Origin of the sequence: Sphingomonas sp. S2M10, from assembly GCF_012650175.1 — a bacterium.
Taxonomy (GTDB): Bacteria; Pseudomonadota; Alphaproteobacteria; order Sphingomonadales; family Sphingomonadaceae; genus Sphingomonas.
Map to the genome: position 1 here is coordinate 52846 of NZ_JAAILI010000005.1, position 54989 is coordinate 107834.

The 54989-nt window shown below is 66.6% G+C and carries 51 protein-coding genes and 1 pseudogene (1 of these 52 running past the window's edge); 27 read left to right on the forward strand and 25 right to left on the reverse strand.

Annotation, left to right across the window (positions count from 1 at the left end):
* The 11 genes in view from S2M10_RS00710 to S2M10_RS22510 are tightly spaced (at most 2 nt apart) and all read right to left on the reverse strand, a layout consistent with a single transcriptional unit that may run on beyond the window.
* Window positions 1–379, reverse strand: the 5' portion of a protein-coding gene (locus S2M10_RS00710) for a hypothetical protein (RefSeq protein WP_168844394.1). Its footprint begins 77 nt before the window's first position; 379 of the gene's 456 nt are visible here — the first part of the coding sequence; it begins with the start codon at window positions 377–379; its stop codon lies beyond the left edge, outside the window.
* Window positions 369–1688: a FliI/YscN family ATPase gene (locus tag S2M10_RS00715; RefSeq protein ID WP_168844395.1), complete on the reverse strand. Its 1320-nt coding sequence runs from the start codon at window positions 1686–1688 to the stop codon at window positions 369–371. Before S2M10_RS00715 ends, S2M10_RS00710 begins: the two co-directional genes overlap by 11 nt.
* On the reverse strand, window positions 1685–2272 hold the full coding sequence (locus S2M10_RS00720) for a FliH/SctL family protein (RefSeq protein ID WP_168844396.1): 588 nt from the start codon (window positions 2270–2272) through the stop codon (window positions 1685–1687). Before S2M10_RS00720 ends, S2M10_RS00715 begins: the two co-directional genes overlap by 4 nt.
* The gene (locus S2M10_RS00725) at window positions 2269–2745 is read right to left on the reverse strand and encodes a hypothetical protein (RefSeq protein ID WP_168844397.1); all 477 of its coding nucleotides are present in this window, start codon (window positions 2743–2745) and stop codon (window positions 2269–2271) included. Before S2M10_RS00725 ends, S2M10_RS00720 begins: the two co-directional genes overlap by 4 nt.
* Window positions 2742–3506, reverse strand: coding sequence for a type III secretion inner membrane ring lipoprotein SctJ (gene sctJ / locus S2M10_RS00730; protein WP_168844398.1), 765 nt, complete (start codon window positions 3504–3506; stop codon window positions 2742–2744). The genes S2M10_RS00725 and sctJ overlap by 4 nt, the downstream gene beginning before the upstream one ends.
* The gene (locus S2M10_RS00735) at window positions 3503–3925 is read right to left on the reverse strand and encodes a hypothetical protein (protein WP_019368933.1); all 423 of its coding nucleotides are present in this window, start codon (window positions 3923–3925) and stop codon (window positions 3503–3505) included. The genes sctJ and S2M10_RS00735 overlap by 4 nt, the downstream gene beginning before the upstream one ends.
* Before the next feature lie 2 nt (window positions 3926–3927).
* Complete coding sequence (locus S2M10_RS00740) at window positions 3928–4236, reverse strand: hypothetical protein (protein WP_066722170.1); 309 nt, start codon at window positions 4234–4236, stop codon at window positions 3928–3930.
* Complete coding sequence (locus S2M10_RS00745) at window positions 4233–5447, reverse strand: hypothetical protein (RefSeq protein WP_168844399.1); 1215 nt, start codon at window positions 5445–5447, stop codon at window positions 4233–4235. Before S2M10_RS00745 ends, S2M10_RS00740 begins: the two co-directional genes overlap by 4 nt.
* Complete coding sequence (gene sctC, locus S2M10_RS00750; protein WP_168844400.1) at window positions 5444–7282, reverse strand: type III secretion system outer membrane ring subunit SctC; 1839 nt, start codon at window positions 7280–7282, stop codon at window positions 5444–5446. The genes S2M10_RS00745 and sctC overlap by 4 nt, the downstream gene beginning before the upstream one ends.
* The gene (locus tag S2M10_RS00755) at window positions 7279–9240 is read right to left on the reverse strand and encodes a flagellar biosynthesis protein FlhA (protein ID WP_168844401.1); all 1962 of its coding nucleotides are present in this window, start codon (window positions 9238–9240) and stop codon (window positions 7279–7281) included. The genes sctC and S2M10_RS00755 overlap by 4 nt, the downstream gene beginning before the upstream one ends.
* Before the next feature lie 2 nt (window positions 9241–9242).
* Window positions 9243–10085, reverse strand: a complete 843-nt coding sequence (locus tag S2M10_RS22510; protein WP_247650529.1) for a lytic transglycosylase domain-containing protein — start codon at window positions 10083–10085, stop codon at window positions 9243–9245.
* 475 nt (window positions 10086–10560) lie between these two features.
* Here S2M10_RS22510 and S2M10_RS00765 point away from each other — a divergent pair, with 475 nt between their 5' ends.
* The 10 genes from S2M10_RS00765 (at window position 10561) to S2M10_RS00810 (ending at window position 17786) form a co-directional block, all read left to right on the forward strand.
* Window positions 10561–11718, forward strand: coding sequence for an EscU/YscU/HrcU family type III secretion system export apparatus switch protein (locus tag S2M10_RS00765; RefSeq protein WP_168844402.1), 1158 nt, complete (start codon window positions 10561–10563; stop codon window positions 11716–11718).
* 24 nt (window positions 11719–11742) lie between these two features.
* Window positions 11743–12063 (forward strand): flagellar biosynthetic protein FliO, encoded by a 321-nt coding sequence (gene fliO, locus S2M10_RS00770; protein WP_168844403.1) that lies wholly within the window; start codon window positions 11743–11745, stop codon window positions 12061–12063.
* Window positions 12063–12980 (forward strand): FliM/FliN family flagellar motor switch protein, encoded by a 918-nt coding sequence (locus S2M10_RS00775; protein ID WP_168844404.1) that lies wholly within the window; start codon window positions 12063–12065, stop codon window positions 12978–12980. Before fliO ends, S2M10_RS00775 begins: the two co-directional genes overlap by 1 nt.
* Window positions 12977–13675 (forward strand): type III secretion system export apparatus subunit SctR, encoded by a 699-nt coding sequence (gene sctR / locus S2M10_RS00780; protein WP_019368942.1) that lies wholly within the window; start codon window positions 12977–12979, stop codon window positions 13673–13675. Before S2M10_RS00775 ends, sctR begins: the two co-directional genes overlap by 4 nt.
* 12 nt (window positions 13676–13687) lie before the next feature.
* Window positions 13688–13954: a type III secretion system export apparatus subunit SctS gene (gene sctS / locus S2M10_RS00785; protein WP_019368943.1), complete on the forward strand. Its 267-nt coding sequence runs from the start codon at window positions 13688–13690 to the stop codon at window positions 13952–13954.
* Window positions 13951–14778, forward strand: a complete 828-nt coding sequence (gene sctT / locus S2M10_RS00790; protein WP_168844405.1) for a type III secretion system export apparatus subunit SctT — start codon at window positions 13951–13953, stop codon at window positions 14776–14778. Before sctS ends, sctT begins: the two co-directional genes overlap by 4 nt.
* The gene (locus S2M10_RS00795) at window positions 14775–15155 is read left to right on the forward strand and encodes a helix-turn-helix transcriptional regulator (protein WP_168844406.1); all 381 of its coding nucleotides are present in this window, start codon (window positions 14775–14777) and stop codon (window positions 15153–15155) included. Before sctT ends, S2M10_RS00795 begins: the two co-directional genes overlap by 4 nt.
* Window positions 15156–15307: 152 nt before the next feature.
* Window positions 15308–15943, forward strand: coding sequence for a hypothetical protein (locus S2M10_RS00800; protein WP_168844407.1), 636 nt, complete (start codon window positions 15308–15310; stop codon window positions 15941–15943).
* A 113-nt stretch (window positions 15944–16056) separates the two neighbouring features.
* Window positions 16057–16887: a DUF6683 family protein gene (locus tag S2M10_RS00805; RefSeq protein WP_247650531.1), complete on the forward strand. Its 831-nt coding sequence runs from the start codon at window positions 16057–16059 to the stop codon at window positions 16885–16887.
* A 17-nt stretch (window positions 16888–16904) separates the two neighbouring features.
* Window positions 16905–17786, forward strand: a complete 882-nt coding sequence (locus S2M10_RS00810) for a DUF6683 family protein (RefSeq protein WP_211090790.1) — start codon at window positions 16905–16907, stop codon at window positions 17784–17786.
* A gap of 43 nt (window positions 17787–17829) precedes the next feature.
* Here S2M10_RS00810 and S2M10_RS00815 read toward each other — a convergent pair whose 3' ends face one another.
* Together S2M10_RS00815 and S2M10_RS00820 are read right to left on the reverse strand one after the other, a co-directional pair.
* The gene (locus S2M10_RS00815; protein ID WP_348770502.1) at window positions 17830–18828 is read right to left on the reverse strand and encodes a family 43 glycosylhydrolase; all 999 of its coding nucleotides are present in this window, start codon (window positions 18826–18828) and stop codon (window positions 17830–17832) included.
* A 66-nt stretch (window positions 18829–18894) separates the two neighbouring features.
* The gene (locus S2M10_RS00820) at window positions 18895–21663 is read right to left on the reverse strand and encodes a TonB-dependent receptor (RefSeq protein ID WP_168844408.1); all 2769 of its coding nucleotides are present in this window, start codon (window positions 21661–21663) and stop codon (window positions 18895–18897) included.
* A 280-nt stretch (window positions 21664–21943) separates the two neighbouring features.
* Here S2M10_RS00820 and S2M10_RS00825 point away from each other — a divergent pair, with 280 nt between their 5' ends.
* The 7 genes from S2M10_RS00825 (at window position 21944) to S2M10_RS00855 (ending at window position 31088) form a co-directional block, all read left to right on the forward strand.
* Window positions 21944–23101 (forward strand): aldose epimerase family protein, encoded by a 1158-nt coding sequence (locus S2M10_RS00825; RefSeq protein ID WP_168844409.1) that lies wholly within the window; start codon window positions 21944–21946, stop codon window positions 23099–23101.
* A gap of 29 nt (window positions 23102–23130) precedes the next feature.
* The gene (locus tag S2M10_RS00830) at window positions 23131–24273 is read left to right on the forward strand and encodes a cellulase family glycosylhydrolase (protein ID WP_168844430.1); all 1143 of its coding nucleotides are present in this window, start codon (window positions 23131–23133) and stop codon (window positions 24271–24273) included.
* A 62-nt stretch (window positions 24274–24335) separates the two neighbouring features.
* Window positions 24336–25367 carry a glycoside hydrolase family 43 protein gene (locus S2M10_RS00835; RefSeq protein ID WP_168844410.1) on the forward strand — a complete coding sequence of 344 codons (1032 nt, stop codon included), beginning with the start codon at window positions 24336–24338 and terminating at the stop codon, window positions 25365–25367.
* On the forward strand, window positions 25364–26359 hold the full coding sequence (locus S2M10_RS00840) for a glycoside hydrolase family 43 protein (protein WP_168844411.1): 996 nt from the start codon (window positions 25364–25366) through the stop codon (window positions 26357–26359). The genes S2M10_RS00835 and S2M10_RS00840 overlap by 4 nt, the downstream gene beginning before the upstream one ends.
* Window positions 26360–26504: 145 nt before the next feature.
* Complete coding sequence (locus tag S2M10_RS00845) at window positions 26505–27041, forward strand: sigma-70 family RNA polymerase sigma factor (RefSeq protein ID WP_168844412.1); 537 nt, start codon at window positions 26505–26507, stop codon at window positions 27039–27041.
* Window positions 27038–27997 carry a FecR domain-containing protein gene (locus S2M10_RS00850; RefSeq protein ID WP_168844413.1) on the forward strand — a complete coding sequence of 320 codons (960 nt, stop codon included), beginning with the start codon at window positions 27038–27040 and terminating at the stop codon, window positions 27995–27997. The genes S2M10_RS00845 and S2M10_RS00850 overlap by 4 nt, the downstream gene beginning before the upstream one ends.
* A 124-nt stretch (window positions 27998–28121) precedes the next feature.
* Window positions 28122–31088: a TonB-dependent receptor gene (locus tag S2M10_RS00855; protein WP_247650533.1), complete on the forward strand. Its 2967-nt coding sequence runs from the start codon at window positions 28122–28124 to the stop codon at window positions 31086–31088.
* Window positions 31089–31184: 96 nt separating this feature from the next.
* Here the strand turns inward: S2M10_RS00855 and S2M10_RS00860 are convergent, their stop codons facing one another.
* From S2M10_RS00860 to S2M10_RS00870, 3 genes are all read right to left on the reverse strand, one after another.
* Window positions 31185–31649, reverse strand: a complete 465-nt coding sequence (locus tag S2M10_RS00860) for a hypothetical protein (RefSeq protein WP_168844415.1) — start codon at window positions 31647–31649, stop codon at window positions 31185–31187.
* 62 nt (window positions 31650–31711) lie between these two features.
* Entirely contained in the window at window positions 31712–32575 is an 864-nt protein-coding gene (locus tag S2M10_RS00865) for an NPP1 family protein (protein ID WP_168844416.1), read from the reverse strand.
* Window positions 32576–32843: 268 nt separating this feature from the next.
* Window positions 32844–33758, reverse strand: coding sequence for a LysR family transcriptional regulator (locus tag S2M10_RS00870; protein WP_168844417.1), 915 nt, complete (start codon window positions 33756–33758; stop codon window positions 32844–32846).
* 87 nt (window positions 33759–33845) lie between these two features.
* Between S2M10_RS00870 and S2M10_RS00875 the strand changes: the two genes are divergently transcribed.
* Complete coding sequence (locus S2M10_RS00875; RefSeq protein WP_168844418.1) at window positions 33846–35081, forward strand: MFS transporter; 1236 nt, start codon at window positions 33846–33848, stop codon at window positions 35079–35081.
* 395 nt (window positions 35082–35476) lie between these two features.
* Window positions 35477–35854 (forward strand): hypothetical protein, encoded by a 378-nt coding sequence (locus tag S2M10_RS00880; protein ID WP_168844419.1) that lies wholly within the window; start codon window positions 35477–35479, stop codon window positions 35852–35854.
* Here the strand turns inward: S2M10_RS00880 and S2M10_RS00885 are convergent.
* The 6 genes from S2M10_RS00885 to S2M10_RS00910 all read right to left on the reverse strand — a co-directional run bounded on the left by S2M10_RS00885 (window position 35838) and on the right by S2M10_RS00910 (window position 42307).
* Window positions 35838–37286, reverse strand: coding sequence for an N-6 DNA methylase (locus tag S2M10_RS00885; RefSeq protein WP_099503630.1), 1449 nt, complete (start codon window positions 37284–37286; stop codon window positions 35838–35840). The two genes, S2M10_RS00880 and S2M10_RS00885, sit on opposite strands and share 17 nt — an antisense overlap.
* A gap of 2 nt (window positions 37287–37288) precedes the next feature.
* Complete coding sequence (locus S2M10_RS00890) at window positions 37289–38131, reverse strand: hypothetical protein (protein WP_099503632.1); 843 nt, start codon at window positions 38129–38131, stop codon at window positions 37289–37291.
* 4 nt (window positions 38132–38135) lie between these two features.
* Window positions 38136–39746, reverse strand: a complete 1611-nt coding sequence (locus S2M10_RS00895) for an AAA family ATPase (protein ID WP_099503634.1) — start codon at window positions 39744–39746, stop codon at window positions 38136–38138.
* Window positions 39736–40233 (reverse strand): hypothetical protein, encoded by a 498-nt coding sequence (locus S2M10_RS00900; protein ID WP_099503636.1) that lies wholly within the window; start codon window positions 40231–40233, stop codon window positions 39736–39738. The genes S2M10_RS00895 and S2M10_RS00900 overlap by 11 nt, the downstream gene beginning before the upstream one ends.
* 47 nt (window positions 40234–40280) lie before the next feature.
* Window positions 40281–41044, reverse strand: a protein-coding gene (locus S2M10_RS00905; protein ID WP_099503638.1) for an IS5 family transposase whose coding sequence is annotated in 2 segments (ribosomal slippage) — window positions 40281–40711 and window positions 40711–41044 — 765 coding nt in all. Because the reading frame shifts where the segments join, the coding sequence is not laid out codon by codon here.
* Window positions 41045–41086: 42 nt separating this feature from the next.
* Window positions 41087–42307 carry a restriction endonuclease subunit S gene (locus S2M10_RS00910; protein ID WP_099503640.1) on the reverse strand — a complete coding sequence of 407 codons (1221 nt, stop codon included), beginning with the start codon at window positions 42305–42307 and terminating at the stop codon, window positions 41087–41089.
* A 124-nt stretch (window positions 42308–42431) separates the two neighbouring features.
* On the opposite strand from S2M10_RS00910, the gene S2M10_RS00915 reads away from it, so the two are divergent.
* Both S2M10_RS00915 and S2M10_RS00920 read left to right on the forward strand, forming a co-directional pair.
* Window positions 42432–42749: a DUF1778 domain-containing protein gene (locus S2M10_RS00915; protein ID WP_099503642.1), complete on the forward strand. Its 318-nt coding sequence runs from the start codon at window positions 42432–42434 to the stop codon at window positions 42747–42749.
* Window positions 42750–42755: 6 nt separating this feature from the next.
* The gene (locus S2M10_RS00920; protein ID WP_246842051.1) at window positions 42756–43241 is read left to right on the forward strand and encodes a GNAT family N-acetyltransferase; all 486 of its coding nucleotides are present in this window, start codon (window positions 42756–42758) and stop codon (window positions 43239–43241) included.
* 107 nt (window positions 43242–43348) lie between these two features.
* Here the strand turns inward: S2M10_RS00920 and S2M10_RS00925 are convergent, their stop codons facing one another.
* Entirely contained in the window at window positions 43349–45901 is a 2553-nt protein-coding gene (locus S2M10_RS00925; protein ID WP_168844420.1) for a S8 family peptidase, read from the reverse strand.
* Window positions 45902–45953: 52 nt separating this feature from the next.
* On the reverse strand, window positions 45954–46964 hold the full coding sequence (locus S2M10_RS00930; protein WP_099503649.1) for an ATP-binding protein: 1011 nt from the start codon (window positions 46962–46964) through the stop codon (window positions 45954–45956).
* A gap of 522 nt (window positions 46965–47486) precedes the next feature.
* Here S2M10_RS00930 and S2M10_RS00935 point away from each other — a divergent pair.
* The 5 genes from S2M10_RS00935 to S2M10_RS00955 all read left to right on the forward strand — a co-directional run bounded on the left by S2M10_RS00935 (window position 47487) and on the right by S2M10_RS00955 (window position 51973).
* On the forward strand, window positions 47487–48680 hold the full coding sequence (locus tag S2M10_RS00935; RefSeq protein WP_099503651.1) for a DUF932 domain-containing protein: 1194 nt from the start codon (window positions 47487–47489) through the stop codon (window positions 48678–48680).
* 173 nt (window positions 48681–48853) lie between these two features.
* Complete coding sequence (locus S2M10_RS00940) at window positions 48854–50992, forward strand: ParB/RepB/Spo0J family partition protein (protein WP_100964849.1); 2139 nt, start codon at window positions 48854–48856, stop codon at window positions 50990–50992.
* Window positions 50993–51051: 59 nt separating this feature from the next.
* Entirely contained in the window at window positions 51052–51270 is a 219-nt protein-coding gene (locus tag S2M10_RS00945) for a hypothetical protein (RefSeq protein WP_099503655.1), read from the forward strand.
* A gap of 68 nt (window positions 51271–51338) precedes the next feature.
* Entirely contained in the window at window positions 51339–51752 is a 414-nt protein-coding gene (locus tag S2M10_RS00950) for a hypothetical protein (RefSeq protein WP_099503657.1), read from the forward strand.
* Window positions 51749–51973 (forward strand): DUF6117 family protein, encoded by a 225-nt coding sequence (locus tag S2M10_RS00955; protein WP_099503659.1) that lies wholly within the window; start codon window positions 51749–51751, stop codon window positions 51971–51973. The genes S2M10_RS00950 and S2M10_RS00955 overlap by 4 nt, the downstream gene beginning before the upstream one ends.
* 31 nt (window positions 51974–52004) lie before the next feature.
* On the opposite strand, the gene S2M10_RS00960 is transcribed toward S2M10_RS00955, so the two are convergent.
* Window positions 52005–52364 (reverse strand): hypothetical protein, encoded by a 360-nt coding sequence (locus S2M10_RS00960; protein ID WP_099503661.1) that lies wholly within the window; start codon window positions 52362–52364, stop codon window positions 52005–52007.
* 231 nt (window positions 52365–52595) lie between these two features.
* Here S2M10_RS00960 and S2M10_RS00965 point away from each other — a divergent pair.
* Window positions 52596–54839 (forward strand): annotated as a pseudogene (locus tag S2M10_RS00965) (strawberry notch-like NTP hydrolase domain-containing protein); the annotation flags it as partial.
* Between the last annotated feature and the right edge of the window lie 150 nt (window positions 54840–54989).

The window sequence follows — 54989 nt, forward strand, 5'->3', positions numbered from 1 at the left end:
GGCGGAGCGCCCGGTGGTGCGCGGCGACGCTTTCGCTGCGTACGCGGTGCTGGTCGAGCGCGCGGCCGGCGGCACCCTGCGCGTCCACCGCGATCTCGTGCCGCGCGCGCTGGTCGCCGGCCCGCGCCGCAGCGCCGATCTCCTCCGCGACGCGCTGCTCCAACCAGAGCCGGGTCTGCGGGCAGGCCGGGCTCGCCTGAAACAGCAGCCGCGCGTCGCCGCGCGCGCATGCCGCCGCGGTGCGCGCCGCGTCGGCAGCGCTGGCCGCCGCTTGTGCTTGCGCGGCAGCCTCGCGTGCCTCGATCAGCGCGCGGGTCAGGCGCTGCTCGCGCATTTGGGCGATGCGTGCCAGTACGGGCGCGCGATTGTCAGCGGACATGGTCCATCTCCTCGAAGGTGCGCAGCCGGGCGATGCTCTCGCCCAGCGACGTGCGTTCATTGCCGGACTGGCGCAGATAGGCGGCGATCGCGCTACGCTCGGCCAGCGCGCGATCGGCCAGCGGATCGCGGCCGGGCTGATATTCGCCGATCTGGACGAGCAGCTCGATCTCGTCGAGCTTGGCCAGCATCGCCCGCAGCCCATGCGCGGCGCGTTGCTGGGCGCCGCTGGCAAGGCGCGGGAACAGGCGCGAGAGGCTGCCCAGCACATCGATCGCCGGATAATGGCCGCGCGACGCCAGCTTGCGCGAGAGGACGATGTGGCCGTCGAGCAGCGAGCGGACCTCCTCGCTGATCGGATCGCCCTCCTCGTCCTCCAGCAGCACGGTGTACAGCGCGGTGATCGCACCCTCGACGGCGGTGCCGCTGCGCTCGAACAGCCGCGGCAGTTCGGCGAAGACCGAGGGTGGGAAGCCGCGCCGCACCGCCGGCTCGCCCGCCGCCAGCCCGATCTCGCGCAGCGCGCGGGCGAAGCGGGTGACGCTGTCCATCAGCAGCAGCACGTGCCGCCCTTCGTCGCGCAACCCCTCGGCGATCGCGGTGGCGACATGCGCGGCGCGCACCCGCTCCATCGCCGGGCGGTCCGACGTGGCGACGATCACCACCGATCGAGCGAGGCCCTCGGCGCCGAGCGTCTCCTCGATGAACTCGCGCACCTCGCGGCCGCGCTCGCCGATCAGCGCAATGACGATCGCGTCGCACTGCGCGTTGCGCGCCAGATTGGCGAGCAGGGTCGACTTGCCGACGCCGGCGCTGGCGAAGATGCCGACACGCTGGCCGATGCCGATCGGCATCAGACCGTCGATCGCGCGGATGCCGGTCTCCATCGACGCGTCGATCGGGCGGCGGTGCATCGGGTTCGGCGCCTCGCCGTGGATGGGGCGGTCGGTGCCGCGCCGCACGCTGCCCGCGCCGTCGAGCGGCTGGAGCCGGGCATCGAGCACCCGGCCGAGCATGTCGGCGCCAAAGGGCACGCGATCCTCGCCGCTGCGCAGGATCACGTCGCTGTGCATCGACAGGCCGCGCAGGTCCCCCAGCGGGGTGAGAATCGCGCCGCCATCGGCGAGGCCGATCACCTCGGCCCAGAGCGAGAAGCCGGTCTCCGCATCGACGATCTCGCAATTCTCGCCGATCCGCGCGCGCACCCCGGTGACGCGCAGCGTCGTGCCGAGCGCGCCGACGATACGGCCATGCTGCTCGAACATGGGCGCAGCATCGAGCGCGCGCAGCAGCGCCAGCGGATCGCTCATGCCACCCCCCAACGTTTGGCGAGCGTCTCGAGCTGGACGGAGAGGCTCGCGATCACCTGGCCCTGTTGGGTGCGGATCGCGCAGTCGTGCGCGCCGAGTGCCGGATCGGGGACGATGCTGAGCGCGGTGAGCGCCTGCAGCCGTGCGGCAACTTTCTCGGCCATGTCCGGTGCCACGGCGACGATCACCGCGCCCTGCGGCTGGAGACGATCGAGCGCGCGGGCGACAAGTGCTGGCACCAGCATCGCGTCGTCGATCTCGCCAAGGACCGCATGTACTGCGGCCAGCGCAGCCTCGGCAATCTCGTTGCGCCGGGCCTGCTCCTGCGCGTCGATGCTGGCAGCGAACTGCGCGATCTCGCCAGCGAGCAAATTGTCGATCTCAGCTCGGGCGCCTGCAAGAGCGCTGGCATAAGCCTCTTGCCTTGCGGCGGCTGCGGTCTGCGCCGCCTGCGCCTGCACCTCCCGAACCGCGCCGAGCAGCGCCACCGCATCGGCGAAGGACTGGCGCTCGTCGCGCTTGATCACCGCCCGCTCGCTGAAAAGCAGCGCGGCATCGTCGGCATGGACGAGATGATAGGTCATGCGAGACTCTCCGCGATGACATGGGCGCGGGCCAGCAGGTCGCGTGCGACGGCATCGTCGCGCGCGCCGGGGAACTGGTCCTGCAGGGCGAGCGGCAAGGCGGCCTCCAGCAACTGCGTGCCAGCGGCGAGCACCCGCTCCGGCGGCGGCAACTTCTCCGCCCCGACCATCTCCGGCATCTCGACCTCGCAGACCGCATCGAACAGCGGCTCGCCGACTGCCGCCGCAAGCGCCGCCAATCGCGGTCCCGAAAGCTCGGCATCGATCGCCCGGCGGTGGCGCAGCAAGCCCGCCGCCGCAGCGATCCGCGCCCGTTGTTCCTCGGGCGCATCTAGCCACGCCGGCAGCTTGGCGAGGTCACCGAATCCCACCGGCGGCTGCCCGCTCGCCCGCCGGGCAAAGCGCGCGCCGCGCCCCTGCCCGCAATGCCGGGCGAGCAGCGCGAGCCTGGCGGTCCGCGTCTCCCGGTTCACCGCTGCACCGTATCCGGCAGGCTGGTTCGCGGTTTCCGCATCCGCCACAGACCGCGTCCCGCGATCGCCAGCACGATCAGCGCGACCACGCCGATCGCCCCGCGCATGAGCGTCGAGACCGACACCATGCCCTTGCTTTCCGGCAGCACCGGTGCGGCCTGGGCGGGCACCATCACCACCGACACGCGATCATAGGTAAGCCCGTCGATCGAATTGGTGACCAGCGACTTGATCGCCCCGGTCTGGCTGCGCAGGTCGAAGCCGGTCCGATATTTCACGAACACCGACGCCGCCGAGGGCTTGGCTTCGCGCGACAGCGGATCGGCCTCGGGCATGGTCAGATGCACGCGCGCCTGCACCACGCCGTCGATGCCGCTGATCGTCCGGCTCAGCTCCTGCGACAGGCCGTAGATCAGCCGCGCCCGCTCTTCCAAGGGCGTGGAGGTGAAGCCCTCCTTCTTGAACACCGAGCCGAGGGAATCGTAATCCTCGTGCGGCAGGCCGTGGGCGCGCAGCGTTTCCACCGCGCGGGCGAAATCGGCTTGGTCGACGGCGATGCTCCACTGGTCCTTCTCCCCCGCCACCTTGGTCGCGGTGATGCCGGCCTGGTTGAGCACGGCGATCATCTCGTTGGCGGCCGGTTCGGTGAGCTTGCCATAGACTTCCTGCCGGCTGCACCCGGCAAGCCCGAAGGCGGCGATCACCAGCAGCGGCGCGGCGATCCGCGCCTGCCAGCGGCGCGCGGGGGCACGGCCGCTCATTGCTGCTTGAACAATTGCTGCACGCCGTCCGAACTCCGGTTGGCGATGTTGGAGGTAAGCTGCGCCTGGAACATGAATTCAGAGCATTTCATGTTGAGCTGCACCATTTCGCCCGGGGTCAGCTGGCCGCCGCTGGCTTCGGCCGTCTCGGCATAGCGCGAGACGGCACGGGCCTGGACGTTCACTTGGTCGAGCGCGTTGAACATGCCCTTCATCGCCGGCGGGATGGGGCCCGCCGCGACGGTGCCCTGCACCCCGCCCATCTTCTCCAGCGCCGCCTGGAAGCGCGCGTCGAACTGCGGCGTGGTGGCGCCGCCGCCCTGGCCGCCGGGGGCGAGCAGCTCGAAGGCGCGCGAGACGCCGTTCGTGCCCTGCCCCCCGGCCGGCGCGACCAACGCGCCGATCGCATCGATGCTCATCGTCAGTTCTTCCGTGCCATGGTTTCGAGCGCCTTGGAGACGCTGTCGATCGAGCTGTGCGAGCTGTTCGCCATGAAGCTCATCCGCATGGATTCGGTGGTCAGCTGGGTGATGTCGGAAGGCTTGTCGCCGCCCTGGCTCACCACGTCGGACTGGGCGGTGATCGCATCGGCCTGGGTGTCCAGCGCCTTGCCCCAGGCTTCGCCGAATGCTTCGAACCAATTGCCCTTGCCGGTGCGGCTCTCGGTGGTGCCCATGTTGCCGAGCGAGGCGATCGTGCCGAGGACGGCGCTGTTGATCGGGTTGGTCATTGGGTGGTCACTCCGTTGGTGTCGCCGCCAGGGATGGTGGAAGGTGCCGGGGACGGCGGCGTGCTGGGTCCCAGGACGAGTTCTTCGATCCGGCCGTCGCGCTCGAAGCTGGCGCGGCCGTTGCCGATGGCGACGATGCGGTGGCCGGTCGGCACCGTCGCGCCGGCGAACCAGCGGGTGCCGTCGGCGGTGGTGATGAAACCCGGATCGCCGTCGACAAAGGTGGCGAGGCCGTATTCCGAGCCCGAGAAGAAATATTGCAGGTCGCGGTCGCCGCGCTTGCCGTCGGTGACGAAGTCGACGCGGGTGATGCCCGGCACGTCCTCCCGGATCAGCCGGGCGAGATCGGCCTGGCGATCGGCAGGGAGAAATTCGGCCTTCACCATCAGCGTGTTGCCGCGACGGGGAATGGCTTCTGCGTCCACACCTTGCGCGCGCAGCAGATCGGTGGCGGCAGCGGCGAGCCCGTCCATCGTCTCGACGTCGAGCGTGGCCGGGCCGATCTGCTCGGCGACGACCTGCCGCAGCCGGGCGAGTGCTGCGTCGTCCTTGACGATCCCGCGCACGATCGTGCCGTTGCGCGTCTCCTCGAGCTGGAGGTTGCGGAAACCGGCAGCGGCGAGCATCGCCTGTTCGCCGGCGACATCGTGCAGCTGGCGGGTCGCCCATCGCACTGCCGGCGGCGCGAACAGCAGGAGCAGCAGCAATAGCGCGACTGCCGCGGCATAGGCCGGCCAGTATCGGTCGAGCGCCAGTGCGCCGCGCATCGGGTAGAGCCGCGTCGCCACCCGCTCGGGAATCGCCGCACGCTGCGGAGCGGGCGCTTCTGCGGCGGCAGGCGCCACCATCGGCGCGAGCCGGATGGCGTCGTCCCAGCGCGGATCCTCCGGCGCCCCGATCGCGACGGCGACCGCGCCGACCAGCATCGGCACGAACGGCGGCAGCGAGGCCTGCTCGCCCGCCGCGACCGGCCGCCCGAGCAGGGTCACCTGCCCCGCCGCCACCCGCACGCAGGCCATGCCCTCGCCCAGATCGAGCTCCAGCGACACGCCCCGCGCGGATGGATCGCGCAGCACGATGTCATGCTCGAAGCCATGCCCGACGCGGACGAACTTCCCCCGATGCAGCCGGTGCTCGGCGCCCGACAGGCGGCCGTTCAGCACCCGCAGCACCATGGTGCCGGGCTTCACCGGGGCGAAAGGCGCGTTCACCGGCGGGTCCTCCGGCCGCGCTTCTGGTGGCGATCGCCGGCGGCCTGGATCTGCTCGATCGGGATCGGATTGGTGGGGGTGGTCGACGGCGCCGCCGCTGCCTGCTGCGCGCGGCGCGAGACGACACGCGGCGTGATCAGGAAGATGCGTTCGAAATGCTGGTCGCCCTTCTTGCGCTTGCGGAAGGCCTGGCCGAGGATCGGGATGTCTCCGGCGACCGGCACCTTCGACTTATAGTCGTACGACGTTTCGACGCTCATCCCGCCGATCAGCAGGCTCTCGCCCTGTTTCACCACCGCGCTGGTGTTGATGCTGCTCTGCTTCACCGCCGGGATGCCGTCGACGACCAGGCCGGTGGGCGAACCGTCGAGGATTTCGATCGACATCCGCGTGCGCAGCTCGCCGCCGTCATAGAGGATCGACGGGTTGACCCGCATCACCATGCCGGCGGTCACCGGGAACAGGTCCACCTGCCGGTCGCCGGCGACGCGGACATAATATTGCACCTGATTGTTGAACACCGCCGGGATGTTGTTCAGCGTGCTGAGGCGCGGGCGCGAGATCACCCGCAGCGCGCCGGTCTTCTCGAGCGCGGTGATCCGCGCGGCGAACAGGTCGAGCCCGCCGGTGAGATACGCTCCACCGATATTGCCGCCGGAGAAATTGTTGGTCGGGTTGGTCGCGTTGCCGCCGAACAGCGCGCCGAGGCCGCCGGTCCGGAAACCGAAATCGAGCCCCAGTTCCTTGAGCTTGCTGGTGTCGAGCTCGAGAATCGTCGCCTCGATCTCCACCCCGCGCGGCTCCACATCGAGCGCGCGGACGATGTCTTCATAGACGGTCATCGATTCGGGCCGGTCGCGGATCAGCACGGCGTTGTTGCTGGGATCGACCTCGACGCGCGGGCCGTTGATGTCGCGCACCGCCGCCTCACGCACCACCACGGTGTCGAGCCCCGGCGTGCCCTGCTGGTCGAAGCTGCGCTGCGCCTCGTCGGGCGGCACCGCGTTCATCCCGCGTCCACCGAGGCGGGGAAGCGACTGGCGCTGGACATCGAAATTGCCGCTGGTCGAAACGGTCGAGCTTGGCCGCCCGTCGCCCATCATGCCGCGCAGGATGGATCCGACGCCGGGGATGGTGATGGTGCGGTCGAAGCTCTTCTGGATCGTGTCGTCGGCGCGGGCATAGCGCAAGTAGAAGATCCGCACCTCATAGGGCGAGCGGGTGGTTGCCCCGCTCAGCACCTTGGAGCGGAGCGGCGAACTGGTCACCGTCTCCATTGCTGCCGGCCCGAGCAGCGGCGACACGATCGGCGCGTTCGCGGACGTGGCGGAGGCCTGGATCATCGCCGGATTGCCCGCGGTGCCCGCCAGCTGCGCCACCCGGTCGAGGAACGCCGGCACGCCGGTAGCGCTCACCGAATTGCTCGCCGCCGCGACGCGGTTGGCATCGTCGAGGATCCGCAGCTTTTGCGCATCGCGCACCACCGCCTCCGGGTCGGCGGCGGTGAAGCTGCGCGAGGTCACCTCGGCGGCCGAATAGACGCGCACCACCGCGCCGTCATAATAAGCGACGAGGTTGAATGCCTTGGCGAGCTGGGTCCAGACTTGGCGGGGCGTGCCGACGAACACGCCGTTGACCTTGCCCGTGACCGCCGAGCTCACCTTGGCCTTGACCCCGGCCTGGCCGAACAGATCGACCACGGCTGCATCGACGCGCTGGTTGCGCGCGGTCAGCGTGATCCGCTTCTGCCCCATAGGCGGCGTCTCGGCGGGCGCGGCAACGGGCAGCAACGCGGTACAGGCAAGCAGGGCAAGGAGGCGCGAAGCGCGGATCATAGGGAAACCTCGTCCGACATCTGGTTGGTCAGGCTCTCCGGCGCGGCGTTGATCTCGCCGACAATGTCGAGCGGCACGGCCGGGTTGAGCTCGTTGAAACTGATCACCGGCACCTCGAAAAGGTCGCCCGCGATCAGCAGGCGGAGCGGGCGGCGGAGATCCTGCGCGGTGAGGATCGCCCGGGCGCCGCTGCTGGCGACCTGGGTGGAGAGCAGCGCGATCAGCGCGCGCATCTGGTGCGGATTGATCGCGAGGCGCATCTGGCCGTCCACCGGCGTGACGGTCTGGCGGATCGTCTCCTCCAGATCGGCGCCGACGATCAGCACGCGGAGGCGCCCGGCCTCGCAGAGCGGTGCGATGAGGTGGCGGCGCATCGCCACGCGCACCCGCTCGGCCATCGGCACGGCTTCGCGTTCGTACTGGCCGACCTCGCCGATCGCCTCGATCGCGTCGCGGAAGTTGCGCAGCGGCACGCTTTCCTCGGCGAGCAGGCGCAGCACTTCGCCGATCCGGCCGGTGGGCACCGCGCGTACCGCCTCCTTGACGACCTCGGGATGCGTCTCGCCAAGCCGGTTGAGGTGATCGGTCACCTCCTGCAGGCCGAGGAACAGGCCGAGATTGCGTTCGAGCAGCTGCGCGACACGCGCCGCCGCCACGTCCGGCAGTGCGCCGGCATCGGTCGCGCCGCCGCCTAGCGGGGCGTCATGGGCGCTGAGCATCCACTCGCCCTCATTGAGCCGCGCATCGGGGACGACGCGAAGGTCCGGAATGGCAATGCCGGTCCGCGCCTGGAGCGTGGCGGCTCCCTCGCGCAGCCGGTCCGCCAGCGTCGAAAAGGCGGGATGCTGCGGCGGCAGGCCGACGGCGAGCCGCAGAGGGTCGACCACCGGCAGCGCCTGCGCGGCGATCAGCGTCTCGCCGGTGGCGACCGCCGTCTCGCTCGAGGCGAGCCCCAGCCGCGCCCGCATCCAGGCCCCGGAGGTAGGGTGGAGGAACGCCCCGCCCAGCAGCAGCGCGCTCGCCAGCGCGAAGAAGATCAGCGTCGGGAAGCCCGGCACCAGCCCGAGCAGCATCGCGAGACCACCGGCGATCATCAGCACATGCGGCTTGCCGGTGATCTGCCGCGCGATGGCGGGACCCAGGTCGCTGTCGCGCTCCTCGTCGGTGGTGCGCGTGACCAGCAGGCCCGCCGCCATCGCAGAGAACAGCGCCGGCACCTGCGCGACCAGCCCGTCGCCGATCGTCAGGATCGAGAAGGTCGTCGCCGCCTCGCCCGCGGACATGCCGTGGTAGAGCATCCCCACCGCCAGCCCGCCGAGCAGGTTGACCAGCACGATGATCACCGAGGCGATGGCATCGCCCTTCACGAACTTCATCGCACCGTCGAGGCTGCCGTGGAGCTTGCTCTCCATCTCCAGCGTGCGGCGCTTCTCGCGCGCCTCGTCCTTGGAGAGAATGCCCGAGCGCAGGTCGCTGTCGATCGACAGCTGCTTGCCCGGCATCGCATCGAGGCTGAACCGCGCAGCGACTTCGGCGACGCGCTCGGCCCCCTTAGAGATGACGATGAACTGGACGATGGTGATGATCAGGAACACCACCAGCCCGACCACGAGATTGCCGCCCGCCACCATCTGCCCGAACTGCTGGATGATCTCGCCGCCATCGACATGCGTCAGGATCATCCGCGTCGTCGAGATGCTGATCGCCAGCCGGAACAGCGTGGAGAGCAAGAGCACCGTCGGAAAGGTCGAGAAATCCAGCGGCTTGGTGACGTACATGCAGCTGAGCAGCAGCAGGATGCCCACCGTCATGTTGGTGGCGATGAACGCATCGAGCGCCAGCGGCGGCATCGGCACGATCATCAGCAGCACGACGGTGACGACGCTGCCGACCAGCAGCATGTCGGCCACGCGCAGGGGCATGCGGCGCAGGCCGCGCAGGATCAGGGCTGGGGCCATGGTCAGCGGCTCCGCGCGGCCTGTTCGGCGAGCAGCCGGCTGTACCGGCCCATCACGCCGGCGACATAGGACTGGGTCTCGCGGTACGGCGGGATGCGATTCCCGTAGCGCCGTACCGCGCCCTCGCCGGCGTTATAGGCGGCGAGCGTCAGGTTAAAATCGTTGAACCGGCCATGGAGCTGGCGGAGCAGCCGCGCCCCGCCATCGACATTGGCCTCGGCATTGGACGCCGACACGTTGAGCATCCGCGCCGTGCCCGGCATCAGCTGCATCAGGCCATGCGCGCCGACCGGGCTGCGGGCATCGGCACGATAGCGCGATTCCTGGTCGATCACCGCGTGCAGCAGCAGCGGATCCACCCGGCGTCGCGCCGCGACCCGCTGGATCATCGCGTCATAGCGCGTGGCATAGGAGACCGGCCGCATCGCCAGGATCGCTTCGTCCGACGCGACCGCTGCGGTGACCGATCGGGGCTCCTGGCGCACCGGCGCGATCGCGGCGACGCGTAGCGTGGTAGCCGCCGCCGGTTCGGCTTGATGTCGTTTCTTGCCGGACACCAGCTGGAACGATGCGGCGCGGTCGTCCGAGGAACCTTCCTCGGCCTCCGGCGATATTCGCACATCCTTCGGCATTTCGGCCGGGGTGCCCGGAGCGACGACGATGTTGCTGCACCCCTGGAGGGACTGGATCCCCGCCAACGACGCCGCATCCGCCACCCGCAACGTGGCGGTCAGCGCACAGGGCGGCGGCGGCGGGGTCTTGTCCCGCGACCATGCCGCCTGCGGAATAATAAGCGCCGCTCCGCACAGGGACAGCGATGTTACGCGAAGAACTACTCTACTCATTGCATCGCTCCCCAGCCGATGGCGCTCCTGGCCAACAGTTGTTTCAGCACGATGCCCCACAATTCCCGGCCTGCTCGTCCGGGAACACCTATAGGCTGTCGCGATTTTCTTACATTTTCAAGTCGATATTCAGAAATATTTCACCATGTTACCGGTAGACGAATCGTTCTTTATCAACGATAAGCTGCGGAACCTTTTTCAATATGGCTCATGCTTACATGCATGTCAGCACGGTTGAGCGCCGCGCCTGAACAGCTGGTCGCGCCCCGAATCAAATGAAATGACGTTTTTTCAATGGCTTAACGAGATCATTCAGACAGCGGCACGAATATTGCCTGTTGCGTCTGGGAACCGGTTACAGGATTTTACGTAGGTTGCTGCCCCGCCCCACGGGCAGACAATGGGTAGACCTGCTTGACCTATCGGACGTCCCCGCAACTTTATTGCGACCGTCCGGTAGCAAGAGTTCATCTTCATGGGCCAAGGCAAGGACAGCGCCGACAAGAGCGAGCTTCCGACGCCGAAGCGGCTGCAAGACGCGCGCAAGAAGGGTGACGTCGCCAAGTCGAAGGATTTGGCCACAGGTCTTCTCACGCTTGCCTGGTTGCTGCTGTTCGTCGGGGTCTCGGGCTATGCCGCGAGCGAGCTCGCGCGCCTCGCCACCGATGTGGTGGCGCAGGCGGCGACCGGTTCGTTCGAACAGACCGCCCCGGCGATCGGCTGGGACGCGGCCTGGACGCTGCTGCGCCTCACCTTCGCCACGCTGGTCCCCGTCGCGCTGATCGGCACGCTTGCCGAATTCCTTCAGGTTGGGCCGATGATGACGACCGAGAAGATGAAGTTCGGTCTGGAGAAGCTGAACCCGATCGAGGGCCTCAAGCGGATGTTCGGCAAGGACGGCCTGTTCGAGCTCGCCAAGACGCTGATCAAGGCCGGGCTGATCTGCGCGATCGGTTATCTCGTCTACCAGAGCGCGCTGTCCAGTTCGGGCCAGCTCATTCGACTCGCCGCAACCTCGCCCATCGACGAATCGCGCGAAGGCGCCGCGCTGAGCACGATCGGGCTCACCTATTCGCTGACGCTGCAGATGCTGGCGATGGTCGTCGAGGTGTTCCTGTTCGTCGCCGTCGCCGACCGGATCTATGCGAAGCACAGCTTCATCAAGAAGATGAAGATGAGCCGCCGCGACATCAAGCAGGAGCACAAGGAAAGCGAAGGCGATCCGCAGGTCCGCGCGCTCCGCCGCGACATGCACCAGGAATGGGCCAACCAGAACAATCTCGGCGCCACGCGCGGCGCCGCCGCGTTGCTGGTGAACCCCACCCATATCGCCATCGCGCTCAACTATGACGAGGCGACGTGCCCGGTGCCGGTGATCGCCGCCAAGGGCATGGGCGAGCTCGCCGCCGCGATGCGCGCCGAGGCCGAGGAAGCCCGCGTGCCGATCGTCCGCAACGTCGCCGCCGCCCGCACCCTGTGGGCGCGCGGCGAGATCGGCGAGATCGTCCCCGAGGACATGTTCGATGCGATCGCCGCTGTGATCCTCTGGGCCGCCAAGGCCAGGAGCGGCGACGGCCCGATGCAGCACGACATGGATACCGCCGCCCCGCGCCTCGCCGCGCGCCCACGCTGACACAACCGGAGAACCAATCGCATCATGGGAATCGGAGCCGTCCTATCCTCGATCCTCGCCATCGTGCTGGCGCTTGCCCTGGTATTGGGCATGGCCTGGGGGGTGATCTGGTTGCTGAAGAAGCTGCAGGATCGCCAGCTCGGCGTCGCTGCCAATGGCGAGGGCGACACGCCGATCCGCTTTCTCCGCTCGATGCCGCTCGGCCAGCGCGAGCGCGTGGTGCTGCTCGAGGCCCGCGGCGAGACGATGCTGGTCGGCGTCACCGCCGGATCGGTGACTCTGCTCGCCCGCTGGCCCGAGGGGCAGACGCCGGCCAAGCCGGTTGCGGCGCCGGTGCGCTTCTGATGGCGACCATGCTCCGCCTCGATGCGCTCGACCTGCCGCGGGTCGATCCGGCGCGCGACGCCCTGGCCGGCGCGGTCGCGCGACTGCTCGAACATGCCGGATTCGCGGTCGAGATCGTCGCGGCGCCGCCGCGGGGCAGCTGGTTCCGCTGCGCCGACGGCACCCAGTTCCGCCCAGGCGGGCCGACGCTCCATCCCGAACGGATCGTGGAAGCCGCCGCCGCGCTGGACGATGCCGAGCCGATGCTGCTCGCGCTGGAACAGGTCCTCGGGCTGCAGCTCGAACCCGAGGATCTGGGCAGCGCATCGGACGATGCCGCCCTCCATTTGGCCCTCCGCCGCGAAGGCCTGGATGTCGCGTTGCTGCTCCCTTGCGACCATCCGCACGCAGCCAACTGGCGCGCCGAGGCGGACGCCCTCACCCCGTTCGCCGAGCGTCTGCCGGTGCTCGCCCACCTGCTGGTGCAAGGCCCCCGGCTCGGCATCGCCGAAGCGGGCGACCTCGCCTCCGGCGATCTGGTCCTGATCGGCGCCCGTCCTCGCACAACGCTCGAAGCCCCGCATTTCCGCCAAGCCGGTCAGTTCGACCTCGCCGCCGGCAGTTTCACCCCGCATCCCGATGGAGCGCCCATGGAATCCAGCGACGCTGCCCCCTCCCCCCGCGATTTCGCCGTGCCCCTCACCCTCCGCCTGCCGGAGCAGCGGGTGAGCGCAGCCGCGCTCGCCGAACTGCGCCCGGGCGTGGCGCTGCCGCTCGGCCACGTATCCGAAGGCATGGCGGTGGAGCTGCTCGTTGCGGGCAGCCCGCTCGCGCGCGGCGAGCTGGTCCAGCTCGGCGATCGCTTCGCGGTACTGATCGAATCGCGTGTCGACCTCGTCGAAGGCACGGTCCAGCAGCCCGTGGAGGTGGACGCGTGAACCTCGCCCAGTTCACCCCCGGATCGGCGCTGATCACGGTCGTCCTGATCGCGCTCGCCCCGTTCTTCGCCGTCATGGTGACCAGCTTCACCAAGATCGCCGTGGTGCTGAGCCTGGTCCGCAATGCCCTCGGCCTGCAGCAGGTGCCGCCCAATCTGGTGCTCAATGGCCTGGCGCTGATCCTCACCGTGTTCGTGATGTACCCGACGCTCGAGAAGATGCAGGTCGCCGCCGCCGTCCAGGGCCCGGCCACCCCCACCATGCCCGGCGATCCGCCCGCACAGGCCGAGAACCCGATCGAGAGCACCGGCGACATCTTCGCCACTGCCGACCGCGCCAAGGAGCCGCTGCGCGAGTTTCTCGTCAAGCACAGCGATCCGCGCGAGCGCGCCTTCTTCCTGCGCACCCAGCAACGCATCGGCGATCCGGCCAAGGTCAGCACCCTGCGCGATACCGATTTCGTGATCGTCATCCCCGCCTTTGTGGTGAAGGAGCTCAAGCTCGCCTTCCAGATCGGCTTTCTGATCTTCCTGCCCTTCCTCGTCATCGACATGGTGATCGCCAACATCCTGCTGGCGATGGGCATGATGATGCTGTCCCCGGTCACCATCTCGCTGCCGTTCAAGATCCTGCTGTTCGTGCTGGTCGACGGCTGGGTGAAGCTGAGCCACGGGCTGGTGCTGTCCTATGCGTAGCGGGGTACACGCATGAGCGACGACCTGGTCGCTGTCACCACGCAGGGGCTGTGGCTGGTGCTGCTGCTCTCGGCGCCACCGATCATCGCGGCGTCGGTGGTGGGGCTGCTCGTCGCGATCGTGCAGGCGGCGACCCAGCTGCAGGAACAGACGCTGCAATATACGCTGAAGTTCTTCGCGATCGTGATCAGCATCTTCGTCACCGCCAGCCTGATGGCGGGCACGTTGTACAGCTATGCCGATTCGATCTTCTCCGGCCTCGCGGCGGTGGGGCGGTGATCGAGGCGGTGCCCCCCGGCGTCGGCGCGCCGCTGTTCGCGGCGATGCCCTGGCTCGACCAGCTGCTGGTGGTCGCGGTCGCCTCGGCGCGCTTCGCCTTTGCCTTCGTGTTCGTGCCGGTCTTTTCGCGCGAGGTGATGCCGGGGACGGTGCGCAACAGCATCATCGTCACCTTCGGGCTGGTCGCGCTGCAGATGCAGCCGGACTTCCACCCGAACGATCTCTCCGCGATGGGCTGGCTCAAGATGCTGCTCAAGGAAGCCGCCGCCGGCGGGGCGATCGGCTTCTTCTTCGGCACGGTGCTGTGGGCGCTGGGCGCGGCGGGCGAGATCATCGACACCAAGGTGGGCGCGACGATCGGCCAGCTGGTCGACCCCTTGAGCGGCAACACCAGCTCGCTTACCGGCATCCTGCTCAGCCGCTTCGCCGAGGTGGTGTTCGTCACTGCCGGCGGGCTCACCCTGCTCGTCGGCACGGTGATGGGCAGCTACCTGATCTGGCCGCTCGGCCCCGGCGGGCTGCAGCTCGATGCGCGTGCGCTGATGTTCTTCGAGGGCGAATTCGGGCGGCTGTTCGCCCTCGCCTTCCTGTTCGCCGCACCCGTTCTGACCGTGCTCTACGTGATCGATCTGGCGATGGGGTTCCTCAACCGCTTCGCCCAGTCGTTCAACGTCTTCTCGATGGCGATGCCGATCAAGGCCGCCGCCGCCACCTTCGTCGTCATTCTCACGCTCCCGCTGCTCGCCCAGGCGATTCTCGCCGATCTCGGCACGCGCGAGGAAATTGCGGGCGGCGTCCTCCAGCGAACGGCCAAGCCCCGATGACCAGCGCCACCGCCCTCCGCGCGCCCGCGCCGCCGCAAAGCGATGCCGAGCAGCTCGCCCAGCTGATCGCCGAGCTGCGCGCCGCCGAAGAACGCCGTGGTGCCGCCACGCGCGAGATCCGCATCGGTGAGTGTACCGTGCCCGGCTGGCGGGTGCCGCTGCTCCACCTGGCGGGGCTGCAGACGCTCACCCGCAACGAGGCGGCGGTGCTCCGCTTCCTCGGCTGGGGCCGCGCGAACGGCGATATCGGCACGCTGCTCAACATGACCGAGAACACCGTGCGCACGCACATGAACAACGCGATCCGCAAGCTCGATCTCGACGGCGTTCGCGAACTCAACAGCCTGGCAGGACTGCTCTTCCTGCCGCTCGAATGACCGCGCCCCTCCACGATTCGTTGAGCCCGGCTAAACGAATCGTGGAGCGCGCGGGCGGCCGATCCGGGGCAGTTTGCTCTCGTACCGGCGACACGGTGTCGTCGGCCTGGCTCCCGCGGGGAGCGCGATATCTGGATGGAAAGGAACGATCCATGGGTCTCCTGAGCGGTCTTACGCGGTCGCTGGTCAATCCGATCAGCCTGGCTTCCCTCGCGATGGGCCCGGCGGGCTGGGCATCGCTCGCGGTGCGCACGCTGGGTGCGGCAATCGGCCAGCAGGTACTCCAGCAGCTCGGCGAGAAGCTGGGGCTGCCGCAGGGCATGATCGACATCGCCAAAAGCACCTTCAGCACCGCGATCGGCGGCGCGCCGGGCAGCATTGCCGATGCGGTCAGCACGGTCGGCTCGGGGATCTTCTCGCCTGCGGAGCAGGGCGCGATGGCGCGCGAGATGAGCAACCAGGCCGACAGCATCGCCGAGAAGCTCTTCACCGCGTCGCGTGAAGGCAGCGATCGCGCCAAGACCGACAGCTCGCGCGAGGGCAAGATCGGCAGCGGCAACTGGCTGCGCGCCATTGCCGAGGTGATGGCCCAGTCGATGGACGGCAAGATCGAGGAGATGCAGTCGCTGGCGCAGACCTACGACTCGCAGTCGAAGAGCAACAAGTCGACCAAGACGATGACCGACCTGCAGGTGGCAACGCAGGAATTCAGCTACATCATGCAGTCGACCACCAACATGATCAAGACGATCGGCGAAGGCCTGTCGACGATGGCTCGCAAGGGCTAAGAAAAGCTGCAACTCACCGCAATTGGCCGGGCGAAGCATCGACTTCGCCCGGCTTCGTTTTTATTCTGCCGTTCGTCGGGCATGGACGTGCCCGGCGTGTGAAGGAGGTGTACATGGCGTTGCGGTTGCTCGTTTCCTTCGGCCTCGCGCTCGTTGCCGTGCCGGGCATGGCGCAGGCACAGATGATCAGCCCGATGCTCTACGAAGGGCCCCGGATCGCGCTGCAGGATCATGCCGACCGTTTTTCGCACGACGCGGGATCGCCGCAGGCACGCGCGCGGGTCGCGGCCAATCCGGCGGCGCTGCGCTACACGCCCTCCAAGGCACGACGCACCGCCAATCTCGCGCGCTTCGTCACCAAGACGCGGGCGGCCGATCCGGCGGGCGCCGACGATCTGCAGAAGCTGTTCGCCCAAGGCGATTTCATCGAGAAGATCGGCGCGCTCGTCGCACCGGTCGGACTCCGGATAGACAATCTCGCCGATGCCTATGCCATGTGGTGGATCACCGCCTGGGAGGCCTCGCGGGGTAGCAACGAGACGCCCAGCAGCGCCACCCTAGCCGCGGTGCGTCGCCAGGCCGCAGGTGCCATCGGCGCCACCGGTGAGATTGCCGGCGCAACCGACGCGGAGAAGCAGGAACTGGCAGAGGCGCTTTGGGTACAGAGCGCCCTGATCGACGGCGCGGTGGAGCAGGCCAAGCAAAATCCGGCGCGCCTGCGCGACGTCGGCAGCGCGGCGCGCAAAGGCGCGCGGGCGATGGGCCTCGATCTCGACGGCTTCGAACTGACGGCGGAAGGCTTCGTCCCCGCGCGGGTCGGTCGTAACGAGGCGCCCGCCAGGGCAGCCCCGGCGGGGAATGCCGGTGGCTATGGCGCGCTTGCGCTGGCGGCCTCCGGCATGGGGGTGGGCGGGCTTCTGGTCCTGCGCCAGCGCCGCGCGTGAATCATGGGGATCGCGTCATGAAGCAGCTGCGCGCGCCCATCGGGTTGATCCTCGCCTTTGCCTGGGCGGGTAGCGCGCAAGCGCAGATCATCGACAGCCAGGGCATGATGATGATCCTCTCCACGGCAACGCACTCCGATCCGCTGAGCATGATGCTCGACGATCGCATGCGCCAGGACGAGGAGCGTAGCCGGCGTGCGCGGCGATCCCCCGACGCCGCGAGCGCGGCGCCGACGCGCGCGGACGTGGCATCGCTGCGCTACACGCCATCGCGGCCGAGGCGCAGCGCCAATCTCGCTGCCTTCGTCCAGAGGACGCGCGCCGTGGATCCGCAGGGGGCCGCCGACCTGCAGAAGGTCTTTGCCGAAGGCGACTTCATCGAGCGGATCGACGCGCTCGTCGCGCCGCACGGGCTGCGGATCGACAATGTCGCCGATGCCTATGCGCTTTGGTGGCTCACCGCCTGGCATGCCGCGCGCGGCAACAACGATACGCCGCCGCCCGAGGTCCTCTCCGCCGTACAGGCGCAGGCTGCCCGCGCCGTCCTGGCGACGGGGGAGATCGCAAGCGCCTCCGACGCGAAGAAGCAGGAGCTTGCAGAAGCGCTGTGGGTTCAAAGCATGCTGATCGACATCGCCGTCGAACAGTCCAAGCAGGATCCTGCCCGCCTGCGCGCGATCGGCGCGGCAGTGCGGCAAGGCGCCAAGGGCATGGGGCTCAACCTCGATGCCATCGACCTGACGTCGCGCGGTTTCGTGCCTGCCGGCGTCAGCCGGAACGACGCCCCCGTCACGGCACCCGGGCGCGGTGGCTCGCCGAGCAGCAATGGCGCGCTGGCGCTCGCGGCCGGTGGCATGGGACTTGGCGGTCTTCTGCTGCTGCGCCAGCGCCGCGGCTGACACGAAGCGCCGCTGCGCGCAGCGCGGGCGGCAGCCTATCGCGCTATCGCAACGGCAGCGTGGGTGCCGCCGCGCCGTCGGTCATGCGGATCGGCAGGATGCGGCCGTCGGCGGCATACCGCACCCGGTCAATCGCGACCTGCCGCTCGCCCGCATAGGGCCCCGGCCCCGGCGATCGTTCCCAACGGTGATAGACGATCAGCCATTGGCGCGAGGGCGTCCGCACGAAGCTGTGATGGCCTGGGCCCTGGTGCCGCGCATCGCCGGTCAGGATCGCGCCGCGATAGGTCCAGGGACCGGTCGGCGAGCGGGACGTCGCGTAGTGGACCGAATAATCGGGACCGTTCCACCGGCCATGGCTGTAGGACAGGTAATAGGTACCGTCCCGCGCGTGCAGGAAGGCGCCTTCGGTGAACTGCGGCGGCGTGACGACCGGGATCTCGCGTGCGATGCTGGTCATGTCCGCGCCGAGTTCCCACACCCGCAGCTTGGCGCCTGCGCTGCCGCCGGCATAGAGATAGGCCTTGCCTGACCGATGGTCGACAAACACCATCGGATCGATCGCCTCGAAGCCGTTGCCGCCATCGGCGATCAGCGGATGGCCGATGTCGCGATAGGGACCCTCCGGACGGTCGGCCACCGCAACGCCGATGCGGCTCGGCGTCGGGTTCTGGGGGCCGACCGAATAATACAGATAGTAGCGGCCCTGACGCACCGCGACGGCGGGCGCCCAGAGGAAATGCACAGGCGCGCCGTCCTCCCTGATCCACGGGATCTGGTCGCGCCGGATCAGTTCGCCGCGAGTCTGCCAGTGCTGCAGGTCGCGTGAGGAAAAGGCGCCGAACCGGTCCGCCGCCCAGCTGCCGTCGGGGCCGCCGGTGGGGAACACCCACAGCGAATCGCCGATGAACATCGCGTGGGGGTCTGCCCCGCTGAACTGCGGGTTGTCGGCGACCGCCGCGCCTGCGAACGCCAGGGCGATGCCGCCGGCCAGCCAGCGCGACGTCTTCAAGCCGCCGCGTCCCAACGTGCGAATGCGCACTTCTGCACTCCTTGTTGATTCAGCCGGAACGGGGGCGCAGCCCTGCGGCTGCGCCCCCCGCCCGGATCAGAAGCGGAAACGGACGCCGAGCGAATAGGCGCGCTCGAGATACAGCACCTGCCGGGTGTAGCTGTCGCCGGTATCGAACTGGCGATAGCGCTGCAGCGGGTTGCCCAGCACGTTGATCACGTCGAACGCGATGGTGATGTTCTCCACCGGCGTGACCGTGGCCGACATATCGAGCTGGCCGCGCCCCTTCTCGATCACCGGGTGTGCGATCGGGTCCAGCGCCTCGAGGCTGTAATAGGACACGAACTTCGAGCGATAGTTATACGCCACGCGCGCGGAGAACTGCGGCTTCTCGTACAGGGCGACGAGGTTGCCCGACCATTTCGATACGCCCGGGAAGTCCTGCTGGCGGTTGCCATAGGTCGCCGCAAAGTTCGGGATCAGATCGCCCTTGGCGTCGATGAACGTGCCATTGGCCTGAATGCCGAAGCCCTTTGCCCATTCCGGCAGTCCATCGATGTCGAGGAAGCTGGTGAACGTCACCTCGGCGCCCTGCAGCCGCGTCTTGCCGAGATTGACCGGCGAGGCAATGCGCAGGCCCGGCTGGGAGCGGTCGTCCACGGTGGCCAGGAAGCCCTCGGCATCATGGCGGAAGATCGCGGCGGTGAACGAACCGGTCCGCGAGAAATACCATTCCAGGCTGGCGTCATAGTTGTTGGACGTGAGCGGTTTCAGGTTCGGGTTGCCCGCAGAGCCGCCACGACGGAGCCGCTCCACGCATTCCGGCGTCGTTGCATCGACGAGGCACGGGTCCCCCGGCGCAAGGATCACCGGCTGGCCGAGCGAGGTATTGGGCCGCAGGTCGAAAAAGTTCGGCCTGGTCCGCGTCTGGGTGAAGGCGAGGCGCAGCTGGAGCTCGTTGGTGAACGCGATGCGGGTGCTCACGTTCGGCAGATAATCGGTATACTCGTTCTCGGCGCTGATCGCGGGATAGGTGACGGCGCCACCGGTCGCCTCGATTCGCGAGAAGCCGTCAATCTTGGTCTTCGTCTTCACCGCGCGAAGGCCGACCACGCCGTCGATCACCGTCTGGCCCAGATCGAAGCCGTACTTCACCTGCGCATAGGCGGCGTAGGACTTCTCGTTCGCGCGGAAATTCTCGGCCGGATTGAACGGCGGGATGCCCGCGGGCACGCCGAAGAAGCTGCGCAGCGCCGGCAGGTTGTCGCGGATGCTGTCGCGCGTGCTGGCGGCATAGAAGACGTTGGGCTGCACGTCGTTATACGCGAAGCCCGGTCGCGTCGCCTGCACCACCGCGCCCGGCAGCGATGCCAGCGGAACACGCGCGCCTTCGTTGTTGACGTAGAGATTGCCGAGGTCGCGACCGGCCTTGCGATCCGAATAGCGGATGCCGGCGTCCAGGCGCCGCAGGAAGCCGCCGTCGCCGAAGTCGTAGGAGACATCCGCGCGGCCCTGCCAGTCCTTGCCGTTCACCACCAGCAGTTCCTGCCACAGGCCGCGGCTGATGAAGTTGGCCGGGTTGGTCAGGTCGAAATTGACGAAACGCTGGGTCGCGCCCCCGTCGATCGGCGCCTCGAACTGCACCTGGCGCACCGGCGAGCTTGCCGCCGCATAGTCGATGTTGACGTTGTTCGCGGTGTATTGGCTGTCGGTATAGGCGACGTCCGCCGAAATGCGCAGGCGATCCCGCGTCCAGATCGCGCCGCCGCCGGCCTGATAGGTATCGGTATGGCCATTGAACGAGCCGCTATAGCCGTCCGGCCGCGCCGCGCCGGTCACCGTCATGCTGGCAATCTTGTTGGTGCCCGGCTGGGTGGTGATGTTGGAAAGCTGCATCCCGTCACCGAAGATCGGGATGAACATCCAGCGATTATAATCGCGCGAGCGGAAGCCCTGGAACAAGCCGTCGGCATAGATTTCAAGTTCGGACGTCGGCTTCCACTGGAAGGCGGCGTTGGCCGAAGGGCGCCAGCGATCGCCATAGCCGAGGAAGTTGCCCTGCGCGTCCGGGTAGCGCAGCCCGGTCTGTCCGGCGGGCGCGTTGGCGGCGTTCGTGGTGGCGATCACCAGCGACTGCTCGCGCGTCGAATCGAGGAAGTTGATGCCCACATAAGAGGCGTTCACCAGCAGGCCCATCTCGCCGATACCGGTGTTCCAGCGATCGCTGATCAGCAGGTTGCCGTTCCAGGTCGTTCCCTTGGACTGTTGCGACAGCACGCCGTTGAGCGAGCCGGAAAGCTCGAAGCCCTTGAAGTCGAAGGGGCGGCGACCGCGCACGTTGATCGCGCCGGCGATGCCGCCCTCGATCTGGTTGGCGAGGCCGGACTTGAACACTTCCAGCGCCGCGACGGTGCCCGCCGGAAAATCCTGGATGGCGACGTAGCGGCCCTCGGCGGTGAAGATCTGGCGACCGTTATAGGTAGTCGTCAGGTCGGGCAGGCCGCGCACCGTGACGCCGGCTGATTCACCGCCGCCACGCGTGACGTTGACGCCCGCCACGCGCTGAAGCGCCGAGGAAGCGAAGGTATCCGGCAGCTTGCCGATGTCTTCCGCGACGATCGCATCGACGATGCCGTCCGAATTGCGCTTGATCGACTGGGCGGACTGGAGGCTGCGGCGCAGGCCGGTGACGACGATCTGCTCCTCGGCGCCGCTGTCCTGGATGGCGGGCTCGGGCGAGGCCGGGTTGATGCTGTCGGCGCTGGACGTCTGCGGCTGCGGCGCTTGCTGCGCAAGGGCAGCCGGAGTTGCCGTGCATCCGATCACCGCCGAAACCGACGCGCACAGCAATGCCTTCATCTTCATTCGAAACCTCCCCTTTTTTCGGCCCGCTGCGTAGTCGGGCTTGTTGATTGCAACGAGTTTAGATAGATCTGACATCGCAAGCAACATATTTATCATATTTTTGCTGGTACGTCGTTTCGCGGTCGAAGCATGACAGCCAGCAGGAGAGGAATGCAGTGGAAGCTCCAGGGGACGCCCATCGTCGGCAATGCGGATCCCGCGCGCCGGCCGATCGCGCCAGCCACAGGCTCCTCCACCTGCATCCCGCACCATCAAGAAATCAGCAGCAGGGAGAAGGACGATGAAGGTTTTGACAGCGATCGGCGGCATTGCGGCCCTGGTCGCGCTCGCCAATCCTGCCGAAGCGGCCACCGCGCGGCGGGGCACGTTCGGCAAGATGACCGACGGCCGCGCGGTAGCGTCGGTCACGCTCACCAATGCGCACGGTGTTTCCGCAACCGTGGTCGCCTATGGCGCGATGCTGCAAGCGCTTGTCATGCCCGACCGTGCGGGTCGCAAGGCGGATGTGATCCTCGGCTATGACAATATGGCCGACTATATTGCCAAGGGGCAGTATTTCGGCGCCACGGTAGGCCGCTTCGCCAACCGCCTTGCCGAGGGCCGCTTCACGCTGGACGGCCGCAGCTTCCAGACGCCGGTCAATGACGGCAAGAACGCGCTGCACGGCGGTACCGTCGGCTTCGACAAGGTGCTGTGGGACGTGGTCTCGGTGAAGGACGGCCCCACCGCCTCGGTGACGCTGCGCTATGTCAGCCGCGACGGCGACCAGGGCTATCCCGGCAAGATGACCGTCGACGCGACCTATGCGCTCGACGAACGCAACAACCTGACGATCGAATATGTCGCGACGAGCGACGCCCCGACGATCGCCAACATCACCAATCACAGCTACTGGAATCTTTCCGGCGAGGGTTCCGCCAACGGTGCGATGGGGCATCGCGTCACCATCCCGGCGCAGACCTATCTGCCCACCGATGCCGGCGCGATCCCGACCGGCGATTTCAAGAGCGTGGCCGGCACGGTGTTCGACTTCCGCACGTCGCAGACGGTGGGCGACCGCGTCCGCGACGCGCGCGACCAGCAGATCGTGTTCGGTCGCGGCTATGACCATAATTGGGTGATCGGCCGCACGGTGACCCGCGACCAGCATCTGATGGCGAAGGTCTATGATCCCGCCTCCGGCCGCGGCTTCGAGCTGTGGTCAAACCAGCCCGGGCTCCAGTTCTACTCGGGCAACTTCCTGGACGGCACCACCCACGGCAAGGCCAACCGCATTTACCGGGAGGGCGACGCGATCGTGATGGAGCCGCAGATCTTCCCGGATTCGCCGAACCAGAAAGGCTTTCCGAATGCCCGGCTCGATCCCGGCCAGACCTATCGCAACGTGATGACTTACCGCCTGACCACCGGCCAGGCCGCCGCGCCGAAGAAGCGCTGACACCAACGAAGAGGGGAGCAGACCTGATGATGATCCGCCGTACATTTCTTCTCGCCGGCGCCGCGCTGGCGATCGCCGCCACCGTGCCGGCCGCGGAGGCGCGCGACCAGTGGACCAAGGCACAGGCCAATGCCTGGTATGCCCAGCAGCCCTGGATGGTGGGGGCCAACTTCACCCCGGCCACCGCGATCAACCAGCTCGAGATGTTCCAGGCCGAAACCTGGGATCCGAAGCGCATCGACCTGGAACTCGGCTGGGCCGAGAAGATCGGCATGAACGTGATGCGGGTTAACCTGCACAATCTTCTGTGGGAGAACGATCCGCAGGGCCTGAAGCGGCGCATGGACGAATTCATGACGATCGCCGCAAAGCACCATATCAAGACGTTGTGGATCTTCTTCGACAGCTGCTGGGATCCCGATCCCAAGGCAGGCCCGCAGCATCCGCCGATTCCCGGTGTCCACAACTCGGGTTCGGCCCAGTCGCCCGGTGCCGCGCGCCTGAAGGACGCGTCGCAATATGGCAAGCTCGAAGCCTATGTGAAGGATATCGTCACCACCTTCGCCAAGGACGAGCGCGTGCTCGGCTGGGACATCTGGAACGAGCCCAATAACGGCGGCGGCGGCAATTACGCGCCGACGCCGGACAAGAACAAATATGTGGCACTGCTGCTGCCCCGGATGTTCGCTGCCGCCCGCGCCGCCGATCCCATCCAGCCGCTCACCTCGGGCGTGTGGATCGGTGATCATTGGGACGAGCAGGACAAGCTGGACGCGGTCGAGAAGATCCAGATTGCCCAGTCCGACGTGCTGAGCTTCCACGATTACAGCTGGCCGGAAACGTTCGAGCGCCGCGCCAACCAGATGCTCAGCTATGGCCGGCCGGTGCTGTGCACCGAATATATGGCGCGCGGCAACGGATCGACCTTCGACGGCACGCTGCCGATCGGCAAGCGGCTGAACATCGCGATGTTCAACTGGGGCTTTGTCGACGGGAAATCGCAGACGCGCCTGCCCTGGGACAGCTGGAAGAAGCCCTATACCTATGAGGAGCCGACCATCTGGTTCCACGAAGTGTTCCACGGGGACGGCAAGCCCTATCGCCAGGCCGAGGTCGACCTGATCCAGCGGCTGTCGGCGGCGCCCAAGGGCGTCGTACCCGCCGCACGCTGACCGGAACGGCTGCACCGTTCCCCTGGGTGCGGTGCAGCCGATTCACAGGAAAGGAGCGCAAGATGGAGTGGCTTCAGACGCTGCGCCGGGCCCTGATGCTGGGCGCCCTGATGCTGGGCGTGCCGGCGGCGGCACAAACTCCCCCGGGTGCGCCCGAAACGCCGGCCGTCGATCCGGCCAAGGCCTATCTGTTCGCGCACATGACCAAGGCGCGCTACGGCGTGCTCCATTATTCGGTCAGCGTCGATGGGCTGCACTGGACACCGCTAAAGGGCGGGCGCCCGATCTCGAGCGACTATCATGGCCATGCCTCGATCGCGCGCGGGCCGGACGGCCGCTACTATCTCGTCGGCAACCGCAGCGACGACGATCCACTAATCCGCTTCTGGGTATCGGACGATCTGATCCGCTGGACACCCTTCGGCACCTATCGGCCGGATCTCGCGAACATTCCCGCCCACCCCCATACGCTGCAGCGGATCGGCGCCCCCAAGCTGTTCTTCGACACGGCCTCGGGCCAGTTTCTGCTGAGCTGGCACACGCCGAATGAGGACGGCGATGCCCGCGATCCGGAACGCTATTGGGCAAGCCAGCGCACGCTCTACGTGCTGTCGAAGGATTTGCGGAGCTTCGCCGGCAAGCCCCGCCGCCTCTTCTCCTGGGAGATGGCGACGATCGACACCCTCCTCCAACGCGACGACCATGGCGGCTATTGCGCGATCCTGAAGGACGAGCGCTATCCGAGCTATGACTGGACGACGGGCAAGACGATCCGGATCAGCTGCGCGCCCGGTCTGCTAGGTCCCTACCCGCTGCCCGGCGCCCCCGTCAGCCCCAACTTTCGCGAGGCCCCTACGCTGATCCGGTCCCCGGACGGCGCGGACTGGTTTCTCTATTACGAGCAATATGCCGGCACCAGCTACGGCCTTTCCAGAGCGCCGACGCTGCATGGGCCCTGGTTCCAGGTCTCGGGCAACACCGGCGTGCCCGGATGGGATCGCTACACGATGCCGGCGGACCTTCGCCACGGATCGATGATCGGCATCAGCCGCCGGCAATATGACGCTCTTCGGAAGGCATTCCCCACCTCATGATCCAGGCGCTCCTCCCGCTCGCACTGCTCGTCCTTGGCGTTCCTTCCGCAGCGCAGTCGGCGGAAGAATTCCGGAACCCGCTGCTCGATTCGGGTCCGGATCCGTGGATCGTTCGCGACGGTGCGACCTATTACTATATGAACACGCTCGGTAACCGGCTCGCGCTTCGCAGGACCCGGGACCTCACCCGCCTTGCCGAGGCGCCGGAAGTGACGGTGTGGACCCCGCCCGCCCGGGGTGCGAACGCCCAGTCGATCTGGGCGCCCGAACTGCACCGCATCGGCGGCAAATGGTATCTCTACTACACCGCCGCGGCGTCGGGGCAGGACAACGATGCGCACCGCGGCATCTTCGTGCTGGAAAATGCCGGTCGTGACCCCATGCGCGGCATGTGGATCGATCGCGGCCGGCTGAAGACCGCACGGACCGGCATCGACGGCACGAGCTTCGCCTATCGCGGCAGGCGCTATTTCGCCTATTCGGCCTATGACGGCCCTGACAGCGTGCTCCGGATCGTACGCATGGCCAATCCCTGGACGCTCACCGGGCCGGAGACCACGGTCGCCCGCCCCGATCGCGCGTGGGAGCGGCAGGGCGGCCGCCAGATCGTGGAAGGGCCGGAGTTCCTCCAGGGCCCCAAAGGCACGCTCTACCTGACCTATTCGGGCAGCGCCTGCTGGTCGGACGGCTATGCGTTGGGCTTGCTGCGTGCCCCGGCGGGCAGCGACCCGCTGGACGCGGCAGCGTGGACCAAGGCGGCGGAGCCGATCCTTTCGACGACGCCGTCGGAGGGAGTCTTCGCCCCTGGTCACAACGGGTTCTTCACGACGCCCGCGGGTGAGACCTGGATCGTCTACCATGCCAATCCGGCACCCGCGATGGGGTGCAGTGCCCGCCGCTCGCCCCGGATCCAGCGCGTACGCTGGGACGGCGACACGCCGGTACTCGACAAGGCTGCAGGCGTGGTCCGGCCGCTCGCCCGGCCCCGCTGAGCGACTGCACCCGCAACTGTCACGCGAGCTTCATCGATCGCCTGTAGGGGGAGAAAAAAGCCGGTAAATTCAGACCGAAGGGGCGGACCGTCATGGCGCGAGCCATCAGGGTATCGGCACCAGCCTGCCAAGTGCGCTGGTTCCGATGACAGAGCTGAGCGTGATTGCCGGCAGCCGCCGCGCGGCGGCGGAAGAAGTGGCGCTCCGCGCCGCGCTGCATCGATTCGTCCGATCCCGCCTGCAGGATCCCCATGACGGCGAGGATATCGTGCAGGAAACCTATATCCGGCTGTACGATTATCGCCGCTCCCGCGCGGTTGCCGATGTCGGTGCCTTCTGCTTCGCGGTTGCGCGCAACCTGGTGTGGGATCATTTCCGCCGGCTGCGTGCCCAGCCACGCCATGCCGAGCTGGCCGAGGATATTGCCTGCCCCCAGCCCTGCGCCGAGGAAGTGCTCGACTATCGCCAGCGGGTCGAGATCCTGGTCCGCGCCTTGCGCGTGATGCCGCCGCTCCGCCGCGAAATCTTTCTGCGGCGCCGGCTGGACGGGGTGGCCGTAGCGATCATCGCCGCCGACCTGGGCATGAGCGTCGCTGCCGTCGAGAAGCATTGCGTGCGCGCGGTTGCCGATCTGCGCGCGGCGCTGGAACGCCGCGGCCTGCCCGGGGGCGCAGCGCGATGAACCCCGGTTCCACCCGCCGTGCCGCGTTGCACGAAGCCGCACGCTGGGCAATGCGCGAGGACGACTCGGTACTGCGCGAGCCGCCGCCGGCCGCCGCCGCAGAGGTGCAGGCGATGCTCGACGATCGCGCCCTGTCCGACGCCATGGCGCAGCTGCCGCGCCTGTCGGACGCCGATATCCGCGCGATGCGCACCCGGCGCCGTGCCGCGATCGGCGCCGGCGGCATGCTCGGCATCGTCGCGATGGTCGGAATCGGCGGATGGCAGGCGGGTTGGTATCGCGCGCCCGACGCGCGGGCCGTACACTATGAAACGGCGCGCGGGCAGATGCTCGACGTGCCGCTGGCCGACGGCTCTTCGCTTCACCTCAACGGCGACACCAGCCTGGACGTGACCCTTGCCGACGATCGCCGCAGCGTGACGATGGAGCGCGGCGAGGCCTATTTCGACATCGCCCATCTGCCAGATCGCCCGTTCACGGTGCGTGCGCGCGGATCGGCGACGCAGGTGCTGGGGACCGCCTTCAACCTGGACATCGCCGCGGGCGGCGTCCGTCTCGCGGTCTATCGCGGCGCGGTACGCTTCGGCAACGCAACGCCCGGCAGTGCGACGGTGGTCGTGCCCGCCGGCTGGCGATCGCGTTTCGCGGACGGTCGCGCCCTGGCGCCGACCCGGTTCGATGCGGGCCAGAAGGACTGGCGCGACGGCTGGCTCGATATCGACGGGATGGCGCTCGGCGACCTGATCGATGCGCTTAACCGGCGCGGCGGCCCGCTGATCGCGCCGCCGCCGCCCGGCCTGCGCGGTATCGCGGTCTCCGGCCGTTTCCGCCTGGATTCCCCGCGCGACCTGCTCGACGCGATGGGGGCAGCCTATGGCTTCCGCACCGAGCGCTCGGATGGGGCATTGCGGCTGGTGCCGGCACCCGCGGACGACGCAAATCCGTCACATCCATGACATCGCACTGCAGCAAAATTCTTTTGTCCGGAAGCTGATCCCTCTCCGTCTTCCTCGCTGACGGCGCACGCGCGCCGGAGCGGAGGGAAGACCAACCATGAATCGCATCCAGGGAATTTCACGCATGGCCGTAGCCATCCTGCTGGCAGCGCCCGTCATCGCGCAGGCGCACGCCGCCGACGCGGCGCTGGCCGCGCAGCGCCATTTCGACATCGCGCCGACCGATCTGCGCAGCGCGATCTCGCAATTCTCCCAAGCGACCGGCCTGCAGGTCGTCGTCGCGCCTTCCGCGGTTGCCGGTCGCCGCACCGCCGGCGTACGCGGCGCGCTGACCGCGCGCGCGGCGCTCGATCAACTGCTGCGCGGCTCGAACCTCAGCGCGGCCGTGCATGGCGGCATCGTCGTGCTCACGCCGTCGCGCGCCGCCCCCGCGCCGCGCCGCGTCGTCCGCAGCGAAGCCGCCGCGCCCCTCGCGGCCGCGCGGCAGCAGGCGGCTGCCGTCGAAGCGCAAGATCCCGACACCGCCGAGATCGTCGTCTCGGGCTATCGCGAGAGCATCATCGCCGCGCAGGAACTCAAGCGTCGGGCCGTGGGCGCCGAGGACGACATCGTCGCCACCGATATCGCCGCCTTTCCCGACCTGAACCTTGCCGAATCGCTGCAGCGCGTGCCCGGCATCACCATCACCCGCGATACCGGCGAGGGCCGGCAGATCGCGCTGCGCGGCCTGGGCGCCGATTTCACCCGCACCCAGCTGAACGGCATGGAAGTGCTGGGCAACACCGCCTCGGGCATGGACAATCGCGGCTCGGTCAGCCGCTCGCGCTCGTTCGACTACAGCCTGTTCGCCTCGGAACTGTTCAACCGCGTCTCGGTGCAGAAATCCTATGCCGCCGAGCAGGACGAAGGCGGTCTCGCGGGCACCGTGCAGCTCACCACCGCCAAGCCGTTCGACTATGCGGGCAACAAGTTCGTCGTCTCGGCCAAGGGACAGACCAACACCAACACCAGCGGCGTGACGCCGCGCGCGGTGGCGCTGGCCTCGGTCCGCTCGGGTGATTGGGGCGCGCTGCTCTCGGTCGCCTACAGCAAGATCAAGAGCAACGAATATGGCTATCGCAGCTGGGGCTGGGGGCCGACCAAATATGCCGCGAAGAATATCGGCCCCGAAATCGACGCCGATACCCGCGCCAAGCTGCTCGCCGGCGTCTACCAGCCGACCGCCCAATCACCTTCGACCTGGTACACCGACCGGCAGCGGCTCGGCGTCACCTCCTCGGTCCAATATCACCCGGGTGACCATTTCAAGCTCGACGTCGACTTCCTCTATGGTCGCCTCTGGGACCATCGCGACGACTATGCGCTGGCGACCGCAGGCAGCAACCCGCTTACCGGTTCGTCGGTCAGCGGTACCCAGGTGATCCGCAGCGCGGTGATCGACAACACGAACACGCTGCGCGCCGCCAGCTATACCGGCATCGACCTGCGTTCGGAGCATCACATCGTCGAGAACCACACCGATTTCTACCAGGGCGTCGCCAATCTCAGCTGGAAGCTCAGCGACCGGCTGACGCTGCGCGCGCTCGGCGGCTATGAGGAATCGGATTTCGGCCAGCCGGTGTTCGACAAGGTCTTCATGGAGGCCAAGCAGACCGCGTTCAGCTACGACACGCGCCCGCAGATCCCGGTCAACACCTATGGCATCGCGCTCACCGATCCGAACCTGTGGACCGTCCAGCGGCTCGACGTCCAGGAAAACAAGATCGTCAACCGCTACGCCAACGGCAAGCTCAGCGCCGACTACGACTTCGGCAACGGCCTGACCCTGAAGGCGGGCGGCGCCTACAAGCACTTCACCAACAGCGGCTACACCTGGGCCAACAAGGTGTTCCACAACGTGCCGGCGAACATTCCGGTGTCGAACGACCTGAAGCAGCTGGTCGGCCCCAAGACGCTGCTCCAGTACATCGTCGGCAATGTCGACGGCGTCTATGCCGCAATCGGCGACAAGCGCGACCTTACTGCCGCCAATCTTCAGGCTGGCAGCGACTACAAGGTTGACGAGAAGACCTGGAACGGCTTCGCCCAGCTCGATCTCGACACGCAGGTCGGCGGGATGCGGCTGCGTGCCAATGCCGGCGTCCGCTATTTCTCGACCGACCTCACCTCGTCGGGCAATCTCGCGGTCGGCACCGCCTTCGTGCCGGTGGTGATCGAGAACAACACCCATGGCTGGCTGCCCGCCGCCAACCTCGCGCTCGACCTGACCAGGACGCTGGTGTTCCGCCTCAGCGCCGATCGCAACATCAACCGCCCGGGCCTGGGCGATCTCGCCGCGGCAGGGTCGATCACCACCCGCCCGAACGGCGGCAGCCTCAGCCTCGGCAATCCGTTCCTGAAGCCGTACAAGGCGACGTCGGTCGAAACCTCGCTCGAATGGTATATGGACAGCCGCGGCTTCGCCTCGATCGGCTTCTTCTACAAGGACATGGACAGCTATATCTCGCCGAGCACGACGACGATCCCCTATGGCCAGACCGGCCTGCCGCTGTCGCTGCTGATCCAGGGTCAGGACGCCAATACTCCGTATGACGTGAGCCAGCCGATCAACGGCCCGGGCGCGGACATCAAGGGCGTCGAGGTTGCGGTGCAGCACGACTTCACGTTCCTGCCAGCGCCGTTCGATCACCTCGGCGTCACCGCGAACGGCACCTGGTTCGACGGCAACCAGCAGGGCAAGGTGGGCAACACCTTCGTCACGCTGCCGCTGTTCAACCTCTCGAAATGGGCGGCCAACGCGACGCTCTATTACGAGGACAAGGATTGGGGCATTCGCGTCTCCGACGCCTATCGCAGCAAATATTATACCGGCCTCGGCACCATCGGGAATGTCGGCGACTGGATCGAGAGCACCCACAATATCGACTTCCAGGCGCATGTGAATCTGCGCCCCGGCATCCGCCTGATCGCCGAGGGCATCAACCTCACCAACCAGCCGATCCAGCAATTCGCCGGCGGCGATATCGCGCGGCGGGTGGTCTACACCACCAGCGGCCGCACCTTCACGCTGGGCTTCAGCGCGGAGTTCTGAGGCGTAAGAAAACCCGCCCCGGTACGTGCCGGGGCGGGTCTCGGGGATATCGGAAGGGCGGCAGCGGGCACTCCGTTGCCGCCCTTCTTTCGCCGTTCAGCCGCGCGGGCGCCCTTGCACGACGGCCAGGCGGATATGGAACAGGTTCTCGGAGATCTCCTCCATCTGCACCGGTCCGCTGGCGGCATAGCCCAGCGCCTCCACCGTGCGCGCCAGCCCGCCGAGCAGCATCTCCTGCCGCTTGGCGAGGAAGGCATCGTCGGTGGGCGGCGGGATCGTCGCGGTAACCGCGCAGCCGCGCGCGTCGCAGCCGAACGCCACGTCCCGCAACAGCGGATAGGCCTGGCGGACCTGCGCCTCGACCTGCGCCGGCGCAGCACCGACGGCAATCGACGCACTCGCCACCCGCTGCACCCGCGGTCCCGCTTCGGGCTGGGTAGAGATGGCGACGACGCCCTGCGGCACCGTCGTCGGTGCCGACCCCGCTTTGCCGAACAGCCCATAGCCCGCAGCCAATGCCGCCAGCGCCCCGCCGGCGACCAGCACCCGGATATGTTTCATGTCCTGCCCTCCCTGGCGAAGATCCCCGCGCCGCCGCAAGACGACGCGGGGAACCATTCCGATCAGCAGATCGTCGAACCGGCCGGGCAGCCCGGCGAGTTCGCGCCCGCATCGACGTCCGGGTTGAACCCCGGCGTGATGCTGGTGTTGAGCGCGGCCTTCAGCGACGAGGCGAAGCGCGCGTCCTTGATCTCGAAATTGCCGCTGCCGAAATCATAATTGGCGACGGCATTGCGCACCGCGAGCGACGGATAGCCGTTCCAGCTGATCAGCGGCTGGATGACCCAGGCGCCGGTGCCGTTTTCGGCGGGCTCGTCGCTGCCATCGGTCTTCGAGAAGCGGAACAGGTGCGAGAAGCCCCAGGTCTCGTAATGGAAGACCATCTTCACATGCTGGCCGCCGTTCGCATCGGTCTGGAAGCGGAGCTGACCGTCCTTGGTCGCGCGCGTTTCCCATTTGCCGTGTGCGCCGCGGGTGACGCCGACGACGGCGCTGTTGGTGCCCGCATCGGTGGTCCAGACGATAACCGTCTCCCAGTCATAGGCGTGCGAGAAATCCGACTGCCAGAAATAGGCATAGACCCGCGCGCAATAGCCATTGTTGCAGCGCGCCCGGACATAGGCGTTGCTGGTGCGCAGATAGTTGGTGTTGCGGCAGGAGGCGGGCGGCTTGGTCGCGTAGGTCGAGGCCTTCGCGCTGATCGCGCCGGCACTGTTCACCGCGGGCACGTTGAAACAGACATCGGTGTCGAAATCGAGTGCCGGCTGGAAGCGCTTGTCGAGCGCGGTTGCCAGTTCCGGCAGCGGCGCGACCGGGGCCGGCCAGCCCTGCGCCTGCGCCGCCTCGATCGGCAGCACGGCAAGCGCGGCGAGCGCCGCCTTTGGCAGAAGATGACGGATGGTGGTTGTTGCACGTCCCTGTTTCATACGATCTCCATGCAGGTCCCAAAGCGGCTGCGCGTTACGTCGTCCGACGGCCGCGAGGGACCGCCCGCGACCTGGAGATTTGGCAAATCGGAGCGATGGCGAGCGGGGTGGCAGAACATCCGGCTCGACGTTCATCAGGGAAGACGCAGCCAGGCCCTGCCCCGGACAATTTTTATTTTCGGCGTTGGACTATCCAGGCGTGCGGCGTGCCTTTCACCGCACGCTGCGCGCCTGCCGGTGCCGCCGGGCGGTGCCGGCGCCGGTGAACCTAGTTGCCCTGGCGGAGATGGGCGGCCAGGAAATCGACGAACACCCGCACCCGCGCCGGCACCGCCTGGCCGCCGACGAACACCGCATGGATCTGCTCGACATCGCCCGGATTGAAGGCCTCGAGCAGCGGCACCAGCGTGCCGGCCGCCAGTTCCTCGGCGACGCTGAACGTGCCGACGCGCGCGACTCCGACGCCGAACGCCGCCAGCTGGCCCAGCGTCTCGCCGTTATTGGCCTCCACCCCGCCGCGCACCGAAAGCGCGAAGTCCCGCCCGTCGCGGCGGAACGGCCAGACCGGTTCGGAACGGCGGAAGCTGAAGTTGAGGCAATTGTGCCCGAAAAGGTCTTCCGGCTGTTGCGGGGTACCGTGCCGCGCCAGATAGGCGGGCGAGGCTACGATCACCCGGCCATTCTCGCCCAGCTTGCGCGCGGTGAGGCTGCTGTCGGGCAAGGGTCCGAAACGGACCGCCACGTCCGCCTGCCCCGCGGCGATGTCGACGATCGCGTCGGTCAGGGCGATGTCGATGAGAATGTCCGGGTAGAGCGCGGCGAACTTGCCGAGCAGCGGTACCACGCACAGCCGGCCGTGCGACAGTGCGGCGGTGATCCGCAGCCGCCCGCGCGGGCTTCCCTGGTCGGCGATCTGCTGCTCGGCATCGTCCAGGTCCGACAGAATGCGCCGGGCTGCCTGCAGATAGGCGCGCCCCTCGGCGGTGAGCGTGAGCGCGCGAGTGGAGCGCAGCAGCAGGCGCACGCCGAGCCGCGCCTCGACCCGGTCGATCGCGCGCGCCACGGCGGAAGGGCTCATTCCCAGCGTACGGCCCGCGCCCGAAAAGCTGCCCGCATCCATCACCGCGGCGAACAGTGACAGCGCATGGGCACGATCGCTGCGGCCGTTCAGTTTTGCGTCCATCGCACAAATCCTTTGCGTTGCCGGGCGCTACTGCAATCGCGACGTGCCGTCCATCTGTGCCCCGAACAGACAACAGGATGGTAGGTCATGGCATTTCGGACATCGGCGCGGGCTCGCGGCACGCGCGCACCAGACCCGGCGGACGGCATCGGCACGCGCAGCGCGAAGAACGGGCTTGGCCTGCTCGCGCTCGCCGTGGGCGCGTTCGGCATCGGCGTTACCGAATTCGCACCGATGGGCCTGCTGCCGGTAATCGCGCGCGACCTGGCGGTATCCATCCCGGCCGCCGGGCTGTTGATCAGCGCCTATGCGTTGGGCGTGATGGTCGGCGCACCGCTGATGACGCTGACGACGGGCCGCGTGCCCCGCCGGATGCTGCTGATCGGCCTCGCCGGGATCTTCACCGCCGGCAACCTGCTGGCGGCGGTGTCCGACGGCTATGCGATGCTGCTCGCCGCGCGCGTGCTCACCTCCTTCAACCACGGCGCCTTTTTCGGTGTCGGCTCGATCGTGGCGGCCGGGCTGGTTGCGCCGGAGCGCAGGGCGCGTGCCGTCGCGGCGATGTTCATGGGCCTCACCATCGCGAATGTGGTGGGCGTGCCGCTGGCCACCTGGGCGGGCGAGCATCTCGGCTGGCGCGCGTCCTTCTGGGGCATTGCGGGGCTGGGCGTGGTGACGATGGCCGCGCTGCGCGTCACCCTGCCCGCGCTCCCCGCCCCCACCGGAAGCGACGTGCTTGCCGAGCTGCGCGTACTGACGCGCGGGCAGGTGCTGAGCGCGCTGGCACTCACCGTCGTCGGGTCGAGCGCGATGTTCACCGTGTTTACCTACATCACCCCGATCCTGCGCGAGCAAACGCATGCTTCGCTGGGCTTCGTCACGGCGATGCTGGTGACCTATGGGCTGGGCCTTACCGCCGGCAACTGGCTGGGCGGACGCTTTGCCGACCGGTCGGTCGATCGGACCTTGATGATCACGCTGGCGGCGCTCTCTGCCATTCTCGTCGCCTTTGCGGGCCTGATGGGCCAGGCGGCGGCGAGCGCGGTGCTGATCTTCCTGTGGGGCGTCGCGAGCTTCGCCCTGGTGCCGCCGCTGCAGATACGGGTGATGACCGCCGCGGCGGACGCGCCGAACCTTGCTTCCGCCGTGAACATCGGTGCGTTCAACCTCGGCAACGCGCTGGGCGCGGCGCTGGGCGGCGGGGTGATCGCGGCGGGGCTGGGCTTTCCGGCGGTCGCCCTTGCGGGCGCCGCGACGTCGCTGCTCGGCCTGCTTGCGCTGGTCGTCGCACGCCGGAGCCGGCCGACACTGCAACTTGCCTGAGGGACGTACACGCCGGCGCCGACCGGATCCAGGATCGTGCATGCCCGCGTGCTCTTCCGAGCGTTATTGCCTCTCGGTGCCGCCTGATGCCGGATGCGGGATCACTCCCACTCGATTATTTCCTAGTACCATAACCAATTGATATTGCGCGCAAAAAAATTTTCCGACGTTCTCTATACCGTCAGGCACACCGTCAAAAACACCGGCTATTGAAAACACTGGTCTTTTTGGTTGGTTTCCGGAATTTGATCCTTCGCGGTCTATCGCGGCGCACGGAAAGCCAACTCCCCTCCTGACCGCGTTCGCACCCCCCGCCGCCTGTACGCCCCGGTACGACTGTTCCCTTACATCCTCCGCCCCACTATACCGTCAGCCGCCGCTAAACTGTTCAATGTATGTCGTTTTCCTCCGCTCCGCGGCATACCGGATTGCTGGCCTTCGCTGAGTCCGGCATTTCAACAGCGGTTATCGGCCTCACCTGTCAGTTATCATTGGCGGATTGGAGAATCTCCTGCTGCATTACTCGAGCTTTGCGCCGCCCACTGCAGGGCGTCACCGAACACGAGCCGCGATGGCGGCTCAAACTGCGCAGCAAGCGCGACGATCCGATGGGCGAGCCGCTTCGGATCGTCCGGCTAGTTGCCGTTTGCGCTGTCGATGAAGGCACGATCCTGCGCGATCGCTTCGGCATAACCCGCGACATCGATGCTGCCGAAACTCGGGGACCTAAAGGCGGAACGAGGCGATGGTCGTTATTCAAGCCTTCGCCTTAGTGATGAGTTCCAGCGCCCGCCGGAGATCATCAGCGACCAACTCCGACAGCTCATCGAGACGAGCGAGGCCGGGCGTGCGTTGCGCCGCCCCAGTCGCGCTCCACGTAAGATCGAGCCGGCAGTCAGCGTTCGCGAGGACGTGAGACGTCGCAAATTGCCGGTGCCGATCGCCGCTTTCCCGATGATCCGATTTGAACAGCGTTACGAATTCGCGAAGGTCTTCAGCCTGCAGCGGCTTGGTACGGAGCGAAAAGCGCTTGTCAGACCGAAGGTCATAGACCCAGATCGATTCCGCAGGACCGCCGGAGGCGCGAACCGGCTTGTCGAAAAAGACGACGTTTGACTTAACGCCCGCGGCATAAAACAGGCCCGGCGGAAGCCGCAGGATGGTGTGGAGCCGGCATGTCTCAACCAAGCGGCGGCGAACCGATGCTGCGGCACCGGTCTCAAAGAGAACATTGTCTGGCACGACGACCGCCGCACGGCCGCCCGGTTTCAGCAGCGCCACGATGTGCTGCATGAAGTTCAACTGCTTGTTGGCGGTCTGAACCCAAAAGTCGGGGCGAACGATAGTAAGGCTGTCGTCGACCCGGGACGACTTCCCTTGTGAATAGGTCACGCTGCCTTTGATGCCGAAGGGGGGATTCGTAAGCACCACATCGACCTGCATCTTTGGTGGTGCCTTCAGGCTGTCCTCGCACGCGATCGGCAGCTCATCTTCGGCATTGCCGCCGACGCCATGCAGCAGCAGGTTCATCGTGGCTAACCGTGCAACCTCTTCGACGAGTTCGACCCCGCGGATCGCTTTGGTGGCAAGCTGTTTGCGTTGCCGCGGCGTCATTTCGGGATTATTCTCTCGGAGGTAGTCGTGAGCCGCGAGCAAAAATCCGGCTGTGCCGCACGCTGGATCACAGATGACTTCGCCCAGACGCGGATCCACACAAGCGACAACGGCCTCGATCAAGGGGCGCGGAGTGAAATACTGGCCTGCCCCGCTCTTGGTGTCGCGTGCATTCTTCTCAAGCAGCCCCTCGTACGCGTCCCCTTTCAGATCATCGGATAGGCCTGTCCACTCCGTCTGGCCAATCAGATCAACGATGAGGAGCCGCAGTTTTGCGGGATCGCGTATCTTGTTTTTGGCGTTGCCAAAAATCAGGCCCAGCATTCCTCCCAGCTCACCGAGGGCGGGCAGAATACGGGTGTAATGCGCGTGCATCTCGACCGCATCAAGGCTGGCAAGAACGCCCCACGAGAGCTCCTTTGGGACCATCTCACCCGCTTGCTCGTCCGCCATCTTGAGAAACAGCAGATAAGTAAGCTGCTCGACATAATCTGGGTAAGACAAGCCATCATCCCGCAGGATATTGCAATACTGCCAGAGGCGACGAACAATGTTCTGTGCGCCATCGGCGCGTTGCTGGGTTCCCACCATAATCAGAGCTTCAACACCACGTCGTTAATCCACCAAATATCACGAAACGATTCGACGTAGACCTTGGCCGCAGCCGCGTACTGCGCCCTCGGGTTCAGCCGCCTTTTGAGGTCACCGATCACATCCTTGAAGGCTTGCGAGGCTTGCGGCATCCCAAGGTAGTCGTTCGGCGCTTCTCGCTTGCCGCGCTCCACGTCGCGCTCAATAATGTTGTAGAGCGTCATGCGGCCCTCCACGAACTTTGGCCAGTTTAGGTGCAGGCCCAATCGACTGGCGGCGATCTTGGCTTCAGCGACAGCATTTCCGCGATACTGCGGAGACAGATCGATCTCGCCGTTCGGTAAAAACGTCAGCAAAATCGGATCCCCGGGGTCGGTGGGATCCAGCAAAGCCGGATGCTCAAGACGGATGTCGTCGCCTGGCTCGGTTGCGCGTACACCGGTCGCGAGAAGCGGGAAATGGGTCGATTTCCCGCCGGCAACGCGGGCGCCCGGAGCAATCCGTGGCCGGTTCGCTCGCTGACAGCTCAACCGCATGTTGCGCCAGTCAAAGGCCAGCCAATAGTAGCCGGGATGACGCCGGTCCTCTTTTACCTTCCCCTTCGGCCGGAAATGGTCGATGTCGTTGTCCGCGCCAGGACTCTCACACTCGGTGTACCAGCATTTGCCGCCCGACGCGCCCTCGAAGGCGTCGCGCAACGCAGTCCACCGGTTCTGGTTTGCCTCAATGAGCGCAGCCCGACGGCGGGGGTCGGCTTCGGCCATGATGAGGTCTTGCGCCGTTTGCAGATCGGCGAGCAGATGCCGGATGTTGGGCAGGATATCTTCCAAATTAATGTACTGCATCGCGTTACGACATGCCCTGCTCGCGACGCAGCTCCTCGACGATGCGAGCGGCTAAACGGCTCCGCGCCTGCTGCTGTTCAGGGGTGAGTTCCACAGTCTCGCGCCAGCGAGGGTCCTCCTGGGCAGTCCAGGCCTTCAGGAATTCCTGATAAAGTGGATCGCGCTGCGTCAGGTCGAAACCGCGCCCGCGCAGCACCTCCCGCAGCCGCGCCAGTTCGGCCTGATCGTCATCAGTGAGGTTCTCCTTCATGGCCAACAGGCGTTGCTTATCAAGATCCGCCTGGGTTTCGGGGTCCAATGTGGTGCGCAGCCGGAAGAGATCGCTTGTTAGAATAGCTGCGACGCCCATGCCCCGCGGGTCTTGGTCAGGAGGGTCAGCAACGGCGCACCCCTGTTCGTCACGCCGAAAAATCCGCACCTGTTCGCGCTTCAATCCAGCGAAGACCAACGGATCATGCGTCGACATCACAATATGGCAACTGTCCCGATCGCGGATGAAACGGTCGAGGAAACTGAGATACTGAGTGCTCCAGGCGGGGTTCAAATGGGTGTCCGGCTCATCGAGCAGGAAGAGAGCTTCATCCCTCGCGGTAAATTTCAGAAGCCCGAGCACGAGCAACAACTGCTGTTCGCCCTCGCTCAAGTCGCGGTAGGTCACGTTCCCGCCGCCAGCTTCCGGCGTCATCTTGACGCGAGTGCGCACCTCGCCGAGCACTTTCGATAGGTGCATGCTCTCCAATGCCGTGAAGAAGGCATATTGGTTGCCGTAGGTTCGGTAAACTTCGGCCAGCGCGTCGGTGTTGGAGAGGAACAGGTATAAGCTCTGAACGATCGGGTTCTTGGTCAAGTCGATCGGAATTCGCCGCGTCATACGGAGCGGCAACAGTGCCTTGTCGTAAAGGTAAGCAAGAAACTGCTGAACCTCGCCCACGGCGTTCCAGAAACGCGGATCGCCGCCTTTGCGCTTCCACGGCGGCTCCTTGAGAGCGAACAGAACACTGTCGAGACCCTCGATTTGCAGGTGGTCGCGAAGGAAGTCGCGGTCGGCCTTCGACGCCTCACTCGCCTCCATGAAGAAGGCGATCAGGGCGAACTGGCCGTGCAGCGTTTCGGCGTAGAACAGCCGTCGCAGCGAATTCGGGTCAGCGATCGCCTTCCCACGTTGCTCCGGCGCTTTGATGATCCAGCTGTAAAAGCGCTCCCGATGCTTCTCGAAGATCGACGTTAGGCGATCACTCGGCCCAGAGTAATAGCCGAACACAAACGCCGGCCGGTGGCGAGGCCGCCCATCCGCGTCCTCCGCCATGAAGGCCTTGCGGGATAAGTCCGCGAACGACTCTTCGCCCGGCCGCCTTATCCGAAAGCTGGGATGCTGGTCGGCCTTCGCCTTGACCGATATGATGTTGTCACGGCACTCATATTGCAGCTCGTAGTCGAAGGGGGCCTCCACATCGAGATCGAGGTTGCGGAAGACCAGCGCTAGGCCCTCGATCAGATTCGACTTCCCGGCACCGTTTTCGCCAACGAGGACGGTGTAAGGTGAGAGCTCGTCGAAGACGACGTTAAGGTCACGAAGGTTTTTGAAGGAGCCGATCCTGACCTTCTCAAGCCGCATCGACGATCTCCACTTCGGCGTTCTCGGTTGCCTCGCCTCTCAGCCGCAAGCTTCCTTTCATGCCCTCGCGAAGCGCGAGGTAGAAAAGTTCGACATGCTCGGGCATGTCGCGATTGTATCCCGCTAATGCGAACAGATCCGGCAAGGGAAGAACCCCGCCATTCTCGCGGAGGACGGACGTCAGATCAGGACTTGGCTCCGCCTGTCGCGATGGGCGTGGTTTACGTTGCGGCATATTCTTTCCTCCCGAGCTCTTCGTCGTCACCGCGGTCACAGCCTGCGGCGGACCGCCCAGCCTGATTGCGAGCGCCGACGCCGGCTCATCGTTGGGATCCTGAGGAGCGAGTTCTCCGGCCACGGCCGCAGCGAACAGCTCCTGCTCGAGATCAGGCAGGCGAGCCAACGAGGTCCGTACGGCTGATATCTGTTGTTGTGTGATGCGCAGCCGATCTCGCGCCGCCTGCACAATCCTCGCCTGCTCCGCCAAAGGTGGCGTCGGGAACGGCAACGCCCGGTATCGCTCTAGGCCTAGGCTCAGGACTCATTGATCCAGAAGATCATGATGGCGGCGATGGTGATGGCGGCCATGAAGGTGTGGGCGCACCGGTCGTAGCGGGTGGCGATGCGGCGCCAGTCCTTGAGGCGGGCGAAGAGGTTCTCGATCCTGTGTCGGCGGCGATAGACGGCCGGGTCGTGGGGGATTGGGATCTTGCGGCTGCGGCTTGAGGGGATGCAGGCGTCGGTTCCGCGGGCGGCGAGAGCGTCGCGGAAGCCGCGGCTGTCGTAGCCCCTGTCGCCGATGAGGACGCGGGCGCGCGGCAGGGCGCCCAGCATGAGGGCGGCGCCCCTGTGGTCGCTCATCTGGCCTTCGGTGAGCAGCATGACCAGGGGCCGCCCCCGGTCGTCGCAGACGGTGTGCAGCTTGGAGTTCAGGCCGCCCTTGGTTCGCCCGATGCGGCGGGGAACATCCCCTTTTTGAGCAGGCTCGCCGCCGTGCGATGCGCCTTCAGGTGGGTGCTGTCGATCATGATGGCGTCCGGCTCTCCCGCCTGTCCGGCCAGGGCCGCGAAGATGCGGTCGAACACCCCCAGGCGGCTCCAGCGCACAAACCGATTATACAGCGTCTTGTGCGGCCCATAGGCCGACGGCGCATCGCGCCAGCGCAGGCCGTTCCGGATCACGAACACGATCCCCGACACCACCCGCCGGTCATCCACCCGAGGTACGCCGTGCGCCAACGGAAAGAACGGCGCAATCACCGCCATCTGCCTGTCCGACAACCACAAAAGATCGCTCATCAACGCCTCCCCGATCCCTATCGGGAATCAGAGCAACGCCCGTCATGCAAGCAATTTAATAGGTCCTGAGCCTAGATGGGCAATGTTGGTCGACCACCGGGCAATGGATTTGAAAACACCCGAATGCATGTAGTGTCGAAAGACCAACAGCGCGTAATTGGGGTCCACGTGCTCATACGCTCTGAAGCGTATAAGCGTATTCTGGAAGCACGCGCCCGGCACCTCACCTCGGTAGATCGCTGGGCGACCCACCAGCTCAGGGCTCTGTCCCTCGTTCAGCAGAATGTCCCCGTCGCGCAATTCATAGATGGCCACTTCCTCAGGCTCGAAGTTCATGCGGAGCACGTCCGAGGTATCGATCCGATCCTCATAGACGTTGGCGACCCGAAGATAGGGCCGCATGTGCTTGCCGCGTTCATGCTTGGGTGAACGCTGGCGGCCGAGGGTCACCTCGCCCGCCCCATCGACGCGCGACCAAGCCCAGCCCGCGGGAAGCACCGGGTCAAAGCCTTCTAGGTTAGGCGCCCGTTCGCTTTGACCGAATAGATCTGGTTCAGCGCGCGCCGCGCTCGCCGGCGTGCGGCTGCGCTCGGATAGCTCTTCATCCCGCTGCGCGACCAGCTCACCGGCAACGGCCGCAGCGAGCACCTCTCGGAGCTGCTCATCCAGAAGCCGCAATGCGGACTGGAGTCGCGTCTCGGCCTCGCGGATTTCGGTCAAGCGTTGGTCAGCTATGGCAACGATCCGCGCCTGTTCCTTCAACGGTGGCAATGGAAAGTCTAGTTCTGCGAATCGCGAAGCGCCGAGATGCTGAATGCCGACACCTCGAGCGGCTTGAGCGAAGGCGCCGGATACGGCCATTTGTCGGAATACGATCAACGCATACTCGGGCGTGGTTAGATGGGGGCGAAAACGGATGACCGTGTTCTGATAGCAGCAGGGCTGCACCTCACCGCGCCAGATCGCTGATCGGCCGACTTGGCTAGCGCTCCCCGAGGCTTCGGTCAGCAGGACATCCCCCACCTCAAGACCGAACACCTGCTGCTCGGCCGGGGTGAAATTCATCTCCAGCAGGTCATCAAGATTGATACCCGCAGGGGTGATATTCGCGGCTCGAATATATTTGGTCAGGTGTTCGCCCATGGCTTGATCCGGGGACCGTTGACGGCCGAGTCGAACGGCGCCGGCCTGGTCGACGCGGACCACCGCCCAGCCGGCCGGAAGGTCGGGTCGAGAAGGTGTCTGATCGTCGTTCGTGCTCATGGTCTTGTGCGCCTATTACCGCGCACCAAGAAGCTGAACCGCCCAAAGGCTCGCCTTCACCCCCTTGATGCGTCCGGCTGTAAGCCGTACAATAGCCTTCAGGCGATCATTAAGGCAATGGCCCATGAAACATACGGCGGCGAAAAGGCGGGTCGCGGCCCGCAGCGAGCGATTGGAGGCGCGTGTGTCCTCTGATCAGAAGGAACTTTTCCTCCGTGCTGCCGAGTTGCAGGGCCGAACGCTCACGGATTTTGTCATCTCGAGCGTGCATGAGGCCGCCGTGCGCACCCTTGAGGACCTGCAGTCGGTCAAGCTAGCGGTTGATGAAAGCCGCGCTTTCGCCGAGGCTCTCCTGAACCCCCGAGAGCCCGGCTCGCGACTTTCCGCGGCCGCTCGGCGCTATATGGCGTCGGTCGCGGCGCATGAGCCGAATGCTCGCTAGCCCTTGTTGATCCAGACACTCGACGACACTCACGATCGCGCCGGGTTCGAGTCCGGCGTGGACGCGCTAGACCGATATTTCCGCACCCAAGCCAGTCAGGACGTTCGCCGACGCGTCGCCTCCTGTTTCGTCCTCGTAGAGGGTGATCTCACGCCTCTCGCGTTCTCGACACTTGCCAGAACATCGATCGCTCTGTCCAACCTTCCGGCAACGCTGACGAAGCGCTTGCCGCGCTACCCCGTCGTACCGGCGACGTTGCTCGGGCGACTCGCCGTCGATCGGCGCCATCGCGGACGCCGACTGGGCGAGCACATGCTTTTGGACGCCTTCGCACGAGCGCTGCGCAGCGAAATCACCACATTCGCCATCCTGGTCGACGCGAAGGACGAAGCCGCAGGAGCTTTCTACCGCGCCTACGACTTCCTTCCCTTGGATAACGCCGGCCGCCGTCTTTTCCTCCCGATGGCCGAGGTCGCTCGCCTGTTCGCGTAACGCCGTAGGCCTTCAAGAGTGAAGTGCCCCTTGAACACCGGTACGAGAGCGTCCATGCCCGCCCAACCCGCCCACTGCGGCTTTGTCCCGCCCTCTTAATCGGTACGCTAACCGAGTAGCACTTCTATCTCTTTGTTCTCAACAAGCGTGCTGATCTCACTGTAGAGATCGACATCTTGGCCGGGCGCAGAGATGGAAATGACCAGAGCGTACCGCGCCTTATCAGCCACCCGCTTCTGGCCGACGTGCGACTTCCACCATCCCCCGACCGGATAGACCGCGATGGCGTCGTGACCTGCCAGTTCGATCGCCCTGCCGCGCCACAGATCGCAATGCAGCGACCCCGCCTGGATAGCTTTTGGCCCTAGAAGCCAGCAACTGGCCTCGCCATCGGCTTCGGTGCCGTCCTTGGCCTGGCTCGCTGAAATCCGGCTACGGAAGCGCGCTGCCGTCTCGGTGCGCTTCTTCATGTCAAACCGCAGCCCGAAAGAACGATAGGTGTCCGGTCGGGTCGCCGCCTTGCCCGCCAAGTTCGGCTCGATGAAATACGACAAGGTCACCTTCATCGTGACAATCTCGTTTTCGAGCTTCTCCAGCGCTGCTTTCGGCCAAGGCAGATCGTAGAAGTGCATCTCATTGAACACGCCGGTCCGGCCGTCCGCACCGATCGCGAAGGGCTGAATCTCGGCCTGGGCGACGAGCGTGGCGTCATTGCGCGCCGACAGGATCGCTCGCTCGATGTCCGGTACGCCGTAACCGAACTCGCGAAGCATCTCCTGCTTCTTGCCCTTGGTGGCCGCCTTCCTGGTCTTCCAGTGGGCACCGGTGCCGATGAACTTTCTCCGGATCGGTTCGGGCCATCGGGCCGAATCCACGGTCAGTGCGCGGTGCGTCTCCGCCCACAGGTCCGGCCGAGCCGCCTGCAGGCGGCCGATGAAGTTTCCGGCCATGCCGGCGGCAGCGCTCGTCGCCCAGAACGGGACAAGCGGTTCAGCCGTCACATCGGAGCCGGCCGACAGGAGAGAGACGGCCGGGTCCCAGCCGCAGAAGCCGGTCGCGTCCGACATCATATTGCCGGCCTCGAACAAGACTTCCGGCTTAATCGGCGTCAGGTCGTCGGGCAGCGACTGTGAGCCACGACTGAACGGGCTGCGGTGATTGGCCGGAACGGCGGCCTGCAACACCGGCGGCGGCGCCGGCGGCTGCTCCTTGCGCGTGAAGCCGCCGATGGTCAGGGCGTTCCAGCTCTGTGACGGGTCTTCCAGAGGCTGCGAAGGAAGGACGTCCACCGCCATGCCACCAGAGACGTTCCCGGTGGCGACGACGATCAGCCTCTTCGGTCGTTCCGCGGCCGGGACGGTGTCATCAGCCTCGCCTGGCATGGCCCCCGCCGCGATCTGGTCGATCGCACCGCTCCAAGTCGATGGCCGGCTTGGAGGGAAATCGGTGGCGGACGTGGCGATGCAAAAGCTCCGCACCACATCCGGGCGCTCGATCTCGACCGAACTGACGGCGCCCTGGGTCACCACACCGTAGCTGGGCGGCTTTGTTGGCGGAAACCCGCCGGGCGGCAGCAGCTTCATGGATTCGGCGCCATGGGTGAGTTCGACAGGACGCTCATCGTTCATCAACGGTTCCAGGTCGCCGTAGAGTACGAGCCCCGCAAGCGGCGTGCCGTGACCGCCATGCGGCTGGTGATCGTCCGCACCCCAGGCGGGATCGTAAGCCCAAGCGCCGCGCAGGCCGGGCGCAATCAACGGATGAGCCGCCATCACGCCAGTGTCGAGCGTACAGACCACGGGAGCGTCAGGAGACGGCGGGCTCACGCGCTGCGCCAGCTCTTCCACCCAGTCATGCTGTCCAAGACCGGTCTCCCCACGGTCGAGGAAAGGCTCGATCGTTCCCGTCGCGCGGCGAATTTCGGTGATGGCGCCTGGCACGCGCGCCGCGAACGCTGCCACCGCCGCAGCAACCGCGTGAATGAAGACAACCGTCGTGTCGGGAAAGATCAGGCGATCGCCGTGCACATCGATGTTCGCATTGCGGGCCGCCGCCACCAGGCGATCCGCTAGTGCGACCGGCTGGCGAACCCAGAGCTCCCACCATAGGATGTCGGGCGCAGCCAGATCCACCTCGCCGGTGAACAGCGATACGGCTTCTGCAGCCCTGACTTCCTCGATCACCTCGAACCGCTCGGCATCGGGGCGTCTCTGATTGCCGGGATCGCGTCCATAGTCAGCGATGCGATTGCGCAGGAAGGCGCGGGCATCATCCGGCACGAACACCAAGGCGCTTTCGGTGCGGTCCTCGTTGCGCTCCGATCGCAAGATCACAACGTCCTGTGTAGGAAACTCCAGCGCCGCGGGCACCTTCACGGCCTTGATCCGGGAGTCTTCCGCTGGCGGCAGCGTCGTGACCTCCACGACAGTACCGGATTTCAGCCCCTGTATGGGCAGGCGCGGGTCGGCAGCGGCAGCCGGAACCGTCCCCAGCGCCGCTGCGAGCTGGTCGAGGAGCTGCGTCGCATGCGCCGTATAGTCTCCCCGGAGGGGTTTGCGTTCCTGATTGCGTGAGGGAAAGGTATAGGCCGCGGTCTCACGAAAGACGTCGATCGAGATATGCGCGCGGTCTCTCGTGTCGAAATTATCGGGCTCTGCCATAGGCTCCTACTTCTTCATTCGCGTTCCGTTCGATCCGTTCGGCGGAGCCTGCCTAACGGCCGGGTTGGCGACGGAACTTGCCCTTCAAAGTCTGTCGATTTTGGAGCGCGTCACGCAAGGCATCGGGCGATACCTTCGAGGCGCCTTCCAGGATGGCGTCCTTGACGACGGCATCGGCCGCGCGGACCAACTCGCCCTGGCTCAGGCCTTCGAGCACGCTTTCAATGCCGGGCCATACCGTCGACGCGAACTTGAACTTGCCAAGCCGACGTTCAACGATGGCCCGCGCTGACGTCGCGTCTGGCAATGTATATTCGACCACTTCGTCGAAACGACGCGCCAGAGCTTCGTCCAGGATCTCGACATGATTGGTCGCGGCCAGCACGAGACTGTCGGTTGAATTTGGCTCCTCCATGAAGGCCAGCACCGAATTCAGAACCCGTCGTATTTCGCCGACATCGTTCGGGTGGCCTCGGCGAGAGCCGATCGCGTCGAACTCATCAAGTAGATAGACGCCGCGGGTCTGCGCAATCTGGTCGAAGAGCAAGCGCAGCTTGCCGGCGGTCTCGCCGAAAAACCGGCTGAACAGCGATTCGAGCCGGACCGTGAACAGCGGCAGCCGCAGTTCGCCGGCCAAGGCCGAGGCCGTCATCGTCTTGCCCGTTCCGGGCGGGCCAACAAGGAGCATGTGCGTGGCGGGGGTCTGTCCGTGCTCACGCAGGGTCGCACGCTCCTGCTGCTGGCGGACGACACGGCCCAGCCGCTTGGCAATTTCATCGGAGAGCACCATGCTCGAGAGCGCAACCTTGGGATAGGCGCTCTCGACGAGGCCCTGCAATTCGCCGCGCGGCCGGGCGAGCGGGATCGGGGTCTGTCCGCCGGCAGGTTTGCCGGTCCCTCGCTGATCACGTGCCTTCTGGACAAGCCGTTTCAGCTTCTCAGCGTCATCCGCACGGCCCTGGCGAGCTTCCTGAGCGGCGATCTGCAAGGCGATCGACAGGAGCTGGTCCTCATCCCCGTCGATATGCGAGTTCAGGAGTGCGAGAATTTGCTTAGTCGACATGCTCGCCTCCTTTCTTTGGTTGGGCCTCGCTATACTGTTGCCTGCTCAGATGCTTTTGGCTCTCGCTTGCTTCGCCAACGCTATCGGAATCAGGCCAAAAGCGCCACCGTTTCCTCTCTACCACAGAGTTTCCTAACCATTCTTTCGACCCGTGGGATGCGAAGCTCAGCCGCCCAGCCGGCCAGACCAGTGTGGGCGACATCTCGACCGGCTGTGCTTCCCTCAATCAACGCAGGAACAAAACAGGAACTTTATATCGAACCCATCCTGGGGATTCAACGGGGTGCTTGCGGCCCCTGCGGGAGCTGATCGCGCGGCCGATGTCCTAGTTGTGGGCCGTCGAGGCTTCCAGAGATGACCTTGAGGGGAAAGCATTCCCCGGCGGCCGAGCCTTTGTCTCGGTCGACCCCTTCTGCGGGGAGACCCCGCAACGCCCCCTGAGAGTGAGAGTGCGGACCGGTTTTCCGTGACGGGTTGAGAGCTGGGAGAGAGCTTCCGGTGCCCGTCGTGGAGATTGGTCCCATGAACATACAGGTCCTCGATGCGCGCAGTGATGCGCGTGGCGGTTACAAGGTCGATGTCAGCCGTGGCGAGCAGATCGGCCGCGTCTCGTCCGAATGGTTCTCCCGGCCAGCGGATGAGCGCTATCTATCTCTGTCCGAGCTGGCGCATTCCGTTCGCGACCGGGCCGACCGCAGCCGGACGCGTGTCGTGGAAAGCGCACTCATCCATGTGGAGGCGAACCGCCGCGACCCGGAACGCCTGGCGTTGATCCTTCCCGGCACGGATACGCCTATCGCCCCGACCCATTGGAGCTTCGGCCAACTGGCCGGCCTGGTCGGCGCGCCGGCCGCCTATCTGCGCCAACTCCCGGCGCCGCTCGCCGCCATCAACCTGCAATATGGCCTGACGTCCAATCGGGCCGAGCAGATCAAGACGCTCGAAACCGATAACGGCCGTGTCGAACTGCGCGCCGTCACCGGCCCGGACTATGGCCGCATCTTCGACCACGAGCTGGTCGAGGCGGTGCAGCGCATCGCCGGCAACGGCACGGGCGACACACGCTGGAAGGTGCCAGGCGTGCTGGACTGGTCGACCGGCATCTACAATCCGCGCGTCGACATCACCAAAGACACCACGACGCTCTATGCCTCCGATCGGGATGTCTTCCTGTTCCTCGTCGACGACCTGAACCCGATCGAGGCCGGACGGCTGGCGGACGGCTCGCCGGATCTCTATTTCCGCGGCTTCTACTGCTGGAACTCCGAGGTGGGCGCCAAGACGCTCGGCATGGCGAGCTTCTATCTGCGGGCGGTCTGCCAGAATCGCAATTTATGGGGCGTGGAGGATTTCGAGGAAATCACCATCCGCCACTCCAAATATGCCGCCAACCGCTTCGCCCATGAGGCGGCGCCGGCGCTGGCGAACTTCGCCAACTCCTCAGCCCTGCCTTTCGTAAACGGCATAAAGGCAGCCCGCGAGAGAATCGTGGCACGCACCGATGAGGACCGTACCGACTTCCTGCGCCGCCGCGGCTTTTCGAAGGCCGAGACCAGCAAGATCATCGACACCGTGCTGGCCGAGGAAGGCCGGCCGCCCGAGTCGATCTTCGATTTCGTGCAGGGCATCACCGCCGTTGCCCGCGACAAGGCGCATCAGGACGCCCGTCTCGACATGGAGGCCAAGGCTAAGAAGCTGCTCGATCGGGCGGCCTGATCTCCGCAAGGCCGGGGATGCGGTTTGCGTGTCTCCGGCTCTGCGCTTCCGTGCCTTTCTGGTTTCCCGGTCCGTGGCGCTGCCCCCTTTAGAGGAAGAGGGCGGCGCTTCGCTTCGTGACGGGTTTAGGGCTGAGAGAGAGTCTCTCGGCGCCCGTCGCGGAGTAATCCCCGATGGCTACTGCAGTTCAGAAGATCATCCTGTCGTCCTCACGCGACATCCCCTTCAACAAGCTGGTGCTCAGCCAGTCCAACGTCCGGCGTGTGAAGGCCGGCATCTCGATCGAGGACCTGGCGGCCTCGATCGCGCGTCGCGGCCTGATCCAGAGCCTCAGCGTCGTGCCCGTGGTCGACGCCGAAGGTCAGGAGACCGGCATGTTCGAGGTCCCGGCCGGCGGCCGCCGCTTCCGTGCGCTGGAGCTGCTGGTCAAGCAGAAGCGCCTCGCCAAGATCGCCCCCGTGCCGTGCGTCGTGCGCAAGCGCGACGACGAGGTCCTGTCCGAGGAAGTGTCGCTGGTCGAGAATATCGATCGCGCGCCGCTTCATCCGCTGGACCAGTTCCGCGCCTTCCAGGATATGCGGGTGAAGGGCAAGACCGAGGAGGAGATCGCCGCAGCGCTCTTCGTCCCGGTCCAGGTGGTCAAGCAGCGCCTGCGCCTCGCGGCCGCATCGCCCGTCCTGCTCGACGTCTATGCCGAGGACGGCATGACGCTCGACCAGCTCATGGCCTTCACCGTCACCGACGACCATGCCCGCCAGGAGCAGGTCTGGGAGGCGATCAAGGACGCCTGGTCGAAGGAGCCCTATCAGATCCGTCGCATGCTCACCGAGACCACGGTGCGCGCCTCCGACAAGCGCGCCGTCTTCGTCGGTGTCGACGCCTACGAGGCGGCCGGCGGCATCGTCATGCGAGACCTGTTCCAGTCCGATGACGGCGGCTGGCTGCAGGATGCGGCGCTGCTCGATCGGCTGGTCGCCGAGAAGCTGAAGGCGACGGCTGAGACGATCGCCGCCGAGGGCTGGAAGTGGATCGAGGTCGCAGTCAGCTTCCCCTACGACGCCACGCGCGGCCTGCGCGAGCTGCAGGGCGAGCCGCTCGACTTGACGGCGGAAGAACAGGCGACGATCGAGGCGCTCAACGCCGAATATCAGAAGCTCGAGGCGGAATATGAAGACGCCGACGAGCTGCCCGACGAGGTCGACCTGCGGCTTGGGGAGATCGAGACGGCGCTGTCGGCCTTCGAAACCCGTCCGGTCCGCTTCGAGGCCGTCGACATCGCCCGCGCGGGCGCTTTCATCAGCATCGCCCATGACGGCAGCATCGCCATCGATCGCGGCTATGTCCGGGCCGAGGACGAGGCTCCCGAGCCCGGCATCGAGGCCGATGGGGACGACACCGAGCATCAGCCGGGCGAACCCGGTGTGCCGGCCTTGCAGCGCGCCGTCATCACGATCGGCGGCCAGCCCGTCGAGGCGGAGGACGACGAAGACGACGCGATCAAGCCGCTCCCCGAGCGCCTGGTCATCGAGCTGACGGCCTATCGCACCCTCGCGCTGCGCAACGCCGTCGCGGAGAACCCGCACGTCGCCATGACCGCGCTGCTCCACAAGCTGGTGTCGGACACCTTCATGACCCGCATGTATACGGGCGCCATGGAGGCCGGGGTGAAGCACGTCTTCTTCCCGGCGCAGGACGATGGGCTGAAGGACAGCCCGTCCGCCCGCGCGGTGCAGGACCGTCACGCCGCCTGGGCCGGCGACATCCCGAAGGACGACGATGCACTGTGGGATTGGCTCGCGGGCCTGGACGACGCCAGCCGGATGGCGCTGCTGGCGCATTGCGTCAGCTACGGCGTCAACGCGCTCTATGAGCGGCCGAACCCGCACAGCGCCGGCGGCGTGTCGCAGCACACGCTCGACATGCGGCTCGCCCAGGCCGACCGCCTGACCAAAGCGACGGGGCTCGATCTGGTGGAGGCCGGCTGGCGCCCGACCTTCGGCAACTACCTCAACCGTGTCACCAAGCCCCGCATCCTGCAGGCGGTTCGCGAGGGCATCGGCGAGCAGGCCGCGCAGCTCATCGACCACCTAAAGAAGGGCGACATGGCCAAGGAGGCCGAGAGGCTGCTCGCCGAGACCGGCTGGCTGCCCGAGCCGCTGCGCCTGATCGACGATGCCGAGGCGCCCACGCCGGAAGTCGAGGCTGGCGGCGAGGACGACGATGCGGCGCTGCCCGCGTTCCTCGCCGGCGACGACGAGGTTGTCACGGCGGAGGCCACCGACGACGAAGCGCACCTTGTCGCAGCCGAATGACGAGCACCCGGAGCGGCTTCGGCCGCTCCGGTCCTTTCCCCGATTGAAGGAGCATCGCCATGTCGCGATCCAACCCGTCGCCACGCCGCGTCGTCTTCCAGTACCTCGTTCCCGTACATGTCGAGGTCGAGGACGGCATCGTCGGCCGCGTGACGATCATCGACGAAACCCCGGTGCGCGCCCCCGTCGTCGTCGAAGGCGATCCCGCCTATCTCGCCGACGCCATCCGCGCCGCCGACGACGGCCAGGCCTGGCCATCCTGGCAGTTCGGCTACTAGCCGCGCCACCCCGAACCCACTCCGAGCCCGGCCCGAGCGCCGGGCTCTTTTCGTTTCCGGAGCCCGCCATGACCGATTTCTCCACCCGCTATTCCTGCCTGCTCGATGTCGGCACCTCCGCCAACGTCGCCCGGGCCTTCGACATCTACGCCGCCTTGATGGCCGAGAACGACCGCGAAGACCCGCCGGCCGAGCCGTTTCATCTATCTGTGACACCCGATCACGGTGCGTCGCGGCTCTGGCTGCGCGATCCCGGCACCGCAGATCCGCAGCTTGCGATCACCTTCGTGACGCGCTGCGCCGAGGCCCTCGCGCTGACCGGCCGTTGGGGATTTCAATGGGCCGGCATCGCCTCCGATCCCGTGGTCGATGGTTTCTCGGGCGGCACCCATGTGCTCGATCTTGCCACCGGCGAGACGATCGCATGGACGAGCACCGGCCGCTGGCTCGCCGACCGGCTTGCCAGGGGAGGCGCGCGATGAGCATCCCCGACCATGCCCGCGCCAACTTCCAGACGCTCCTGCGCGCCGCGAACAGTGGCGACCTGGCGCTGATGGAATGCACCGACGTAGCAACCGGCGAACCGCGCTACGTGATCTGCGCCGTCGGCCGCGATGACGGCGAGTTCGTCTTCACACCGTTCGGCCATCTCGCCGATGGCAATCCCTTCGAAATCTACAGCCCGCCGGACGCGTCGACATAGGCGAGCGCGCGCCCAATGTCCTCGCTCGCCGCTACCAGACCGCAACTTCCCACTGCCCGTTGACGCGGGCAAATCCGATTGGCCGGTTTTGCGGGCTCGCGTTCGGCCTGGTCGGATCGAGCACGATCTGCGTCATGCAGGTCACGCCCGGACCGACCCCACCCGGCGAGCAATCGCCGAGCTTCAGCGTCGCGTTCGCCAGCGACGTGCCCGTGAACAGGCGATGGCGCCGCACGGCCGCGGTCGCTTCGCCCTCGCTCGGCTCTGCGACGCCGGCGGCGACGGCCGGAGATGCAGTGACCGGCGAGATCACCGGCCTGAGCACGAAACCCGCACCGAAGCCGACAGCCAGACAGGCCGCGCCGAGAATGCCAATCGCACTGCCCTTCATCTCGCCTCCGATGCTCACTCAGCCGGCGCGGCACGCGCGAATGGTGCGAGGCACAGCGGCTTGTTTTCCTACGAGAACTTAGCGTCCCATCCGCACCGCCGGAAGCCGGTGCGACAGGCCGGGTTCCGGCCGCGCCAGAGTGAGAGGGTGGCCGGGACGGGTTTGAGCCCGTCCGGTCGAGAGAGAGCGCCGGGCCGGCTCGCTCCTGTTCCGCTCTCCGAGGTTCCTCTCATGCTTCATGATCCGCTTCCAGCCGCTCACGCGGCTTCGCTCCCGCTTGTCCCCCACACGCCGCCGGCCGCCTCTATCCTCGCCGCCGCCGAACGCATCCTCTCCCACCTCGAACAGGGCCGCACCGTTGATGCCGCCATGCTGCGCAGCGCCATGGAGGATGCCTTCGGCGCGTCCGACGCAGCCGGCGCGTGGGACTGGAAAGCCGCCTATGACGCCTGCGAGGTCGCGACCGTCCTGTTCCTACGCAAATACGGAAAGCCGCTTTTCCGTAAAGCCGCATCGCCGGCTTCACGACTCTCCGCGCTTGTGAAGATCGTCGGACTGTTACCGACGCACACGCGCCGATCCGAGGAGGCGCAGGCCTTCCAGCAATTCTCGACGCCGATCCCGCTCGGCCTTGCCGCGCTGACGGCGGCAACATTGGCCCCGGCAGATCGCGTGCTGGACCCGTCCGCCGGGACCGGACTGCTCGCCGTCCTCGCCGAGACCGCAGGCGCATCGCTCATCCTCAACGAGCTGGCCGAGACCCGCGCCGATCTTCTCACCTCTCTCTTTCCGGCCATGCCCGTCACGCGCTTCGACGCCGCCCAGATCGACGACCATCTCGATCCGGCCGCTGTGCCGAGCGTCGTCATCATGAACCCGCCATTCTCGGTGATGGCGAACGTCACCGGGCGGGTCGCGGACGCCGCCTATCGGCACATCGCCTCGGCGCTGGCCCGGCTGGCCGACGGCGGACGCCTCGTCGCCATCACGGGCGCGAACTTCTCGCCCGAGCTTCCGGCCTGGCGGGACGCCTTCGTGCGCCTGCAGGGACGCGGCCGCGTCGTGTTCACCGCCGCGATCGCCGGCTCGGTCTATGCCAAGCACGGCACGACCATCGAGACCCGCCTGACCGTCATCGACAAAGCGCCGGCCGAGGACCCCGAGCATTTCCCGGATTCGGCCGGGATCGCACCCGATGTCGCGACCTTGCTCGGCTGGATCGACGCGCAGCTTCCGGCACGCCTGCCGGTCTCGATCATGCGTCCCGCCGCGACACCGGCCGCAACGCCGCGCACGGTGCGAGGCTATCTCGCCCGCGCGGCGACGGCCCAGCCCGCCCGCCGTATCGCCCAGCTCGAAGGCGTGCCGCTCGACTATGAGACCATCGACTGGACGCCGCCGGAGACCGGCCGCCTGTCGGAGTCGATCTATGAGGCCTATGCGCTCCAGTCGATCCGCATCGCCGGCGCACAGCCGCATCCGACCAAGCTGGTGCAGTCCGCCGCCATGGCCTCGGTCGCGCCGCCAAAGCCGAGCTACCGACCGACGCTGCCGGCGCCGATCGTCGCCGACGGCATCCTATCCGACGCCCAGCTCGAGACGATCATCTATGCCGGCGAGACGCATGGCGAATATCTCGCCGGGGCCTGGACCGTGGACGAGACCGGCGATCTCGTCACCGCCGCGCCGGACGATGCCCCGAACGCGGTCCGCTTCCGCCGTGGCTTCATGCTCGGCGATGGGACCGGCGCCGGCAAGGGCCGCCAGTCTGCCGGCATCATCCTCGATAACTGGCTCCAGGACCGCCGCAAGGCAGTCTGGATCTCCAAGTCCGACAAGCTGCTCGAAGACGCCCAGCGCGACTGGTCGGCGCTCGGCATGGAACGCTTGCTGGTCACGCCGCTGTCGCGCTTCCCTCAGGGTACGTCGATCCGGCTGCCCGAAGGCGTCCTATTCACCACCTATGCCACGCTACGGTCCGACGACCGCGGCGAGAAGCTTTCACGGGTCAAGCAGATCGTCGAATGGTTGGGCTCCGATTTCGACGGAGTGATCATTTTCGACGAGTCCCACGCGATGCAGAACGCCGGGGGCGGCAAGGGAGAACGGGGCGATGTCGCCCCGTCGCAGCAAGGCCGTGCGGGGCTCCGGCTCCAGCACGCGCTGCCGAACGCCCGCGTGGTCTATGTCTCGGCGACCGGCGCGACCACCGTCCACAATCTCGCCTATGCCCAACGGCTCGGCCTGTGGGGCGGCGACGATTTCCCCTTCGCCAACCGCGCGGAATTCGTGGAAGCCGTCGAGAATGGCGGCGTCGCGGCGATGGAGGTGCTGGCCCGCGACCTTCGGGCGCTCGGCCTCTATACGTCCCGTTCGCTCTCTTATGACGGCGTCGAATATGAGCTGGTCGAGCACCAGCTCACACCCGAACAGACCCGCATCTACGATGCCTATGCCGGCGCCTTCGCGCTCTTATGCGCAGCTGCGCATAAGATCGATTATCGCGAGGTCGCGGTAATGCGCAGGAACGCGGCGTAGCCACCGAATTCCCGTGATAGTGGGCGCGGTTGCTGCGCATTATATTGGTTGCGAACCTCGGCGGTCCCTGGACCAGCTGAGGAGGCA

Excerpts from the sequence above, each read along its gene's own strand:
- S2M10_RS00715 (WP_168844395.1), bottom strand. The coding sequence starts at position 1,688 with ATGAGCGATCCGCTGGCGCTGCTGCGCGCGCTCGATGCTGCGCCCATG.
- S2M10_RS00720 (WP_168844396.1), bottom strand. The coding sequence starts at position 2,272 with ATGACCTATCATCTCGTCCATGCCGACGATGCCGCGCTGCTTTTCAGC.
- sctJ (WP_168844398.1), bottom strand. The coding sequence starts at position 3,506 with ATGAGCGGCCGTGCCCCCGCGCGCCGCTGGCAGGCGCGGATCGCCGCG.
- S2M10_RS00735 (WP_019368933.1), bottom strand. The coding sequence starts at position 3,925 with ATGAGCATCGATGCGATCGGCGCGTTGGTCGCGCCGGCCGGGGGGCAG.
- S2M10_RS00740 (WP_066722170.1), bottom strand. The coding sequence starts at position 4,236 with ATGACCAACCCGATCAACAGCGCCGTCCTCGGCACGATCGCCTCGCTC.
- sctC (WP_168844400.1), bottom strand. The coding sequence starts at position 7,282 with ATGATCCGCGCTTCGCGCCTCCTTGCCCTGCTTGCCTGTACCGCGTTG.
- S2M10_RS00755 (WP_168844401.1), bottom strand. The coding sequence starts at position 9,240 with ATGGCCCCAGCCCTGATCCTGCGCGGCCTGCGCCGCATGCCCCTGCGC.
- S2M10_RS22510 (WP_247650529.1), bottom strand. The coding sequence starts at position 10,085 with ATGAGTAGAGTAGTTCTTCGCGTAACATCGCTGTCCCTGTGCGGAGCG.
- S2M10_RS00765 (WP_168844402.1), top strand. The coding sequence starts at position 10,561 with ATGGGCCAAGGCAAGGACAGCGCCGACAAGAGCGAGCTTCCGACGCCG.
- fliO (WP_168844403.1), top strand. The coding sequence starts at position 11,743 with ATGGGAATCGGAGCCGTCCTATCCTCGATCCTCGCCATCGTGCTGGCG.
- S2M10_RS00775 (WP_168844404.1), top strand. The coding sequence starts at position 12,063 with ATGGCGACCATGCTCCGCCTCGATGCGCTCGACCTGCCGCGGGTCGAT.
- sctS (WP_019368943.1), top strand. The coding sequence starts at position 13,688 with ATGAGCGACGACCTGGTCGCTGTCACCACGCAGGGGCTGTGGCTGGTG.
- S2M10_RS00795 (WP_168844406.1), top strand. The coding sequence starts at position 14,775 with ATGACCAGCGCCACCGCCCTCCGCGCGCCCGCGCCGCCGCAAAGCGAT.
- S2M10_RS00800 (WP_168844407.1), top strand. The coding sequence starts at position 15,308 with ATGGGTCTCCTGAGCGGTCTTACGCGGTCGCTGGTCAATCCGATCAGC.
- S2M10_RS00805 (WP_247650531.1), top strand. The coding sequence starts at position 16,057 with ATGGCGTTGCGGTTGCTCGTTTCCTTCGGCCTCGCGCTCGTTGCCGTG.
- S2M10_RS00810 (WP_211090790.1), top strand. The coding sequence starts at position 16,905 with ATGAAGCAGCTGCGCGCGCCCATCGGGTTGATCCTCGCCTTTGCCTGG.
- S2M10_RS00820 (WP_168844408.1), bottom strand. The coding sequence starts at position 21,663 with ATGAAGATGAAGGCATTGCTGTGCGCGTCGGTTTCGGCGGTGATCGGA.
- S2M10_RS00825 (WP_168844409.1), top strand. The coding sequence starts at position 21,944 with ATGAAGGTTTTGACAGCGATCGGCGGCATTGCGGCCCTGGTCGCGCTC.
- S2M10_RS00830 (WP_168844430.1), top strand. The coding sequence starts at position 23,131 with ATGATCCGCCGTACATTTCTTCTCGCCGGCGCCGCGCTGGCGATCGCC.
- S2M10_RS00835 (WP_168844410.1), top strand. The coding sequence starts at position 24,336 with ATGGAGTGGCTTCAGACGCTGCGCCGGGCCCTGATGCTGGGCGCCCTG.
- S2M10_RS00840 (WP_168844411.1), top strand. The coding sequence starts at position 25,364 with ATGATCCAGGCGCTCCTCCCGCTCGCACTGCTCGTCCTTGGCGTTCCT.
- S2M10_RS00845 (WP_168844412.1), top strand. The coding sequence starts at position 26,505 with ATGACAGAGCTGAGCGTGATTGCCGGCAGCCGCCGCGCGGCGGCGGAA.
- S2M10_RS00850 (WP_168844413.1), top strand. The coding sequence starts at position 27,038 with ATGAACCCCGGTTCCACCCGCCGTGCCGCGTTGCACGAAGCCGCACGC.
- S2M10_RS00855 (WP_247650533.1), top strand. The coding sequence starts at position 28,122 with ATGGCCGTAGCCATCCTGCTGGCAGCGCCCGTCATCGCGCAGGCGCAC.
- S2M10_RS00860 (WP_168844415.1), bottom strand. The coding sequence starts at position 31,649 with ATGAAACATATCCGGGTGCTGGTCGCCGGCGGGGCGCTGGCGGCATTG.
- S2M10_RS00865 (WP_168844416.1), bottom strand. The coding sequence starts at position 32,575 with ATGAAACAGGGACGTGCAACAACCACCATCCGTCATCTTCTGCCAAAG.
- S2M10_RS00870 (WP_168844417.1), bottom strand. The coding sequence starts at position 33,758 with ATGGACGCAAAACTGAACGGCCGCAGCGATCGTGCCCATGCGCTGTCA.
- S2M10_RS00875 (WP_168844418.1), top strand. The coding sequence starts at position 33,846 with ATGGCATTTCGGACATCGGCGCGGGCTCGCGGCACGCGCGCACCAGAC.
- S2M10_RS00880 (WP_168844419.1), top strand. The coding sequence starts at position 35,477 with ATGTCGTTTTCCTCCGCTCCGCGGCATACCGGATTGCTGGCCTTCGCT.
- S2M10_RS00885 (WP_099503630.1), bottom strand. The coding sequence starts at position 37,286 with ATGGTGGGAACCCAGCAACGCGCCGATGGCGCACAGAACATTGTTCGT.
- S2M10_RS00890 (WP_099503632.1), bottom strand. The coding sequence starts at position 38,131 with ATGCAGTACATTAATTTGGAAGATATCCTGCCCAACATCCGGCATCTG.
- S2M10_RS00895 (WP_099503634.1), bottom strand. The coding sequence starts at position 39,746 with ATGCGGCTTGAGAAGGTCAGGATCGGCTCCTTCAAAAACCTTCGTGAC.
- S2M10_RS00910 (WP_099503640.1), bottom strand. The coding sequence starts at position 42,307 with ATGAGCACGAACGACGATCAGACACCTTCTCGACCCGACCTTCCGGCC.
- S2M10_RS00915 (WP_099503642.1), top strand. The coding sequence starts at position 42,432 with ATGAAACATACGGCGGCGAAAAGGCGGGTCGCGGCCCGCAGCGAGCGA.
- S2M10_RS00925 (WP_168844420.1), bottom strand. The coding sequence starts at position 45,901 with ATGGCAGAGCCCGATAATTTCGACACGAGAGACCGCGCGCATATCTCG.
- S2M10_RS00930 (WP_099503649.1), bottom strand. The coding sequence starts at position 46,964 with ATGTCGACTAAGCAAATTCTCGCACTCCTGAACTCGCATATCGACGGG.
- S2M10_RS00935 (WP_099503651.1), top strand. The coding sequence starts at position 47,487 with ATGAACATACAGGTCCTCGATGCGCGCAGTGATGCGCGTGGCGGTTAC.
- S2M10_RS00940 (WP_100964849.1), top strand. The coding sequence starts at position 48,854 with ATGGCTACTGCAGTTCAGAAGATCATCCTGTCGTCCTCACGCGACATC.
- S2M10_RS00945 (WP_099503655.1), top strand. The coding sequence starts at position 51,052 with ATGTCGCGATCCAACCCGTCGCCACGCCGCGTCGTCTTCCAGTACCTC.
- S2M10_RS00950 (WP_099503657.1), top strand. The coding sequence starts at position 51,339 with ATGACCGATTTCTCCACCCGCTATTCCTGCCTGCTCGATGTCGGCACC.
- S2M10_RS00955 (WP_099503659.1), top strand. The coding sequence starts at position 51,749 with ATGAGCATCCCCGACCATGCCCGCGCCAACTTCCAGACGCTCCTGCGC.
- S2M10_RS00960 (WP_099503661.1), bottom strand. The coding sequence starts at position 52,364 with ATGAAGGGCAGTGCGATTGGCATTCTCGGCGCGGCCTGTCTGGCTGTC.